Genomic DNA, 57,671 nt, shown 5'->3' with positions numbered 1-57,671 from the left:
CGTTCAGGATCACTAACCTGATAACTGAATATCGTTGCACCGGATTTTCGTTGAACCGCCTTTTGCAACAGCTGACTTAAATGTGAAGCAAAGATCAAGTTATCCCCGAGCACCAGGGCACAAGGGGAAGCATCCAACCACTCTTCAGCTAAAACAAAGGCTTGTGCAATACCTTCAGGTTTGGGTTGAACACAATAGTCAAATTTCATTCCAATATCAGAACCGTTTCCCAATAATCTTTTGATTTGTGGTATATCATGAGGGGTAGAAATAATCATGATTTCCCGAATACCCGCCAGCATTAATGTTGTCAGCGGATAATAAATCATGGGTTTGTCATATATAGGCAATAGTTGTTTACTGGAAACAGCTGTCAAAGGATATAACCGTGTACCTGATCCACCAGCCAGTAATATACCCTTTATCGATTTTTCATGCTGATTTGTCATTGTTTTATTCCCAACCGTTGTCCAGCATAATGTTTTTGACGAATATTCTTCCACCAATCCTCATGATTCAAATACCATTGAATCGTTTTACGAATTCCTTCTTCAAAATTGTGTTTTGCTTTCCATTTTAATTCGGTTTGGGCATGGACTGGATTTATTTCATATCTAAAATCATGGCCTGGACGATCCGTCACAAAATGAATCAACCGCTCGTATTTTCCCTGAGGATCAGGCTTCAGTTCATCAAGAATATGACAAATCGTTTGCACAACCTCCAGATTAGTTCTGGGTTGTTGGGCACCAATTGCATAAGTTTCTCCCGGAATTCCAAGCTCTATAGCTTTTACAAGCGCTTCAGCATGATCTTCAACATACAGCCAGTCTCTTATATTATCTCCCTTACCATAAACTGGTAGAGCCTTGCCTTCCAAGGCATTGATAATCATTAACGGGATTAACTTTTCTGGAAAATGCCAAATGCCATAATTATTTGTTGTGTTTGTCACAAAAGTTGGAAGCCCATATGTATGAAACCAAGCCCTAACCAGATGATCTGAAGCTGCTTTTGAAGCAGAATAAGGACTGCGCGGATCATAGGGAGTTTGTTCTGTAAATGGAAGATCTCCAGACTGTAAAGCGCCAAAAACTTCATCTGTTGAAATGTGATGGAAACGGAATTTTCTTTGTCTATCTACTGACATTGCTCTCCAATATTCATAAGCAGCCTGTAATAAACAATATGTTCCATGAATATTGGTCCGAATAAACACTTCTGGACCATCAATCGAACGATCTACATGAGATTCTGCAGCCAGGTGCATTACTGCATCAGGCTTGAATTGATTAAATATTTTGTTTAATGAAATAAAATCAGTAATATCAGTTTTGCAAAAAGAATACCGGCTATTTCCGGCTATTTCTGCCACATTATCAAGAGAAGCCGAATACGTTAGGATATCGATATTAACCACTTCATGCTGCGTATTTTTTATAAGATGTCGAATCACAGCTGAACCAATAAAACCACATCCTCCAGTGACTAAAATCAACATTATTAATGTACCTTAAATAATTTTTTTGTATTTTATATTATAAATTTATTGAATATCTTCAAAATATCTTAAAAATTTATAATAATTAAATCAAACCAATTTGCAATTTATGATATAAATACCCATATTTTTTGACTATATAAAGTATATCATTGCTTATGTCTAACAATAATTTTAGTTTCATAGACCATCCTGATGCTATTGGTGATACGACACGTTTCTGGTTTATTCGTCATGCAATTGTTAATGAAAAGGATCGTTCTTACCTTTATGGTACTAAAGATGTTCCAATCTGTCCTGCACATTTAAAAAAACAACAAACATACTATCAGTTTCTGGCCAATAAATTACCCAAGACACAACTTTGGTTCATTACCAGCCTGTCCCGTACAAGAGATACGGCCTTACAAATTCAAAAGGCGGGTTATGGATCTGAGAATTTACAAGTCGAAAATGCTTTTCTGGAACAGAATCTTGGAGCCTGGCAGGGTCTGTCACATGTTACAGTTGAAAAACACCGAAAATTTTCTGCGCATCCTTTTTGGCCCTTCTCAGCCGAAGAAACTCCACCCAAAGGTGAAAACATGAATGATGTCCATCAAAGAGTCAGTTGCAAAATGGAGGAATTTAGCAGAATATACACAAATAAAGATATTATTGTCATATCTCATGGCGGGGCTATTCGGGCTGCCCTTGCCTATGCTTCAAAAATCCCGGTTAATTCAGCATTATCCTTTGCCATTTATAACCTTTCCATTACTCTGATAGAAAAAACACGTGAACATTGGCATATTATTACGGTAAATGATATGATTTAGCCTTTTATTTTTCTAAAAAAAATTACTATATATTTTAACTTAAAAAAAATTGCTAAGGCATTATCTCTTTAATGCCCTGAAAAACTGAAAATAACAAAATCTGTTTACTTGAAACTATGGAATAAAGAGTGCCAAAGAATAAAATCCCTTCCTACAGAGGCAGTTTAAGGCGGTCAGGATATAACGTATTAAAATTATTAAGCGGAAAGATCATCAATGTTCCTCTTGGTTTAGCCCAAATTTATTTAACAACCCGACTCATTGGCGATAAAGGATACGGTTTTCTGGTTCTTATATACGCTTTTGGCCAGCTTGTGGGCGATGTGGCAGAATTTCAATCATGGCAGACTGTCTTGCATTACGGTCTTAAACCCTATCAAAATAAAGATCTTCCCCTTTTTCAACGAGTGTTGCGATTTTCTTTTTTACTTGATGCATGCAGTGCTACCTTTGCCTTGGTCGTCAGTGTTCTGATTGCCATAAATTTCAGCAATATTTTGGGATGGCCGCCTGAATGGCATTATCTGGGTATCATTTTCAGTTTTTCTGTTTTATTTACGACAAGTGCAACAGCCAATGGCGTTTTATTATTATTGAACCGTTATGATTTACTGGCCATTCAAGGGACAACAACAACAACAGTTCGGTTCTTGGGCATCGCTTTTCTTACCCTTATTCATGGTGGTATGTTGGGAGCAGTTATTGTCTGGACTTTTGCCACTTTCATGAATTTCATTACTATTTTGATCACCGCTTTGTACCAACTTTACAAGCAAGGTTTTTTAAAAGGATTTTTCAATCGTATTAATGATGGGCTTACCAAAGATTTACCCGGGATATGGAAATTTGCCTGGAATACCAATATAAACATGACTTTTTCCCTTGTTTCCGCCCATATAACCGCTCAAATTATTGGAAGTATGCTTGGTACTGTTCAAAATGCACGCTATTCGATTGCCAATAAAATTTCAGAAGCGATTGCAAAACCTGTCATTATGCTACAATCTACATTATATCCGGAAATGACCCGCTCATGGCAGGGCAGCAAACCATCGCACCTTTATAAAATGGCCTTGCAAATCACTCTTTTAACCGGCGGTATCATTTCCGTTATTTTTCTCATTCTACCTTATATTGCACCATATATCATTTCATTATTACTTCATAAATCCACCACACCTGAAACCCTTCATTTACTATATTGGTTGGCTGGTGCAAAAGCAGTTATCCTATGGGGGATTTCCTTGGAACCCATTTTAATCACAACAGGAAATACCAAAGGGGCATCCATTTCTCGTGGAATAAACAGTTTCATTTATATACCAATGTTGATTATTTTTATTCAAAAATGGGGGATACAGGGGATTGGACCAGCCACCCTAATTTCATCTGTATTACTGGTTATTTCCCAAATCCTTTTTGTTATAAAATATAAAAAGAAAACTATAACACAATAATAAATCCTGCATTATTATGAATAATATTCTTATTAAATATTATAATATTGTTTAATGCTCATTAATTTTTTTATTATTTAAATAACCAAAATTCTAAAACATGAATTTTAAGCTCATAATTTGGGGCTTTTAACTTAAAAATACATATTTCTCAAAATTATATTTGATAAATAAAAATTTCTGTATCAAGAAAATGGTGGGCGCACAAGGGTTCGAACCTTGGGCCCGCTGATTAAGAGTCAGCTGCTCTACCAACTGAGCTATGCGCCCCACACAGAACTTTTATCAAGAAGCGATCAAAAATACAAGATGAATTCAGTAATTAGACTGAACTTTCCTTATAAAATTTAAAAATTAAATTCTCCGCTTTTCCCACCCTTTTTAAAAACAAGATGAATGTTATGCATGACCATTCTTTTATCTACCGCTTTAAGCATATCATAAACGGTTAACAATCCTACAGAAACCCCTGTCAACGCTTCCATTTCAACTCCTGTTTTGCCCTCTGTATCAACAGTAACCCGCATATGCACAATATGTTTGCTTTCTTCCAATTCAAATTCCACTTTTAGATGATTTAGCGATAATGGATGACATAAAGGGATCAAATTTGAAGTCTGTTTGCTGCCCTGTATGGCGGCAATTCTTGCTATACCTAGTATGTCACCCTTATGACTGTTTCCTTTTTTCAAAAGTTCAAAAGCTTCCTGAGACATCTGGATTGACCCCCCAGCCATGGCAGTTCTTTTCGAGATTTTCTTATCTGCGACATCAACCATGTGAGCTTGCCCAGACTCATCAAAATGCGTCAATTTACTCATGATATTCTTCCTATATTAATCTTTAAACTCATTCTAGCAGATGCTATATATATAATATGATAAAAATCCGTTATTTTGGTTTTCTTAAAGATATTTTACAAATTGAAGAGGAAGAAATTACCTGGGACAACGGTAATTCACAAGATTTACTTAATTTTTTAAGAAGCCGCAATGCCTCTTGGTCGGACGCCTTGGCAGAAGAAAACATTTTCCGCCTGGCCATTAATCAACGCATTATCTATCAACCCACCCCCCTTCATCCTGATGATGAAGTTGCCATTCTACCTCCTGTTACAGGAGGTTGAATTGTTCTCTGTCAAAATACAAACCCAACCTTTTTCACAAGAGGAATTCCGAAAAAAGATTCACGCTTTCAATTGCGGCGCAATTGTCAGCTTTACCGGTATCGTCAGGGGGTTTGATGAAAAAGAACCGCTTGATTATCTTTATCTTGAACATTTTCCGTCTGTAACTGAACAAGAAATTGAACGAATAATTCATTTGGCAAAAAAACGATGGGATATACAGGGTTGTCAGGTTATACACCGCGTGGGAAATTTACGGGTAGGAGAAGAAATCGTTTTGGTTCTGACAGCGGCCAGTCATAGAAAGGCTGCATTTGAAGCCGCTGAATTCATAATGGATTATTTAAAATCAGAAGCTCCATTCTGGAAAAAAGAATTTTTTAGAAACGGACAGTCAAGATGGGTCAGGGCTAAATCATACGATTTAAAAGAAAAAGAACGATGGTCCAGTCATGAATGATAAAAATATTGCCGCCTTTATTCTGGCAGGTGGGGAAGGTCGACGTGTAGGACGTCAAAACAAAGGATTGCTTTCTCTTAATAGTCATTCCCTTGTCAATCATGTTATCCAACGTATTCAACCGCATGTTCAAAACATTTTGATAAGCGCAAACAATCATATTGAAACTTATCAATCTTTTGGTTTTCCAGTCTACCAGGATCTCCCCCAATGGAAAGGAAAAGGTCCCCTGGCTGGCATTGTCAGTCTTTATTCTTTTATTCCCGCTCATACAGATTACATATTGGTTGTTCCCTGCGACACTCCCTTTTTACCCGCGAATCTAGTTTCCTCACTTTATCACGCATTGATATCAAATCCAGACTTGCTAATTGCGTACGCAGCGACACCAAAACAGATTCATCCAAGTATCTTCTTATGCAAACCCTGTACGAATGACTATCTTGCCAATCATTTAAATCATCAGCATTATAGCCTTAAATCATGGATATCTGCACACCCAAATATAAAAGTGAATTTTCATGATGAACATGAATTTACCAATATTAACGACCTTGACACATTAACCCGTTATCAACAAGGCAGGCACCATGCTAAAAAACTATGATGAGGCCCTTGAAGAACTTCTGCAAAGAACCTCTATTAAACAACCCATAGAAGATTATCCTCTTTTAAAGGCAAATCATCTAGTTCTTGCTGAAAATATTTATGTTCAATATGACACACCTTTTTTCAGCAATAGTGCCATGGATGGCTATGCTCTGGGTGGTGATCCTTGTCAATGTTCTGAATGGCAAATTACAAACCGGATTGCAGCAGGAGATCCCCTGTCCAATGCCACCCTTCAAACTGGTGAAGCCGCCCGAATTTTTACCGGAGCTCCAATTCCCCCCGGAACCAGCGCTGTAATCCAGCAAGAAAATACAAAAATTGAAAACAACACCCTAACTCTTACCTTGCAGATCAAAAAAGGACAAAATATACGCTATCAAGGGGAAGAACTAAAAAAAGGTGATATACTGCTTACACAAGGCCATAGGCTTACGCCCGCAAGTGTTGCCTTACTGGCAAGTCAAGGCTATCAAAATGTCAAAATATATAAACCTTTAACCATTTGGGTTTATTCCACAGGAAATGAATTGATCAACCCAGGTCAGCCTCTATCTTCTGGCAAGATTTTTGATGCAAACCGTTATCTTTTGCTAACCTGGCTTCAAAAAACAGGACATCATGTCATTGATGCAGGCATTCTTCCCGATAATCGGGATAAAACTGAAATCGCATTAAAAAAAGCCGGTAAAGAAGCAGACATCATTATCTCATCTGGTGGAGTTTCGGTTGGTGAAGAGGATCACGTTCATGCCGCCTTACAACAGCTTGGCCAACTCATTTTCTGGAAACTTGCCATTAAACCCGGCAAACCTTTTGCCTGGGGACAAATCAATAGCAAAATATTCTTTATGTTACCCGGTAATCCTGTCAGCACCCTCGTCACCTTTCAACAACTTGTTATTCCCGCTTTACGACATCTTGCCGGCGAAACATTACAGAATTGCCTGCCAAAAACTATTCTTGCTCAAGCCCAATTTGAAAAAAGGAAAACCCAAGCAAGACGGGAGTTTTTACGGGTGCGGGTTGATTATTCTCAATCACCTGCTCATGTTAGTCTTTTAAATAATCAGGGTTCTGCCATGTTGGCAACATTTTCCCAGGCAAATGGATTGGCAGAAATTCCGGAAAATACCCCTGTTCATAAAGGAAACTTTATAAAAATTTATCCACTTGACTATTCTCTTTAGTCTTTATTGATAGGAAAATATAAAATGACAGCAATAAAAATTGGTTTGGTTTCTGTCAGTGATAGAGCCAGTCAGGGTATATATGAAGATAAAGGTTTACCTGCCTTGAAAAATTGGCTGGATAAAGCGGTTCTTAACGAAAAACAATATATTGAGCATTTAATTCCTGATGAACAGGATCTGATTGAAAAAACATTAATTGATCTAGTCGATCATCAAGATTGTCCCCTTGTTTTAACCACGGGCGGTACAGGCCCTTACATCCGAGATGTGACACCTGATGCAACTCTGGCCATCGCAGATAAGGTTATGCCCGGTTTTGGTGAGCAAATGCGTCAAGTCAGTTTATATTTCGTACCAACCGCCATTCTGTCACGACAAGTGGGCGTAATCCGTAAAAAAAGCCTGATACTAAACCTGCCCGGACGTCCGAATGCCATTCGTGAAACGTTGGAAGGGGTAAAAGATCAAGATGGCAAGGTTCTTATACATGGAGTATTTGCCGCGGTTCCAATGTGTATCGATGTAATTGGTGGACCCAGGATTGAAACAGATGAAAAAGTCGTAAAAGCTCTTTTACCTAAAAAATAGGACTGTCAACCTATCCCCCTGTCTTTGACATAATACGCATAATTTTATTGGGCTGTTTTAAAAAATCATGTTCTTTTGGCTTTAGTTCTATCGCTTCTTGAATGGCCTGATCCAGTTCTTTATCACTACAATGATTTCTTAATAACGGCCTTAACGCAAAGTTGTTATCCTGTCCCAAACACATATAAAGGGTTCCATCAACCGACAATCTAACCCGATTGCATGTCGCACAAAAATGCTGTGATAACGGTGTAATTAATCCTAGACATACATTACCTGTTGATGTTTCCCAGTAACGCGCCGGACCATTTCCTATTATCTTCATCGTTGAACGCAAATCGTAATGTTTCCTTAATTCTTGTATAATGGGTTGTAGCGAGACAGTTGTCATATTTTGCCCGGTTTTTCCCATTGGCATGACTTCAATCAAACACAGAATAAACCCGTGTTCAATACAAAATTCGAGCATTCGTTCAATTTCTGCCATATTCTTGTCTGGCAATACAACCATGTTAATCTTTATTTTATGAAAACCCAGTTGTTTTGCTGTTCGCAGACCCTCCATAACCTGCTCTAGACAATCCAGACCTGTAATATCCTCTATATTTTTACGATTCAAGGAGTCAAGACTTATGTTCAAACGATCTAAGCCAGCCTCAAACAATGATTTGGCATGGGATGTCAGCAAGGTTCCATTCGTTGTAATGGATAAATCCTCCACCTCATCAATTTTTTTAATTCGATGCACCAGATCTGTTAGGTTTTTGCGAACCAACGGTTCACCACCAGTCAAGCGAAAACGTTTTGTACCTAATCTTACAAACGCACGAACAACACGCATTAATTCATCAAAAGTGAGCCAATGGTCTGGAGTTTCAAAATCATTAAATCCTTTCGGAATACAATAAGAACATCTTAAATTACAGCGATCCGTAACAGAAATTCTTAAATAATCAATTGTTCTACCAAATTTATCAATCAGCATCAGAAGCTCAGCCACGTCATAATTGCAATAAAGACTTTGTAGTTATGAATTTTATATATGTGTTTAAAAATCAAAAAAAAGACTTAAATATTTCTAAAAAATCATTATAGATAAAATACAATCAAACTATTATTTATTAATTCATCTAATAATTACTATTTTTTCCCAAATGTAAGATATCCTCACCAAAACACTCTACATCCTCATCATCGTGCGATATAACCATCATCAAGCATTGTAACCGTTGTTGAATATCTCTTATTTCACACCGCAATTTGCGTCGCAAGCGACTATCAAGCATTGAAAACGGTTCATCTAGTAACAACAAATCGGGTTGCGCAACCAATGCTCTGGCCAATGCAACCCGCTGTTGTTGCCCCCCCGACAATTGATATGGATAATATTCAGCATAGTTCAGGATTTCCAAGCGATTCATCCAGTCCTTAACAATTGCAAAATCCTGACTGACACGGGGATTAAATATTCCCTTGACAAGTGAGAAGGAAATATTCTGTTTGACTGTTAAATGCGGAAAAAGACTATAACCTTGGAAAAGATAAGCAAGTTTTCTCTTCTGGGGGACCAGATTGATTTTACGTTTCTGATCAAAAAAGATTTTATTATTAATTTTTATCAACCCGCAATCTGGTGAATTTAATCCCGCTATTATTTTAAGCAATGTTGTTTTTCCAGATCCAGATGGGCCAAATATCACCACTGAACGATTTTGAGAATAAAAATCAACATTGAGCTGAAACATATGATGATGATTTTTCATTAATTTTTTGAGATTTATTTGAAATATCATGATCAATTAATTGAATTATGCGTAATATTCAGCCGTTTAGCCATAAATAAAACAAAAATGCAAACAGCGGATAAAATCAAGACGGATATATTTGCGACATGATCCTGTCCCGCCTCAACGGCTTCATAGATTGCTAAAGATAGGGTTTGCGTTTTTCCGGGAATATTTCCGGCAATCATCAGGGTTGCACCAAATTCTCCCAAAGCTCTGGCAAATGCCAGTAATAAACCTGCCATAATACCACGCCAAGCCAAAGGTAGGGTTATACGGAAAAAAATCGCCATATCAGAAATAGTCAATACCCGTGCAGCCTGTTCATAACAAGGATTAATTGATTCAAAGGCACTTCTGGCAGGTTTGAATATCAAGGGAAAAGTCACGACAATAGCGGCTAAAACAGCCCCCTGCCACGTAAATATAAGACTAAGATGAAAATATTTTCCCAATATTTGTCCTATCCAACCATGCTGTCCAAATAATACTAACAAATAGTATCCCAATACAGTCGGCGGCATAACCATTGGCAATGTAAAGACAATATCTAAAAATTCCTTACCATAAAAACGATATCGAGCAATAAAATATCCTGCAGGTATTGCCAGAAACATATTGATCGCGACTGCGAAAACGGCAATTTTCAAGGATAGAAAAAGAGCCGGCCAGGTAAAATTTATTCCCATGAACAATTACCGAACAGCAAAACCGTATTGTCTAAAAATTCTCTGACCTTTAACTGAAAATAACAGGTCCATGAATGCCTTAGCCTGATTTGGGTTTTGAGTATTTTTAACCAAGGCAACTGGGTACTGAACGGGTTTTGGCAAAGGAACCCGATAAAGTATTTTAACTTTATCTGAAAAAAGTTTTGCATCACTTTCATAAACAAAACCGACATCCACTTCATTACGGGCAACATAATCCAGAACCTGACGGACATTTTGCGCAGGAATGAATTTATCTTGTAATTTATGCCATAAACCTGCAGCCTGCAATGCATGTTTTGTATAACGACCCGCTGGAACAGTTACAACTTGTCCCAACGCGATCCACTTAATCAAGGGTTTATCTAAATCTGCCAGTTCACGTATCTGTAACTTGTTATGAATAAAAGTCACAAGAACCAAATGATTATTAATAAAATCCTGTCTTGATCCAGGAAGAATCAATCCTTTTTGCTCTGCCATATCCATTGTGCTTTCATCGGCACATGCAAAAAGATCAACCGGGGCACCCTGTGCTATTTGATTTAACAGACTGCCCGAAGAACCAAAATTAAATAAAATTTTATCCTGAGGGTGCGATGTTTCATAGATTTTAGCTATATCTTTAAAAGCATCGCTTAAACTAACCGCCGCAGAAACAACAATCTCTTTTGCCTGAACGGAATGAAAAAATCCAAAACAAGCCAGAACAACAGCCAATAGTTTAAGCAATCTTAATTCCAGTATTTTGGGATTTTTCATCAGTTCACATCTTCACGTTCATGAACGTGGTCTTACCAACTGCCAGCGTCGAGTTACATAACTGACCATGGCAAAGCCACTAAATACATGAACCAAACGGGTAAATGGGAAAATAGCAAATACCGTCATTCCCATAAAAAGATGGAATTTGAAGATTGGTGACGCATTCATGATATAAGCCACGGCATCACCTTGAAAGGTAATTGTATGCTGCACCCATGTCATAAGTTGAACCATTTCATGACCGTCCGTATGCTGAGCCGAAACAAAAATTGTTGATAAACCAAGTAACAAAGTCAATAATAACCAGACCAACAACAATTTATCACGCCAGGTACTATTTGCCAATATACGGGCTGAAGCAAATCTTCTGTGAATAAGGATCAAAATCCCAACCAAACAGATACTGCCCATGATGCCGCCAGCCATCATGGCGAAAATCTGTTTTGCTGAATGGGTAACTCCCAGTGTATCCCAAACCCAGATGGGTGTTAAAAGACCGAAAAGATGCCCAAAAAACAGACCTAAAATACCAATATGAAAACAGATATTTCCAAATCTTAATTGTCCACGATATAAAATCTGGCTGGAATCACTTTTCCATGAATATTGTTCACGTTCAAAACGTACCAAGCATCCAACAACAAAAATTGTTAATACGATATACGGATAAATTCCAAAAATAAATTTATCGAGATAATGCATGACTTGCCCCTTTATTTTTATTGTCTACAGAACAGAGATTACAGGCATTCGTTTGTAAAAGAGGTTCAACTCCCTCAATATTTGGGCCAAATTTCTCCATTGCCTCCTCCATATCTTTAACTGGGGGAACTTTTAAAGGTTGAGGTTGAACAGAAGAATAATTAACAAGTAAAGTGAAAATACCCGCATAGACAGACTGACTTTCCCGCAATTTTGATCCGATGTGATCAATCACGTCAATTGATGCCGCCAGTAAATCCTTTGCTTCACCTTCATTACAGACAGATAAAAACTCTAAAAATAAAGGCAAATAATCTGGTAATTCATCAATTACTGAAATATCATAACCGTTTGCCTTATATTCTGACATGAGATTGACTAGTGCTTGCCCCCTTAGACGGTCCTCACCGTGAATATGCTCAAATAAATGCAATGAACATGATGGATTACGATCGAAAAGTGAAACATACTCTTCTTGCAAATCAATCAAATCTTTTTCTTGCAAATGTTCCAATAAGGGAGAAAGCAAGCTCCATTCAATCTCAAGCGTTTTTAAACGTCCCAAAATTGAAGGGAGTGCATCAACCAATTCTTGCTCTGGATAACATAATAAAACTGAAAGTATCTTGAAAATTTCCATCAGCTATTGCTTTCTTTTGCCTTGTTCTGTTCACGATCCTCTACAGCGTCGTGAAAGATAATTGGAGAAACCTTTTTGCCAAAAAGACTTGCCTTATTCACCCCGTCAGAGCATCCATTCCCGAAAGTAAATCCACAGGAAGCCTTATCCTGGAATGCGTTTTCAACCATTTCCTTGTGGGATGATGGAATGACAAAACGATCTTCATAATTCGCAATCGCCATAATCTGATACATTTCTTCAATCTGGACTTCAGTCAAAGCCGTATCTTTCAAGACAGAACGATCAGGACATTGATCAACAGACTTGCTACGCATATAACGACGCATCGCGATCATGTTTTCCAAGGCATTAATAATGGGTTCTTCTTTCCCCGCCGTAAGCAAATTAGCCAAATAGCGAATTGGAATACGTAAATCCTTAATACCAGGAATAATTCCATTCTTGCCAATCATGCCATTCGCTACTGCAGACTGAATAGGCGATAAAGGTGGAATATACCAAACCATTGGTAAGGTGCGGTATTCTGGATGCAGGGGGAAAGCAACTTTCCATTCTACCGCCATTTTATAGACCGGTGAATTTCTTGCCGCATCCAGCCAGCTTTGGGGTATACCCTGTTTAAGAGCTTCCGCAATAATTGCCGGATCATTGGGATCTAAAAAAACATCAAGTTGGGATTCATACAAATTCTGGATATCTTCCGTAGATGCAGCCTCTTTAATTTTATCTGCATCATAAAGTAAAACACCCAGGTAACGAATACGCCCTACACATGTTTCGGAACAAACGGTTGGCTGTCCACCTTCAATACGTGGATAACAGAATATACATTTTTCTGCTTTACCAGAAACCCAGTTAAAATATATCTTTTTGTAGGGACAACCCGAGACACACATCCTCCAGCCGCGACATTTATCCTGATCTATCAGGACAATACCGTCATCCTCACGTTTATAAATTGAACCTGAAGGACAACTTGCAACACAGGCTGGATTTAAACAATGCTCGCACAATCTTGGTAAATACATAAGAAATGTATTTTCAAAAGTTGACAGCATATCCTTTTGAATACCATCAAAAAGCTTGTCTTTTGCACGCTTTGAAAACTCTCCACCAAGATCATCCTCCCAGTTTGGTCCCCAATGTATTTTTTCCATTTTTTGTCCGGTTAGGACCGAAACTGGTCGGGCAACAGGGGGGGTTTTTACATCCGGAGAATTTTGCAAACGTTCATAATCATATGTAAAGGGTTCATAATAATCATCAATTTGCGGAAGATTGGGATTGGCAAATATATTTGCCATAATGTGCAACTTGCCACCCTGACGGGGACGCAACTTGCCACCTTTTAAAACCCATCCACCATTATATTTATCCTGGTTTTCCCATTCCTTGGGATATCCAACCCCTGGTTTTGATTCAACGTTATTGAACCATGCATATTCAACACCATCTCGACTGGTCCATACATTTTTACATGTCACGGAACAAGTATGGCATCCTATGCATTTATCCAGATTCAACACCATGCCAATTTGAGCTCTAATTTTCATTGGTAATCTCTTATGCCTCAACTTTTGGGTAATTAACGCTAACAGTCTCTTCAAGCCAATCGACATGCTTCATTTTACGGACAACAACAAATTCATCACGATTTGAACCAACTGTTCCATAATAGTTAAAACCATAGGAATATTGCGCATAACCGCCAATCATATGTGTCGGTTTTAAGACTGTTCTTGTTACCGAATTATGAATGCCGCCGCGTTTTTTTGAAACTTCTGCACCGGGAACATTGATGATCTTTTCCTGAGCATGATACATCAAGGTCATTCCTTCTGGAACACGCTGACTTACAATTGCTCTGGCCGTTAAAGTTCCATTTAGATTGAAAACCTCAATCCAGTCATTATCAATGATACCAGCCTTTTGTGCATCAATTTCGGAAAGCCAGACATGTGGCCCGCCACGCGATAATGTCAACATCCGTAAATTATCGGAGTAAGTACTATGAATGCCCCATTTTTGATGTGGTGTGATAAAATTCAGGACTATTTCTGGATTTCCGTTACCATGCTGTCCCAAAACCTTTTGAGTTGTTTTCAAGTCAACCGCTGGACGATAGACACACAACATTTCACCAAATGCACGCATCCATTGATGATCCTGATAAAACTGCTGCCGACCGGTCAGGGTTCTCCAAGGAATCAATTCATGAACATTTGTATAACCAGCATTGTAACTTACCGTTTCACTTTCCAGGCCTGACCAGGTTGGGGAAGATATAATCTTACGTGGCTGAACCTGTATATCACGAAAACGAATGGAATCATGTTCACGAGGAGTGGCCAAATACGTATGGTCAATACCTGTTACTTTTGATAATGCTCCCCATGCCTTGACAGCGATATGCCCATTTGTTTCAGGAGCAAGATTCAGGATCATTTCAGCCGCATCAATAGCAGTATCAAGTCTCGGCTGTCCCTTTGCAATACCCTGACCAACAACCTTGTTTAAATTACGTAATTGATCAACCTCATGCTTGGTATCCCAACTTATACCTTTACCACCATTACCGAGTTTTTCAAGTAAAGGACCAATTGATGTAAACTGTTCATAAATCGCTCCATAATTTCGCTCGATAACTTTCATGGCTGGCATTGTCTTACCAGGAATAGGATCACATTCACCCTTTTTCCAGTCTTTAACGTCAAAAGGCTGTCCCAACTCTTGTGGAGTGTCATGCATTAAGGGTGTCAAGACAAGATCTTTTTGATTTCCAAGATATCCTGCGGCGAGTTCAGAAAATTTTCCAGCCAGTCCTTTGAAAATCTCCCAATCACTTTTACTTTGCCATAAAGGTTGTACAGCCTCGCTTAAAGGATGAATAAAGGGATGCATATCCGATGTATTCAAGTCATTTTTCTCGTACCAGGTGGCCGTCGGAAGAATTACATCTGCATATAAACAAGTCGTTGACATACGGAAATCCAAGACGACCAGAAGATCCAGTTTACCTTCTGCGGCTTCTCTTACCTTGATTTCCTTCGGTTTAATACAATTTTGCTCTTCACTTAAAACTGCATTCTGAGTACCCAAAAGATATTTAAGGAAATATTCATGTCCCTTACCTGAAGAACCAAGAATATTGGAACGCCATACAAACATGTTGCGTGGAAAGTTCGCTGGATTATCAGGGTCATTACAAGACATGTCAATTGCACCTGATTTCAATCCTTCAACCGCATAGTCAATGGGATCTTTATTTTGAGCAATTGCATTTTGTGTCAACGTCAACGGATTCATTGACAATTGCGGTGCAGAAGGTAACCATCCCATCCGTTCAGCCTTGGCATTACAATCAATCAGCGCCATACCTTCAAATTCACTCAGGCTATTTTGTGAGGCAACTTCATTGATAGCCAGCTTTTCATGACGCCATTGACTTGTATGATTGTAAAAGAAGGATGTTCCGTTCATCTGACGAGATGGACGATTCCAATCCAATCCAAATGCCAATGGAGCCCAACCGGTTTGTGGCCTCAGTTTTTCCTGACCAACATAATGGCACCAGCCACCTCCACTTTGACCTATACATCCACAAAGCATCAACATGTTGATAATGCCACGATAGGACATATCCATATGATACCAGTGATTTAATCCGGCACCCACAATGACCATGCTTTTACCATGAGTTTTATCGGCATTTTGGGCAAATTCACGAGCAACCTGAATAACCAATTCAGGTTTTACACCAGTATGTTTTTCCTGCCATTTAGGAGTATAGGGAACATCATCCATATAATCTCTAGCGCCATCACCTAGACCACGGTCAATACTGTAATTGGCAGCCATTAAATCAAAAACTGTAGTAACCTTTACCTGATTGCCATCAGCCAAGGTAATGGTTTTAACCGGAACCTTTCGGAGCATCTGTTCATTTTTGCTTTCTCCAGCAAAATAATTGAACACAACCTCCGCAACATTATCATGCTTACCCAGCAGACTAAGTTGGGCCTTAACGGTCTGTCCTTTGCTATCCTGTTCCTTAAGATTCCATTGACCTGTTTCACCCCAGCGAAAACCAATTGATCCTTTGGGGGTTACAATCTGTCCCGTCAATTCATCAATAACAAGCGTTTTCCATTCAGGATTGTTTTTTTCATCAAGCTGATCTGCCAAATGACTGGCACGTAAGAAATATCCGGGAAACAGTTGGCCATTCTTTTCATCAAGCATAACCAGCATTGGCATATCTGTATATTGACGGCAATATGACGTAAAATATTCAGAGGGACGATCTAGATGAAATTCTTTGAAGATTACGTGTCCCATCGCCATGGATAAGGCAGCATCCGTACCTTGTTTGGGAGAGAGCCATATATCACTGAATTTTACCATTTCACCATAATCTGATGAAACAGCGACCGTTTTTGTACCTTTATAACGAACTTCGGCATAAAAATGAGCGTCTGGCGTACGAGTCATGGGGATATTTGATCCCCACACTAGTAAATAGGTTGAATTATACCAATCTGCTGATTCCGGAACATCGGTTTGCTCGCCCCATATTTGTGGGCTTGCTGGTGGCAGATCGCAATACCAATCATAAAAAGATAGCGGAACACCCCCAATAAGAGAAAGATAACGGGATCCGGAAGCGTAGCTGACCATCGACATAGCCGGAATAGGAGAAAATCCAATAATACGGTCAGGACCATATTTTTTGATGGTAAAGTTATTTGCCGCGGCAACAAGCTCGTTGACTTCCCGCCAGGTTGATCGGACAAATCCGCCCAATCCACGTCTTTTCTTGTAAGAACTGGCCAATTCTGGTGTTTGACTGATATATTCCCAGGCGGATATCGGATCCATCTTCTGACGTGCATCACGCCATAATCTAGCCAGCTGTCCACGCAGCATTGGATATTTAACACGTTGGGCAGAATAAACATACCAGCTGTAAGATGCCCCGCGAGGACATCCCCTGGGTTCATGATTGGGTAGATCCGCACGAGTTCTCGGATAATTTGTCTGTTGGGTTTCCCAGGTAATCAATCCACTTTTAACATAGATTTTCCAACTGCAGGATCCGGTGCAATTCACACCGTGAGTTGATCTTACGATTTTATCCTGTTGCCAACGTTGTCTATACGCGTCTTCCCATTTTCTGTCCTCGTTAACAACAGCGCCATGCCCGTCAGCAAAACTGCTTTTCGTTTTTTTAAAAAAGTTTAAACGATCTAATATATGGCTCATAATCAATTTCCAAATTCTAAATCAAATTTGTCTTAACAACGTATTTCCGCATTTTTGCGAAGGTAGTACCAACGATTTATCAAAAGGCAAAATACGTAAAATCCAACAAAAATATAAAAAGCTAAATTATACGATCCGGTATAACTTAAAGAGGTTCCATACAGTTTTGGAATTATAAATCCACCATAGGCACCAATAGCCCCCATAAAACCAAGAACCGCACCGGTTTCCTTGGCAGCATCCTCATTCATCTGCTCTTCAGATTCAGCTTTTTGTTTTTTAAGGTATTTCTGGTAAAATATTGTGAATATTCCGGGAACCTGGGCAAATACAGATCCATTTCCCAATCCAACAAAAATGAACAGGATCATAAAACTTATCAGGAAGCCGACAAAACTTCTTGATTCTTCCGGGGCTGAGATGAAAAAAACGATACATAAGGAAAAAACAATCATACCCAGGAAACTGATTTGAGTTACCCGTGTCGCCTTGAATTTGTCAGAGGCAATTCCCCCAACAACTCTAAATATGGACCCCAGCAAAGGACCTAAAAAAGCGTATTTTATAGGATTAACATTAACGAATTCATGCTTTATCAACAGGGGCAATGCCGCTGAAAAACCGATAAAGGATCCAAATGTACCCAGATAAAGCAAACAGGCAACCCAGGTATGTTTACGCTTGAAAATTATTGATTGCTCTGAAAAAGATGCCTTGACCGTGGCAAGGTCATTCATCCCAAACCAGGCAGCGATAACGGTTACCGCAATAAAAGGTACCCAAATATAGGTGATATTCTGTAACCAGACAAGACTCTGCTGACCGTTATGAATACGTGTTTCTGGTCCACCCCCCAAAACACCAAAGATACTGATGCCAATGACCCACAAGGTAACAAATTGTACAAACGGTACACCAAGATTTCCCAGTCCAGCATTTACCCCCGTGGCAAATCCCTTTCTTGATTTAGGGAAAAAATATCCGATATTTGCCATAGAGGAGCTGAAATTTGCCCCACCAAATCCACATAACAGGGCCAAGATCACCATTGTTGCAAAACTGGTATTTGGATTTTGTATGCATATACCAAAACCAATGGTTGGAATCAAAAGGGTGGCTGTTGAAAAAACCGTCCATCTTCTTCCACCAAAAATGGGAACCATAAAGGCATAGATGATTCTCAGGGTTGCCCCTGACAATGCAGACAATGCCGTTAAAAGCATTAGTTGATTTTGAGTATATTTAAATCCAACTTCTGGTAGATAGACAACAACGACACTCCATAATTGCCATACAACGAAAGCAAGTAAAAGAGCAGGAACGGAAATCCATAAATTCCGTAAAGCAATAACACGTCCTTGCTTTTCCCAAAACTGTTGATTTTCCGGTTCCCATTTTGTTAGTAAATGAGACATTTTTTTTCCTTGGTTGATGAACCAATACGTTTATATCTGTATTGTTTTGATCTTTATTGTATAAGTTAAATAAAACGCATAATTGTTTTAATATTATTTACATCTTCCGCAAGATCGAACCAATTAGTCAAAAGCTTATAGAAATCTGGAATAATGACTAGGTTGTTTATAGCCATTTGGCTAAGTATAATTAGTCGTTTTCCTACTATTAATATATCATATTCATTTCCATTATTAGAATAATTTCTTGAATTATTAATCCATGAAGAATTTACATGAATAGAAAACAAAAATATATTCTACCTCTGCTTCTTCTTTTCCCTCTTCAAACAATGGCACAAAAGATTTCAACCTCGAACAATATGGAAAGAGATGATGAAAAATCCGAAAAAATTACTGTAAGGGGACAAAGAAGGGCTGACGGATCAGTTGCGGTAATGAGTACTCCAGACGTTACCTTGGGCCCCTTGGGTTCCTTGAAATCTGAAGACGCACCTTTTTCAATCATGTCAGTTCCTCATGACGTTATTGCCAATCAACAGGCAAGAAACGTTAATGATCTAATGAAATACCTTCCTTCCGTACAACTCGAGGCCCGTGGATCTGCAGGCATGGCCAGGCCGCAATCCAGGGGGTTTGAGGGGGACGTAACAGCAAACAGCCGTATTGACGGGCTCAATATGACAACCACCACCCCCTATCCAACGGAAATGTTTGAAAATTTGCAGGTTCTGAACGGGTTAGCCGGGGCTATGTATGGCCCACAAAATCCAGCCGGCATTTTCAGTTACCAGCTCAAACGTCCCACTGACCGTCGTACGGAACATCTTTCAATCAATTACGATTCAATTGGTGCCGTGACGGAATATGCGGATGTGTCTGGTCGAGTCGGTAAAAATGGGTGGTTTGGATATCGTTTAAACCTTCTGCATGATGAAGGCACCGCCTATGTGGAACACAGTCAGTTAAAACGTAATCTGGTCAGTGGTGATTTTGATATTCATCTTTCCTCCAAAACCGTTATTGAGATAGATGCCAGCCATTATACCTATAATGAAAGGGGAACAGCGACGAATTTTTCGTTTGATAATTCCATTCAACTGCCATCCGCACCCAATATGGCCAAGGCCTATCTTGGGCAAAAATATGCCGGCTTTAATACGGAAACAAATACCTTTCTCGGAAAAATCAAACACCAAATCAATAAAAAATGGAGATTTACTGCGGGAGGGCTCTATCAGGATGCCAAACGAGAGATGTTCAACAACAACAATCGACTCCTAAACAGCCAGGGTGATTATCAACAATCTATTTCGGTAGCCGGTCAGGCAAACGTTTTTCAGGTAGGGAGCAATTTTGCCTATGTGAATGGAGAAGTAAATACAGATTTTGTAAAACATGAACTTGTTTTGGGCACCAATGGATATATGAGGGGTAATTACAATCCCACTCATACTGAAACAATCAATCTTGGAACCAGCAACATACACAATCCTCGTCCATTACCGGGTCATAGACCAAAAGGATGGGGACGTTATCAATCGGCCTTAATCCAGCAACAAGCCCTGATTGCAGGCGATACAATCCATTTTAATCAACAATGGGCCATTATGGGTGTTTTCAGCTGGAGCTGGTTAAGCAATGACAGCTGGAACATGAAGGGAAAGAAAACCGCACACAATTCCCATGATGCGGCATTTAGTCCAACAACAAGCCTGATTTATCATCCTCTTGAAGGTCATACCGCCTATTTCACTTGGGCAAGAAGTCTGCAGGCGGGAGATATTGCCCCAGCGACGGGAGTAATTAATCCAAACCAGATCATGGCTCCCTATCGTAGTGAAGAATATGAAGTGGGCTATAAGGTCAAATTCAACCGCCTGTGGTTAAATGTTGCGGCATTCCGTATGACACGTCCATATGCATTTATCAATCCAACAACCCATATTTTTGCCGTCGCAGGACAACAGCGCAATTATGGGGTTGAATTTCAGGTCGCAGGACAGATATGGGATAGTCTATCTATTCTTGGAGGTGTTACATGGCTTGATGCACAATTGGGAAAAACAGGAAATATTGCCACCTCTCATAAACAAATTGTTGGTGTCCCACCTGTTCAGGCCAACCTGCTGATTGACTACCAATTACCTGTCGCAAAAGATCACATCCTGTATGGTATGGCATTCAACATCAATCTTCACTATACAGATCGTCGGGCTGCCAATAATTACAACACCACTTTTGCCAAGGGGTATTTTACGACAGATGTCGGGATGCGCTACGCCTTCAATGTCTTTAACACCCCACTTGCAGCACGATTTAATGTCAATAATGTAACCAATAAACATTATTGGATGTCTGTATATCCATCCTCAATTAACGGAGGCACCGCAAATAACAGTGCTTATGCTGGATTACCCAGAACATATCAATTTTCATTGGCAGTTGATTTCTAATATTTAATTCAAATATATGTTAAAATAATCTTATCATAATATTTACGAACAATTATCAAATAATGAAAATCACGCGGTATTTTAACAAGCTTTCAACCAAACTGCTTACCTGTACTATCGCATGGGTTGTATGTGCCATATTCTTTACGGGATATGCACTCTCCCTGCTTTGGCAGCTTGAAAATGCTGGAATTGCCATCAATTATACAGGCAGTTTGCGCATGCGTGTCTATTACATGATGTTACTTTCTAATCAAAATGATTATGTAAACCTGCAGCATGAACAAACGAAATTTATTACAATCCTTAATAAATTAAAAAAATACGATAATAATACCCTAATTTTTTCAAATAATAAAAAAATAAACCTGCAAATAAAATATATTGAAAAAACCTATAATAACCAGATATTGCCGCTTATAAACCAGTCCTCTGGATATCACAGATTAACTGACAAAAATTATTATCATCTCAACACATTCGTAGAAGACATTGATCTTTTAGTCAAACTGATCGAAAACCAAAATACGCAAGACATCATTTGGCTTCGATACATAATCACAACAATTATCCTGATGATACTGATAACTGCCTTTTCGAGCATATCCCTGTTATATAAATCAGTCATCAATCCATTGAAACATCTTGAATCAAGTATTAAAGCCCTAAGTCAGGGTAATCTATCCAAACGTATTCCTGTAAATGGCAGTAGTGAATTTGATATTGTCTCCTCCGGTTTTAACCAGATGGCACATAATTTGCAGGACTTATACAATAACCTTGAACATAAAGTTTCGGATAAAACACTTGCATTAAAGAAAAAGAATCATGAATTAACTATTCTTTATGACATGATCACCTTTTTACATACCTGCCTGACTCCCAATATGGCAACCGAGAGATTCCTTGAAAAAATTATTGATTTAAGTCAAGCGGATGCCGGATTTATCGGCTTTCTTAACGAAGAGAAAGACGCCATGAATTTTATTTGTAGCCAAGGTTTTCCAGCACAATTAAACACCATTGAACAATGTTATTTTTCTGCCAACTGTTTTTTTGATATTTCTTCCCTGCCCAAAAATTCCTATCCTATTTGCGTCAAAACTGATCAGCAGGAAAACTGTCTTATACCCTCGTGCGTTAAAAAATTATTTAGTCATTTTATCATTTTTCCTATTTGGCATAATAAAAATGAAATAGGGTTAATGGTTCTATATTTTAAAAAAAGGGAATCTACTTTTTCTCCAGAAACCTACCACTTGATTGAAACATTGACCTGTCAACTTGGTGTATCCATTGAAAATTACCAATTAACCGCCAAAGAAAAACAGCTTGCCATTATGGAGGAACGCAACTTAATTGCACAGGGATTGCATGATAGCATAGCACAAGCATTGTCCTTTCTTAACTTGCAAGCTCAAATGCTTGAAAAGGCAATCAATAAGAATGACCTTGACAAAGCCAAGCAAAATCTGGATTTTATTCAGCGTGGCGTGCAAGAATCCTATGACGATGTTCGTGAACTGTTAATGAATTTTCGAACCAAGATTGGCAAGGAAGATTTTGAGACTGTTGTTAAGAAAGTCGTGAACCGTTTCAAAGCCCAGACAAAAATACCTGTAAAATTAATTAATCTGCAAAAATTTTTATTTATTACAAAACAACAGCAATTACAGATCATTTTTATTCTTCAAGAAGCTTTATCCAATATTCGTAAACATTCAAAATGCAAGCTTGCAACAATTGAATTTAGTTATAATAATTTTTTCATGATGCGTATTCATGATGATGGTGTCGGATTTGACCTTAATACCTTGCAAAAAAAACAACAGAACCATATCGGTTTATCAATTATCCAAGAGAGGGCAGAAAATATTTCCGGAAAAATAAACATTACCTCAACACCTAATCATGGTACAACCTTGGAACTGACTATTCCGATAAACTTATAGAACGGTAGTATAAAGAAAATGCAAACAAAAATTAAAATTCTGCTTATTGACGATCATTCTTTATTTCGTTCAGGATTGAAATTTCTTCTTAACAATCAGGAAGATATAGAGGTTATTGGAGAGGCGCAAAATGGATCAGAAGGTATAAAACTGGCCCAGAAACTTAACCCTGATATCATCCTCCTTGATCTGGATATGCCAAGAATGGGTGGAAAAGAAACGCTCCAAAACCTTTTAAATATTAATCCAGACCTTAATGTCCTAATTTTAACTGTTTCTGAAGATAATGATGACCTTATTCAATGTATGACACTTGGAGCAAAAGGCTATCTTTTGAAAAATATCAATACCGATTTTCTATTGGACAGTATTCACAAAGTTTATGAAGGAAATAATATTCTCTCCCCAGCCATGATATCAACCCTTATCGATCAATTCCGACCCAATGAAAAGGAAAAGAACGAAGATCTCTATGATTCTTTAACACCAAGGGAAAAAGAAATATTGGCTTGGCTGACCAAGGGAATAAGTAATAAAGAAATTGCCCGTTTTTTGAGCGTGTCAGAAAGTACAATCAAATTACATGTTCAGAACATATTACGAAAACTTAATTTACACAGCAGGGTTCAGGCAGCAATTTATGCCCTAGAACATGGTTTTGACAAAACACCCTAGTTCCTCGAACAACCACACACGTTACAATGCGGATTGCGATCACATTCCAGCATATGAAAAGAAAAATTCAAAGCATTATAATGCAGTATCCTGCCTGTAAGAGCTTGACCCATCCTGGATATTACCTTCAAAGTCTCTGAAGCCTGCATAGCTCCCATTGTATTGACCAATGGGGCGTAAACACCGGTAAATGAACAACGGTCCTGTTCTGTTTCCGCTCCATCAAATAGACAGGCGTAACATGGTGATCGATCATTATTTGAGTCAAATACACTTAATTGCCCTTCAAACCGTATGGCCGAGGCATAAATTAAAGGTATTTTACTAGAATATGCAACCCGCCCGATCATTTGTCGGGTTTTTAAATTGTCACTACAATCCAAAATCACATCATAATCATGAATTAATGAAGATAATTCATCCTCGGATAAACGGTAAGGCACAGTATCAACAGTAATATCCGGATTTTGTCTATGAATGAAATCAGCCATTACATGATTTTTGAATTTACCAATATCATCAGGTGTATAGTATGTCTGTCGTTGTAAATTGGACAGTTCGATCCTGTCATTATCAACCAGCATTAAACTGCCAATACCCGCAGCAGCAAGAATAGGAATTGCTGCACAACCCAGTCCCCCACATCCTATAACCATAACACGGCTATCTAAAAACCGTTTTTGTCCATCCAAATCAATTTGCGGCAAAAGGATATGGCGACTGTATCTTACCAATTGATCTTCATGCATTATTTGAAATAACCCAAATAAATAACCATATAATGATAAGCGTCATAAAGAATACTAGCCATAAGACTAGCAACAAAATATTCACAAAGATTAATATAATCTTATTCTTAATATAAATAATACTATACATGTGGATAATATAAATTCTTTTCTTAAAAGAATAATATAATTAAATAAAACAATAATATTAGTATGAATGATAAACTATGAATAAATCAACTATTCTGGCTAGTTTAAAAGTAGTTAATCATATTTGTTTCTCATTACTACTTTTAACTTCAATACATACTTACGCTAAAGATCAAACAAAACAAACATTACTTCCAACAGATTCAAAAATTCAAAATAAAACCGATTCTACATTTACTGATTACTCAAATCTTAATAACCGTTGTGCAAAAGTTGTCACAGCGGCTGGTAAATATGGAAATACACGACATCCGGATTGGGGTGTCTTCAACAAACACAGCGGTTTTGGACCTGTTGGTAATTATTCTTGGTATGCTTTTGGACAATATGCCCCATACGCACAAGCAAGATGGGCAGAAGACTGGAGCGGATTATGCAATGATCCTCATAAAAATGATGACTGGTTTAACCGACTCAAGTATATTCCCCTGAATGATTCTGGGGATATCTGGCTGAGTTTAAACGGCAATGAGCGGTTTCGTCATGTTTTCGACAGCAAACCATATATGGGATTTGGAGCCAAAACAAATTCCAACCGTTTATTGATTCGTAGCGTTTATGGTGCTGATTTGCATATTGGTTCCCACGTAAGAGCTTATGCCGAGCTCATTAATGGTGTTGCTGGTGGCAGCAACACTTTTGGCTATCAAACAGGTTTTCAACGTAAACGACTTGATATGCAGCAAGGTTTTTTAGAAATAAAGGGGAACCTGCTTGGTGCAAAAATGGGGGCAATGGGAGGACGTCAATATTTTGTTGATGCACCACTCTCCATGACTTCCGCACGGGAACTGACTAATATTCGTTACAGTTGGGATGGATTCCGAGGCTATGCTTTCTGGAAAAATTTCAGAGTCGACATTTTTGACTTCTGGCAAACTGACTTTTCCAAAGATCATGTTTTTGGTGCAGGGCCAAGTTATAATGCTCGCATGTTTGGTGGTTTGGCCAGTTATGCTCTTCCCAGCTTTAAAGTGCAGAATGTGAATAGCCAATTATTTCTTGATGCCTTTTATATTGGTTACCTTTATAACGGTAATGCTGCAGGTCTTCCCACACCAACACCCGGGAAAAACCGTCAAGGCTCTACAAGACGTGATAATATCGGCGGAAGGTTGAACGGAAATATTGGCAATTTCACCATTGATGTTACAGGTATATATCAGGGTGGTGAATTCCGTCCCGCAAATTCTGGTAGTAAAACACGTCCAGTCAGAGCCTATGCATTTAATGCGATTTTTGCTTATAACTTTAAAAACGTGCCGGGAAATTTGTCATTGGGCTTGCAAAGCGACTATTTTTCTGGTGGTAACTATCACAAAGATCACGGCGCGGTCAGAAATTTTGCTGTTCCCTATTTTACAACAGCAAATTATCAGGATATGACGCTATATCTGGCAACTTCCAATACAGTCAGTACAGGTCCTTTAATTACTTACAATCCAACAAAAAAAGCACTTGTCAAATTGCACGCACCTGTAATTTGGAGAGCCAATACCAATGATACGATCTACGGTGTCGGATTCAACTATCCTTTGCGTGACAATTATTCTGGTGGATTTGTTGGTGCAATTCCCCAGTTTACTCTCGCTTATGCAATTGCTCCCCATCTTGTTTTAACTGGAGACTTTGGCGGTGTTCTAGCCTCACAATCCATAAAAAAAGCTGGTGGCAATGACAGTGCTTTCCTTATGGAAACACTCGACTTCAGGTTTTAACCTTTTTCATTCTATACTTTACTTATTATTTTGTCGCTTATTTTTAATAATAAGCGACTTTTTTTATTATGAGTCTATGAAGTATCAATATTTCATTTAATTTTTTAACAACGTTAAAATCTCATCAAACTGTTCAAGGGATTTATAAAATATTTTTAAGGACCCACCTTTACCATCAAATTGAATTTTGACATTAAACCCTAATCTGCCACGCAAATCTTTTTCAAGTGACTCTATCTCAGGATCGATTGGCTTTTTTTTCAAGTGTAAATTTTTATTAACCGCTTTGGCATTTTTAACTAGGGCTTCTGTTTGTCTTACCGTTAAATCATCTTGAATAATTTCCTTTGCCGTTGATACAGGATCGGGATGCATAAGCAAGGCTCTTGCATGTCCTGGAGTTAATATCCCGTTTTTCAAATAATTTATAATCTCATCCGGCAATTGCAATAGGCGGATTATATTAGCAATATGTGAACGTGATTTACCCAATGCAGAAGATAACTCATCCTGAGTAAGATTGAACTCATTTAATAATCTTGAAAAACCTTCAGCCTCTTCGATAATATTTAAATCCGTACGCTGTAAATTTTCCACTAATGCGACAGCCATTGCATCTTTGTCAGTAAAAGAGCAGATCCTAACCGGCACCTCATCAATCATGGCCAGTTGGGCAGCACGCCAGCGACGTTCCCCAGCAACAATTTGGTATTGACCCTTTTGGGTATCTTTTTCCTTAACCAGCAGAGGTTGTAAAATACCATGTTGTCTGATTGAGTCCGCCAACTCTTGTAAAGCTTCAGGCTGCATAATTTGTCGAGGTTGAAAAGGACCAGGCTCAATTATGTCAATAGGTAAAATCTGCATTTTCAAATCTGAAATCCCAAGATCGGATCCGATATCTTTCTGATTATCCTCATTTTTAACCGACTCCCCTAATAAAGCGGCAAGTCCTCTTCCCAAACGAATTTTACCCTGATCCCTTTTCTTACCCTTCATATTTCCTACCCTCAAATTAAGCAAATCGACGATTCAATTCCTTAGCCAAGTTTATATAGGCTTGCGCTCCAGTTGATTTAGGATCATACACCATTATTGGCTTTCCATAACTTTGTGCCTCTGAAATACGGATATTGCGTGGAATAACTGTTTTACAGACCTTATCCCCAAAAAAATTCCTGGTATCTTCAGCAACAAGCTCTGAAAGTCTGTTACGTTTGTCATACATCGTTAAAACAATTGCCTTTATATCCAGATCAGGATTTACCTTTTTCTGCAAATGTGTAACCGTTTTAACCAGATGACTTATTCCTTCAAGTGCCAGAAATTCACATTGCAACGGAACAATAACACCAGTAGCAGCCGCCAAGGCATTTACCGTTAACAGTCCAAGGCTTGGAGGACAGTCAATCAAAATATAATCATATATACCTATAAATTGCTTAATTGCCTCCTTGAGCCGAAATTCACGTTTTTCAATATCAATCAACTCAAGCTCTGCAGCCGCAAGGTTACCATCAGCTGTAATTAACGATAATCCTGGAATCATGGACTCCTTGATCATTCCATCAACCACTTTGCCATTAATTAATAAATGATAGGTTCCTTTATCACGATCGTCATATTCAATTCCCAATGCAGTTGAACTATTTCCTTGAGAATCAAGATCAATTAATAGAACCTTCTTTTTTCCAGCGAATGCGGTGGCAAGATTAATTGCTGTCGTTGTTTTACCCACCCCACCTTTTTGGTTTGCAATTGCCAAAATATAAGTATTTTTTGATTTTGTTTTTTTAAGCGCCATTTTATTCAACACGTTCAAATTGATTAATCTTAACTATTACCCCATCGGCATTCGTTTGACTGGAAAAGGTTTTATAATTTATTTTCCAATTTTTTTGTGCCTCTTCAATTTCCAGATTAACAGACCGGCCTTTCAAAAATAAACAATAACCATTTTTATTTAAAATATTTTTTGAAAATTCCAAAAGCTGAGTCAATGAAGTCAATGCCCTTGCCGTCACAACATCTGCACTGATAGCATTCACATTTTCAATCCTTTGGCAAAGCACAGTTGCTTGTGTTTTGGTCTGTCGCAGAACTTCCCTTAAAAAAATTGTCTTTCTCTTATCGGATTCAATCAATATTACAGGAATATCTGTTGACAATGCCAGGATCAGACCGGGAAATCCTCCACCTGATCCAAGATCAGCAATAGATTTTACAGATGAATCAAGATACCGAATCAATTGAAAGCTGTCATATACATGACGTTTCCAGACCTGATCCATACCCTGTTGCGATACCAAATTTATTTTTTTGTTCCATTGCTGAAGCAAAGAGATATAAATTTCCAGTTTCTCTATTGTTTCACGTGAAACACTTTTTAAAAACGGATAATTTTTTATATAACCGTCAAGATTCACAACAATTATCCTTTTCCCCTTTTTGCGGGGTTCGAATATATGCCAATATGGCCATCAATGCAGAGGGTGTTACCCCCGGTATCCTTTGGGCAGCACCAAAAGAAACAGGGCGAACCGCTTCTAGACGTTCCTGCATTTCACGACTTAATCCGCCAACTTTCCTATAATCAAGATCCAATGGCAAATTGATTCTGGACTCCTGGTCAAGCTGCCTGATTTCCCTGGCCTGTCTAACAAGGTAACCTTCATAACGGGCCTCGGTACGAATATATTGTTGAACTCTTGATGTTAATTGATGAAACCAAGGAGCGACTTTCTCAATTACCTCCTCAGAAGGGCATAATGATAAAATTTCAAATAATGACCGCCAGCGTCCATCGGACGAAATCTGCATTCCATAACCATTCAGGGTTTTAGGCAGGTATTTCTCTCCCTTCGCTCTCTGAACAGAATTTTTGATATGATCTATATCCTGAAGATATAAAGCCAATCGTTCAGCCCCCAAACACCCCAACTGTTCAGCCAAAGGGGTTAACCGTATATCTGCATTATCTGCCCGTAAAGTCAAGCGATATTCTGCCCGTGAGGTAAACATACGATAAGGTTCAGTCACCCCTTGCGTTGTCAGGTCATCTATCATGACACCAATATAACCCTGGCTACGATCAATTGTAATTTTTTCTGATCCAGAAGCATGATTTGCGGCATTAATTCCAGCCAACAAACCCTGAGCTGCGGCTTCCTCATACCCTGTTGTACCATTGATTTGTCCGGCAAGAAACAATCCGGAAAAATTTGGCAATTCCAGGGTCGGATTCAAGGATCTCGGATCAATATAATCATATTCCACGGCATAACCTGGCCTGACAATCACGGCATTTTCCAGACCTGGAATTGAATGAACCATTCGTTCCTGAACATCTTCTGCAAGACTGGTTGATATTCCATTCGGATAAACCAAATCCCCACCTTCATGTCCAGGCAATGCTTCAGGCTCAATAAAAATCTGATGACGCTCCCGATCAGCAAAACGGACAATTTTATCCTCGATTGACGGACAGTAACGAGGTCCTTTTCCAGTAATTGCACCCCCATAGACTGCAGAAGTATGAATATTATCCCTTATTATCCGATGCGTTTCAGGAGTGGTCGCAGTTATCCGGCAGGAAACAAATTCATTAAAAGCGTTATCAGTCAATCGGCTAAAAAACTCGGGAGATTCATCCCCCTTATCTTCTATCAACCGCTCCATATCGATACTTGATCGCAACAGCCTTGGAGGGGTTCCTGTTTTTAAGCGACCCATACGCAGTCCCATCACCTCCAATCGGTTTCCCAATATTGTGGCAGGTTTATCTCCAACTCTTCCGGCTGGCTGACTTTTATTGCCAACATGGATAACACCACGCAAAAAAGTTCCCGTCGTTAAGACAACCGCTCCTGACAGAAATTCACGACCATCCTCACAAATAACACCACATATTTTATTGCCAATATCGACATTGAGATCAGCAACCGCACCCTCCACAATAGTCAGATTGCTTAATTCTTTTAAAAATTGTTGAACCGCATTACGATATAACATCCGATCCGCCTGAGCCCTAGGTCCATGTACTGCTGGACCTTTGGAACGATTAAGCAGCTTGAAATGAATACCCGCCCGATCCGCTGCTTTTGACATGATACCGTCAAAAGCATCAATCTCCCGAACAAGATGCCCTTTGCCTATTCCACCAATTGCCGGATTACATGACATGATCCCAATCGTGTTAAGAGAATGGGTCAGCAATAAAGTTCTTGCCCCCATCCGGGCAGAAACTGCAGCCGCTTCACTTCCAGCATGTCCTCCACCAACGACAATTACATCGTATTTTACATTTATCATTAATCTTTTCTCAACTCGACCTTACTTACCGATACAAAATTGACCAAATATGGTATCCAACAGATCCTCCACACCTACAGCACCAGTTAGTCTACCCAAACTCTGCATAGCTAACCGCAATTCTTCACCACGCAATTCAGCCCATTCCATTTCTTGGGCTTTTTGCAAATGTTGAACACATTCTGTTATACCTAATCGATGTCTTACCCGTGTTAAAGGGGGTGGCCCCTGACGGGATATTAACTCTTTGGTTTTCTGAACCAATAAACTTTTGAATTTATCCATCCCCTCACCCGATTTGACGCTGATTAACACGGTTTTATCTGACTGACTTAATAATGTTTCACGTGAAACATTTAAATCAATTTTTGTTCGAACCAACAGATCACAAGATAATTCAGGGCAATCATTTTTATCCACAGCATCCATCAAACACATTACATAATCTGCATTTTGAGCGATCTTGTAGGCTCGCTTTATCCCCTCTTTTTCAATTTCATCTTCTGTTTCACGTAACCCTGCGGTATCCACCAAGGTTACAGGAACATCACCCAATACTACCCTGACCTCAATAACATCTCGTGTTGTTCCAGCCTGTTCGGTCACAATCGCCGCATCACGGTCAGCCAAATAATTCAATAAACTAGATTTTCCAGCATTTGGTGGCCCCACAATTGCAAAGGTCAGTCCTTTTCTCAAACGTTCCCCTCGTCCTTGATCATTCAGATGGTCAATCATTTCAGAATGCAAATCAACGATTGTCCTCTTCACATTCTCCTCAATCTCTTGCGGCAAATCCTCATCCGGGAAATCAATTAATGCCTCTTGAAATGCCAACACTTCGCGCAATTGTTTTGCCCAGCCATAATAAAGGTCACTTAATCCACCTTCCGTTTGTTCCAAAGCCTGTTTTCTTTGCGCCTGCGTTTCCGCCTCAACAAGATCGGCAATACCTTCCGCCTGTAATAAATCAATTCGGCCATTCAAAAACGCTCGCTTGGTGAATTCACCTGCCTGGGCAGGAATGGCACCATAAGAAACCAATACCTCCGCAACAGCATCAACCACAGCAGGACCTGCATGCAAGTGCAGTTCTGCACTATCTTCACCCGTATAACTATTAGGGCCTGGGAACCACAGCAGCAAAGCCTCGTCCAGTAATTCTTTCTGACCCTCCTGAATTTTCCATAATTTACGAACCGACGCCAAACGTGGTTGCGGCACTTGATGACACATTCTGTGTAAAATAGAATAAGTTAAAGGCCCACTCAAACGCATGATCGCAACAGCACCCCTGCCCATTGCAGTTGCCAAGGCAAAAATTGTCGTATTTGAATTTAATGAAATATTTTCCATACAATATTAACTTATCTACTTAAGATATATATTTTTTATATGGTCGTAACATAAAAAAATCTTTTAATACATACGAAAAGATAAATTCATTCATATAAAATCAATTTTCTTCAAATCAATAAACTAAATATTACTACACATATCATTGTACGCTACCTATAATAATTGTAATTATGCAACTAAATTGAAGGGATATAATATGCGTGACCTAACAGATAATGAAATTAACAATGTATCAGGTGCCGCTTCATTTACCGCAATTGGTTCGTTAATTGGTTCTCGAATTGGTAATGGACTAAATCAGCTGAGTAAAAATTTCTCTGGAAAAGAGCCAGAGAAATCATATATAACAGGTGCAATAAATATAGGTTATGGAATCGGTGAATTTCTGGATAATCTTAATAATCGATCTGTTTGGGGGGATGCATGGAATAACACTCAAACAGGTATCACTCAACTTATTAATGCAGCCGTGACGAATAGTCTTAATGATCTGAAGATTTTACTTCCCGCTTAAATTTTAGAGACAATCCCCAATAGAATAAATTGATAAATAAAATAAAATAAAATAAAATAAATTATCTTAATTTTGTAAATTGCTACATTTACAGAAATAAATTTCAGATTTTTATAACACCATGGGTTTTATATCTTTTCATTCTCCAGTCGGTGATCTTAGTATCGCTGAAAATGATAATCTTATCGTCTCAATTGATTGGGGCTGGGGTAGCCTTGAAGAAAAAACACCCTTATTGGAGGAGGCAAAAAACCAGATTGCCGCGTATTTCAATGGTAAACTAAAAAAATTTGATTTACCCATTCTATCGCCTGGAACAGCCTATCAACAACAAGTCTGGGAATTTTTGCAAACTATTCCCTTTGGTACGACAAAATCCTATTCCGAACTCGCCAAAATAATAGGAGGAAGTGCCCGTTCCATTGGAAATGCAAACGCCGCAAATCCAATTCCCATTATCATTCCATGTCATCGTGTCATTGGTAAACGAACTTTAGGTGGATATTCTGGAGGGGAAGGGATTAAAACCAAAGAATATTTATTGAATATTGAAAAATTATTTAGCACACCTTAATCAATATCTCTATAATTCAGGAAATAGAATAAATACATAGGATTTATTCTATTTCCTAATGTTCAATACTTTTTACGATCAAGTATTCATAGCATCAAAAAAATCTTGATTGTTTTTGCTATATTTCAACTTATCAAGCAAAAAATCCATTGCATCCATCGTTCCCATTGGCGCCAAGATACGACGAAGCACCCAAATTTTTGACAAGCTCGAACGATCCACCAATAGCTCCTCCTTACGGGTACCGCTTTTAGTAATATCAATTGCAGGAAAGGTTCGTTTATCAGCAAGCTTACGATCAAGAACAAGTTCAGCGTTACCGGTTCCCTTAAATTCCTCAAAAATAACCTCATCCATACGACTACCCGTATCGATCAGTGCCGTTGCGATAATGGTTAAGGAACCACCCTCTTCAACATTACGCGCTGCACCAAAGAAACGTTTTGGACGTTGCAACGCATTGGCATCCACACCGCCAGTCAGAACTTTACCTGATGAAGGAACAACAGTATTGTAAGCCCGAGCCAATCGCGTAATGGAATCAAGCAAAATCACAACATCGCGTTTATGTTCAACCAGTCTTTTTGCTTTCTCCAAAACCATTTCCGTAACCTGAACATGACGATGCGCAGGTTCGTCAAAGGTTGAGGAAACAACCTCACCTTTGACTGAACGAATCATATCCGTAACCTCTTCCGGACGTTCATCAATCAGAAGAACAATTAAGACAACCTCGGGATGATTGGTTGAAATTGCTGTTGCTATATTCTGCAACATCACGGTTTTACCCGTTCTCGGCGGGGCAACGATAAGCGCACGCTGCCCCTTACCAATGGGTGTTACCAAATCAATAACTCTGGGTGTAAAATCCTTATTTGGATTTTTGCTTTCCATTAATGATGGAATTTCCATCTGTAACCGTTCATTTGGAAATAGGGGGGTCAAATCATCAAAATTGATACGATGACGAACCACTTCCGGATCCTGATAATTGATTGTATCAACTTTCAGCAAGGAAAAATAACGCTCCCCATCTTTTGGAGCGCGTATTTCACCAGAAACAGTATCCCCTGTCCGCAAACTAAAACGGCGTAACTGTGCGGGAGAAACATAAATATCATCCGGTCCTGGCAGATAATTGGATTCAGAGGAACGTAAATATCCAAAACCATCTGGTAGAATTTCCAGAGTTCCCTCTCCATAAATAGCTTGATTGTTCTCAGCAAGCTTTTTAAGGATGGCAAACATCATATCTTGTTTACGGAGTGAGGACGCGTTTTCAATCTGCAAACTTTCTGCATAATTGAGCAGTTCTGCTGGAGATTGCGCCTTAAGTTCGGCAAGTTGCATAGATGGAGGCTCTATATAATAGAAAATTAAATCATATAAATAAGGAAAGGAAATATGGCGATCAAATACTTAAACATTTACCAAATTGTATATTGATCCTTTATTCATACATTTCAAAACAAAAACGTAAAAATAAAATACACATTTCATACGAAGGAAATTTTGATATATATATATCAAATATAAGATTGGATTTATAGATAAAAAGATCAAAAACGTCAAGAACTTTAATTTTTAAATAAAATTGAAAAATAACTGTTTTTTTTTCAAAAAGCCATTTAAGTTACAATTCCATTTATTTGCTGTAAAATCCAGAATCATTTAAACTCAACCAAACGATAATTTTGTTGATTTTTTATTTCAATCAAGTTTTTAGGAGAGAAACGTGGGGTCCCAAACTGGTTCATCCTTTAATAGTTTAAGACAGGGTCCTGATGAACATGGACATTTTGGAAAATATGGGGGAATGTTTATTGCCGAAACACTTGTCCCTTTAATCCTTGATTTGCAAAAAGCTTATCAATCCATTCAGAAAGATCCTGGATTCCAAAATGAATTGACTTACTATTTAAAAAACTATGTTGGAAGACCCAGCCCATTATGGTTTGCAAAACAATTAACAAATCTTGCCAATGGTGCAAAAATCTACCTGAAACGTGAGGATCTCAACCATACGGGGGCCCATAAAATTAATAATGTCATGGGTCAAATCTTGCTGGCCAGACGCATGGGAAAAACACGCATAATCGCTGAAACCGGAGCTGGCCAACATGGTGTTGCAACAGCCACAGTCTGTGCACTATTTAATATGGAATGTGTAATCTATATGGGCAAGCTTGACATTGAACGTCAGAAACCAAATGTTTTCCGCATGGAACTGTTGGGCGCAAAAATCATTCCTGTCACCGCTGGCAATGCCACATTAAAAGACGCCATCAATGAGGGGTTAAGAGACTGGGTAACAAATGTTCATAACAGCTATTATCTTATGGGTACAGCTGCCGGACCTCATCCTTATCCCATGATGGTCAGAGATTTTCAATGCATTATTGGCAATGAAGCCAAAAAACAGATTTTGGAAGCGGAAGGAAAGTTACCCAATAAAATTATTGCTGCAATAGGCGGCGGATCAAATGCAATTGGTATTTTTCACCCTTTTCTGGATGATCCTACCGTATCCCTAATTGGTGTTGAAGCGGGGGGAAAGGGGCTGGATAGTGGAAAAACCGCAGCCTCTATTGAACGGGGATCATCAGGGGTATTGCATGGTAACCGTACGTATCTATTACAAGATGATGATGGTCAAATTACTGAACCTTACAGTATCAGTGCCGGACTGGATTATCCTGGAGTGGGTCCTGAACATTCCTGGTTACATGATCTGAAACGAGTGGAATATGTTGCCATCAATGATGATGAAGCAGTTGACGCATTTCAGAAATGCACAACCAAAGAGGGAATCATCCCGGCCCTAGAAAGCTCTCACGCTCTTGCTCATGCATTGAAAATTGCTCCTGCCATGAAGTCAGAAGATATCATCATTGTCAATCTATCGGGTCGAGGCGATAAGGATATTGATAATATCGCAAATTATTTAGGAGTAAAATTATGAGCCGTATTGCCACCTGTTTCAAAACTGTTAGACAAAAAAAACGTGGAGCTTTTATTCCTTATATAGAATCTGGTGACCCTGATTACCAAACCGCCTTAAATATTTTAAAGGCCATGCCACATGCAGGCGCGGATCTGATTGAAATTGGCATCCCCTTTAGTGATCCCATGGCAGATGGTCCAACAGTTCAGGCAGCTGCCAACCGTTCGTTAAAAGCTGGAACCAATATGCATAAAACATTGCAGATGGTTCGGGATTTTCGTCAGGACAACCAAACAACCCCTATCATTTTAATGGGATATGTTAATCCAATCGAACATTATGGATACGAACGTTTTTGTCAGGATGCCGAACAGGCTGGTGTTGACGGTCTAATCATTGTTGATATGCCTCATGAGGAATTAGGCTGTATTCTACCATATGCGGGAAAACATCATCTTGATGTTATTCGACTGGTAACCCCGGTCACTCCCAAAAACCGTTTGAAAAAAATTCTTAAAGATGCCAGTGGTTTTATCTATTATGTCAGTATTACGGGAGTGACAGGCACCAAAACCGCGTCCCAGAAAGATCTGGAAAAAACCATTCCCATCATTCGTTCCGTTTCCGACCTCCCTATCGCAATCGGGTTTGGAATTTCAACAGCTGAACATGTTCAAAACGCTATAAAACATGCAGATGCTGCCGTTGTTGCCTCAGCTTTATTAAAAACACTGGAATCAACCTTAAATCAGGACTATCATTCTACTGATACAACCATTGAAAAAGTTATCCAGCATGTTGCGCTCCTGTCAGCGAATACCCTGTAAAACAGGTTTATAAATTAATCATCATCAATGAAAGATCAGTTATGAGTTGGCTTACGGAATATGTACGTCCCAGAATTCAAGGATTTTTAAAAAAAGATATACCTGATAATCTGTGGACCAATTGCGATGCCTGTGACCAAATGCTGTTAATCAAGGATTTACAAAAAAACATGAATATCTGTCCACATTGTGGACATCATATGCGTGCATCTGTGAAACAGCGTTTGGAATGGACTTTTGACCAGGATTCCTATACTTGCATAGAGCTCCCCAAAATGCCTGTAGACCCCTTAAATTTCAGGGATAAAAAACGTTATACCGATCGACTAAAGGAAAACCGTGCAAAATCACAACTTGAAGAATCAATTGCCGTCGCACATGGTACCATTCTGGAACAAAAAGCAGTGGTGGCCGTTATGGCCTTTGAATTTATGGCTGGCACAATGGGGGCCGCCTTTGGTGAGGGTTTCCTTGCGGCAACCCGTCTTGCCCTTTTACAACAATCTCCTTTAATCATATTTACCGCATCAGGGGGGGCCAGAATGCAAGAGGGAATGATTAGCCTTATGCAGATGCCCCGTACCGTCATCGCTGTAGAAATGCTGAAAGAGGCCAAAATTCCCTATATTGTCGTCTTTACCAATCCAACAACAGGCGGAGTGACTGCTTCCTTTGCAATGTTGGGGGATATCCACATCGCAGAACCCAATGCATTAATCGGATTTGCAGGTCCACGTGTTATTGAAAATACTGTTCATGAAAAATTGCCAGAAGGATTTCAACGCTCAGAATATCTTCTTGATCACGGCATGATTGACATGGTTGTTAAAAGAACAGATATGCGAGAAACGCTTGCCAATCTCATCAGCCTGTTATGTAACACAAATACACAAACATCCTAGCTTTTATGAATTCTCCTGTTTTAACCGAATTTACTGGACGCTCAGGTCAAATACTCGAGCGACTTAACAAACTATATCCCTCTTTGATTGATCTATCCCTCAGTCGATTGAAACGGTTGCTAAACGATCTGGAAAATCCAGAGCGGCATCTTCCCCCAACAATTCATGTGGCCGGTACGAATGGAAAAGGCAGCACCTGTTCCTTTTTGCGTGCCATAGGCGAAAAAGCGGGATGGAATGTTCATGTTTCAACTTCACCCCATCTGATCAATGTCACAGAACGTTTTCGAATTTCAGGCCATCTGGTTGATGAAGCAGAATTATCAGATACCTTGTCCTACATTGAAAAAGTTAATAATCAACAACCCATCACGGTTTTTGAAGTTCTAACAGCCGCCACTTTTTGTCTATTCGCGAAATATCCAGCTGATCTGGCAATTATTGAAGTAGGATTGGGTGGGCGCTTTGATGCAACAAATGTCATATATCCCATTGCCAGCACCATCACCTCCATCTCAATGGATCATGAAGCTTTTCTTGGCAATAGTCTTGTAAAAATTGCTAGGGAAAAGTCTGGAATCATCAAAAAATCCATACCTGTTATAACTTATAATCAATCCCCAGAAGTATTGAACATTTTACAGGAAGAAGCTCAAGCCAAGAATGCTCCACTATTTATCCAGGGGAAAAACTGGACTATTGAAAAACAAAGGGATTATCTAGTTTATAATGATTCCAAGGGAACGCTTCAATTACCTCTACCCAGTCTAATGGGATTTCATCAGGTTAATAATGCAGGTTTGGCGATTGCCACTTTACGTGCAACCCAACTTGCCGTGCCAGAATATGCATGGCAAGGTATTGCAGAGGCACAATGGCCGGCACGTTTGCAACGCTTACAAGGAACATTGACCAAGTATATCACTCCAGAAACAGAGTTGTGGCTGGATGGAGGACATAATGCCGATGCCGGGCAAATCCTTGCCCGATTTATAAAGTCTAAATGGCAGGACAGGCCCCTTCATCTCATTGTTGGCATGAAAAACAATAAAGATTCCAGTGCATTTCTTGCCCCTCTTATCCCGTTATGCACCTCTATACAGGCTGTAATTGAACCTGATCAACATATGGCCATGTCCATTGATAATATTATCCAGGCTTCTAAAAATCATGCCATTAGCGGTGGAACGATTAAAAATGCTTTAATTCATCTTCAACAAACAGAAAAAAAACCTTACAGAGTCCTTATTTGTGGAAGTCTTTATTTAGCAGGAAGTGTTTTACGTCAAGATGGATGGAAACCTGTTTAAGGTTTATTTATATAACTATTTATAATTAAACTTTTATTTTCTTTTAAATATATGATTTTTACTTTTAGTACAACTATACTTTACCAGAAATAGCCCAAATAGGGCCATTTCTTGCTTGATATTTCATATCTCCTGAAACCATATTAAAAAAATAAAATTAAATAAATAAAATATTCTTTCAGGAGATTACTAATGAACACCCAGCCTACAACCTATGATCTTTTAATTGTTGGTGGTGGCGTCAATGGAACAGGTATTGCTCGCGATGCAGCAGGACGAGGATTAAAAGTTTTACTCGTTGAGAAAGATGATCTGGCAAGCCATACTTCTTCTGCAAGCACAAAACTAATTCATGGCGGATTGCGTTATCTTGAATATTATGAATTTCGCCTGGTTCGGGAGGCCTTACAGGAACGTGAACGTCTTCTTAACCTAGCCTCTCATATTATACGTCCTCTTGAATTTGTTCTTCCTCATCGAAATTCCATTCGACCAGCCTGGATGATTCGAATCGGATTATTTTTATATGATCATTTGGCAAGCCACCCAAAATTGCCTAACTCCAAATTAATCTCATTACAAACCTCTCCATATGGACAACCTTTACGAAATGACATCAAAAAGGGCTTTACCTATGCAGATTGCGCCGTTGATGATAGCCGCCTTGTTGTATTAAATGCAAAAGGGGCCTCTATGCTGGGTGCCGACATTCGTACTCAAACAAAATTTGTGGATGCCAAACGCTCAACAAATGAATGGAGTGCAACAATCCAAGATAATAAAACCCAGAAAAAAACAACCATAACAGCAAAAGTAATTGTGAACGCAGCCGGACCATGGGTTGCAGAACTTTTACAAGACAAACTGCATGTTCAAAGTAAAATGAATGTTCGGCTTGTCAAGGGCAGTCATATTGTTGTCAAAAAACTTTATGAAGGTCCTCAAGCCTATATTCTACAAAATGATGACAAACGGATTGTATTTGCCATTCCCTACCACGAAGAATTCACATTGATTGGCACAACAGATATTTCCTGGGATCAATCTCCAGATATTTTACCTGGGATTGATGAAAATGAAACCGAATATCTATGTAAATCGATGAACGATTATTTCAATAAGAACATTGCTCCAAAAGATGTAATCTGGAATTATTCTGGCGTTCGTCCATTATATGACGATGCTTCCAGCAATGCTTCAGCAGTAACCAGAGATTATCACCTCGATTTGAATGAGGAAAACAGTCAGGCACCTTTACTCTCAATCTTTGGCGGGAAAATTACAACCTATCGCCGTCTTGCAGAACATAGCATGGAAAAACTAGCCAAGTTTTTCAAATATACCCGCCAAAATTGGACGGACAAAGAACCTTTGCCAGGTGGAAATATTACCGATGGCAATTTTGATTTATTTTATAAAGATTTTCGCAATACTGTTTCCTTCCTTGATGAAATCACTGCCAAACGCATTGCACACAGTTATGGAACAGATGCCATAAACATTATTCACAATGCCAAAAGCAAGACGGATATGGGTATTGATTTTGGCCATGGTTTGACACAACATGAAGTTGATTACCTTGTCGAAAAGGAATGGGCCATGACTGTAGAAGACATTTTATGGAGAAGAACAAAACTGGGATTATATTTCACCCAAGAAGAGCAAGGAAAACTGGCTCAATATTTACAAAAGTCTCAATAACCTCCCCCCAGAAAGTCAATAACATATGCAAAATACAAAAAATCTTATAGGAGAGCTCATTTCTGAAGCGATTGCAGTTACAATTATCATATTTATTGGTTGTTCAGCAGCAGCAATGCTTCTTATGTATGATCCAAGTCCTTATCAAAATGCCTATTGGGGTGTTGCGATCTCCTGGGGATTAAGTGTAACTTTCGCGATCTATGTTACTGGCAGCATAAGTGGCACCCATGCCAATCCTGCTGTAACACTAGCCCTTGCCTTATTCCGGAATTTTTCCTGGAAAAAAGTCCCCGCCTATATAATCGCCCAGGTTTTTGGCGGGATTTGCGGTGCAGTTCTTGTTTATTGCATGTATTATTCAGTTATTGACCATTATAATGTTGTCCATCACCTGACCCGCCCATTGGGCGGTGGGGCTGGTGTTTTTATCACATCACCCGGATTAACAGTCACACCTATCCATGCTTTTTTTAACGAAATCCTTTTAACTGCATTTTTGGTTTTCAGTATTTTTGCCATTACTGATGAATACAATACCATTGCCCCACAAGCAAACAGTGGTGCACTGATTATCGGTTTTGTAGTTGCTGCTATTGGTGCATCGGCAGGATATCTTGAAGGATGGGCGATCAATCCCGCACGTGATCTTGGTCCTAGAATATTCATCTATTTGGCTGGCTGGGGACCTTCTGCCTTTCCTGGTTTACCTTCTTATTGGTGGGGTCCTATTTTCGGCCCACTCCTAGGCGGTGTCATGGGTGGAGGTGCCTATCAATTATTCATTAAACCCTTTTTATCTCGTACATCATAACCTAATTACAAAGCGGATATAATTTCCATGAATAAAGCTCATTATATTATTGCCCTTGACCAGGGCACAACATCTACACGTTCAATTATCTTCAACACACGGGGCCAAGAAATATCGCTCAGCCGACATGAATTTACCCAGCATTATCCTCAACTTGGATGGGTTGAACATAATCCGGAGGACATCTGGAGTGATACTGTATATACAATTAAAAACGCCATTGCCAAAGCTTCCCTTGAAGGTAAAACCAGTGAAATTGCCGCCATAGGCATTACCAACCAACGTGAAACAGTTGTTATCTGGAACCGTAAGACGGGCAAACCTGTTTACAATGCCATCGTATGGCAGGATCGACGGACAGCAAATTCATGCAGAGCTTTAAAGGAAGAAGGGCTGGAAAAAACAATCTATGAAAAAACAGGGTTACTTCTTGACCCCTACTTCTCCGCGACAAAAATTGCCTGGATATTGGATAACATCCCAAATGTAAGATCTGAAGCAGAACGCGGTGAACTGGCTTTTGGTACAATTGACAGTTTCCTTTTATGGCGTCTAACTGGAGGCAAGGTTCACGCAACAGATGCAACCAATGCCAGTCGAACCCTGCTGTTTAATATACAGACACAATCATGGGATCCGGAACTACTCAAAATCTTTAATATTCCCGCCTCTATTTTACCTGAGGTAAAAGATAACAGTACTTTGTTCGGCACAACAGACCCTGCCTTGTTTGGTAATTCAATTCCCATTATGGGAATGGCGGGGGATCAGCAAGCCGCATTAATCGGTCAAGCCTGTTTTGAACCCGGCATGGTTAAGGCAACCTATGGCACGGGATGCTTTATGCTGTTAAACACAGGGGACAAAATCGTAACCTCCCAAAACCGCATGCTCACAACAACGGCCTATCGCCTAAATGGTAAACCAACCTATGCACTTGAAGGATCCATCTTTGTTGCTGGTGCTGCAATCAAATGGTTAAGGGATGGTATCGGAATCATCACCCATGCCTCACAAACCAATGATATGGCAACCAAGGTTAACGACAACCATGAAGTATATATGGTTCCAGCCTTTGTCGGATTGGGTGCCCCCCATTGGGAACCTGATGTCAAGGCAATCATTACTGGATTAACCTTCAATGCGACAGCTGCCCATATAGCCCGTGCCGCACTAGAATCCATTGCCTATCAGACCTATGATCTTGCCGAGGCAATGAAAAAGGACAGTCTTGAAGAAATTTCATCCATCCGTGTTGATGGCGGAATGTCAGCGAATGACTGGTATTGTCAATTCCTGGCCAGTATTATGAATACAACCGTCGAACGACCCGCTTATATTGAAACAACCGCAATGGGAGCTGCCTATCTTGCTGGTCTTGGGTGCGGTATATGGAACAATATCGAAGATATTACGACCAACTGGTCTGAAGGTACCACTTTCAAACCGGCAATGGAACAAGCAGAACGGGAAAGAAAACTCAAAGGTTGGCGACTAGCCTTTAAAAAAGCTTTACTGAAAGAATAATTTTTTCTCATGCCTTTATCCTTATAAAGGCATTTTTCATTTTTTATTATTGGGAATTGAGATACAAACCAGACATAAAAAAATCAAACCAATTCCTAACCAGCCAAAACCTGAAAATTTTTCCCCTACAATTATTACGGCAAGAAATGTTGCAATAACAGGTTCCAACAAGGTTATCAAAGTTGCCATGCTTGTTGGAACAAAGGACAAGCCGTAACCAAAACAAAGATAACCAATAAACATGGGAATAGTCGCCATATAAATTCCAACAGATAAATTGCTCCATGAATTCAAATATGTTCCGCCCGTTATCAATAAAACTGGTAACAGCAAAAGACCACCAACCCCGAAAATACTTCCCATCGCTGCCTTTGATGGAATTTCATGATGTATCAAATGTCTTGCAACCCATGTATAGAATGCATAGGTAAACCCTGCCAACAATCCCAATAAAATACCCAGACTGATTCTTGCAAAGGATATTGGGCTATATAGGGTATGTTGGGCAGAAAAACAGAGCAAGATGATACCTGATACTCCCATAAAGGCACCAATGACCCATTGTAGCGTGACTTTGAAATGATCCATTATGTTTTCAAGTGCAGCGGAAAAAAATGGTGCTGAACCAATTGAAACAACTGTTCCAACCGTAATACTGGCAACCCGCATCGAACCATAAAAAGCCAAAGGGTAAAACATAACGGCAAGGGCACCCAATATAATCCAACCTTTTTGACTATATAATTTCCCCTGATAATTTTTTAGACATGGCAAGGCAATCACTGATTGCAACAACCCACCGATACCCATAGCACCTGACCCAATCGCAAGCGCACTCACTTCAGGTGCAAATTGAGCGGCAACCCCTGTTGTCCCCCATAAAACAGAAGCCATTAAAATAGAGATTATCCCTATATATTTTTTTCCAATATTCATATCCGTTTCTTTACCGATAACTGATTGATTTTACTATCCATTGCAATTCGGCACCTGTTCAATACAATTTTTCAAAATAAAAATAAAATTCATATGGATAAAAAAAGAGATTATCCTCTTCAGATAATCTCTAATCGCAAACCGATTTAATTCATAATAAATTTATTGTTTGCTCTTATCTACCTGAGTGTTCAATTTCTTTCCATTGGATTGATAGGTCTGAAAAGCATTTTCTGCACTCCATCCTCCTCCCAACGTTCTGTACAAAGTTGAAAGACTCTGCATATATTGAAGACGTGCCTGAATAGATGAAACTTGGGCGGTCAATAATGTTCTTTGCGCTGTTAATGTGCTGATATAACTATCAATTCCATTTCTGAACCGGGCATAGGACAAACGGTAATCTGTCTGGCTTGCCTTGACATTGTCAGATTCAGCTTTCCACTTTTCTTTTAATGTTGTTCTGGCTGCCAAAGCATCAGCAACTTCCTTAAAAGAAGATTGTATCACTTTCTGATAATGAGCGGCGGCGGCACGTACTTTAGCTTTTGCTGTTCTCAATTGTGCCAGATTTTGCCCCTCATCAATTACAGGTACGGTAATTTTCGGCATAAATGTATAAGCCGCAGAATAAGGCCCAAACATTTGTGCAAAAGTTGCTCCTGCCGTACTGCCTGATGTTGTTAGCTGAATGGATGGAAAAAAAGCGGCTCTGGCATATCCAACATTCGCATTGGCTTCTTTAAGCTGATGTTCTGCCAATAAAATATCCGGACGACGTTCGAGAAGATCCGATGGCATACCCGACGCCACCTCTGGCATTGAAACAAAATTATCCAGAGAGGGATTAGGACCGGCCTTTTGCAAGACAGATTGTGGAATAGGCTGACCAATCAACAAAGTAAGGCTGTTCAGATCATTGGCAACCGTTTTTTGATAAACCTGCTCCTGACTTCGGGCTTCTTGCAACAATTCTGTTGCTTGTGCCACAGCCTGGGCATTTTGTTGACCATAGGTATGCATTCCTTGAATTAATTGTAAATTCCTTTCACGATTATGCAAGCTTTCCTGAACAGTACGAAGACTGTCACAATCCGCAAGCCAGGCCATATATGTATTAGCAACCTCGCTAATCAACGAAATTTGCACAGATAAAGTACTCTCTACCTGCTGCAAGTAACTTTCCCTGGCCGCTTTGGTCAAACTCCGAACATGATCGAATATATCAATTTCATAATTTGATACACCAAATCCCGTTGATAATTGGTTCCAATGCGTATAGCCCCGCATACCGCCCAAGGTTTTTCCCGGACTCGTTTGATAGGAAGCCCCCGCAGAATAATTTACCGTTGGAAATAAATCACCTCTTTGACGCATGTAACTGGCATGGGAAGCCGTAATATTCTCGATTGCCTCACGTAAATCACGATTATTAGCCAAAGCCATGGAAATCAATTCACTCAAGACTGGATCCCGAAAGAAAACCTTCCAACCGACATTATAGGCTTGTGGCAAATTTGAATCCTTGGGCAAGGGGGGCCCATAAGCGGGGCCCATCGGCCATTGCTGGGAAATTGATGCATCTGGGCGTTTATAATCTGGAACAAGATTACAGGAGGTCGTTGAAAATATCATTAAAGCTAAAGTCATGGATATAAGCGGTGACCGAAATGACTTTCTTATTTTCATCATTATTTTACTCTCCTGTCTGTCCAGCGGTTGCATCAACATTCTTATTATTTAATGGATGAGGACGCACCTTGAATAATCCCAGAACGACAATAAAAAATACAGGGACAAAATAGAGGGCCAACAAAGTGGCTGTAATAACACCACCCACCACGCTTGTACCAATGGCCACGTGACTTGCAGCACCCGCCCCTTTTGCAATTGCCAGAGGAACAGTTCCGATCACAAATGCCAGCGAGGTCATCAGAATAGGCCGAATACGTTCACGTGCAGCCATTATCGCTGATTCCTCCAATGTTTTTGTACCAGTATCATAATGTTCCTTAGCAAATTCAACAATCAGGATGGCATTCTTGGCCGCAAGCCCCACGGTTGTTAACAACCCAACCTGGAAATAAATATCATTATCTATTCCACGCAGATAAACCGCTGCCGCCGCTCCAATAATTCCCAAGGGAACCACCAGGATAACGGAAAAAGGTATAGCCCAACTTTCATACAAAGCCGCCAATGATAAAAAGACTGCTAAAATAGAAACAGCATATAGTTTTCCGGCTTGTCCAGAGGACTTTTCCTGTTCATATGACATGCCCGTCCATTCATAGCCTATTCCCTTGCCAAGCTCATTTGCATAACCCTCAATGATTTTCATCGCTGTACCATTACTGATACCAGGAGCTCCCTGCCCCATGATTTCAAAAGATGGATAACCGTTATAGGTCTCCACTTTCTGAGGAGCCATTTTCCATTCACCATCAACAAACGAGGTTAAGGGAACCATCTTGCCATTGCTATTCCGGACAAACCAACGCCTTAGATCATCAGGCTTCATTCGCGACTTGACATCTCCTTGTACAAACACGTGTTTTACACGGTCACGCAAGTTAAATAATCCCGCATCAGAAGATCCCAGAGCAATGGATAACGTTTGATTGATACTGTCAATACTAACCCCTTGGGCATGTGCTTTATCACGATCAATATTGAAATAATATTGCGGGGCAATAGGCAACCCATTCGGGCGAACGGCAACGAGACGATGATCCGCACTGGCCTTTTTTAACAAAGCGTCCCTTGCCTTCATAAAGGTAATGGTATCCAGATGTCCACGATTTTGCAATTCAAAGTCAAACCCGGTTGACGATCCTAAATCCATAACGGGAGGCGGAAGAAATGCCAACACATTGGCGCCAGGGATAGAAGACAATGCATGCATCGCCCTTGTTGCGATAGCTTGAGCGGTTGCCCTGGAATCGCTGCCCCTTTCATCAAATTCTTTCAAACGGGCAACACCAAAAGCTGCACTCTGGGCCTGACCACCAAAATTGAACCCAATCGCCGTAAAAACAAACTTGATATATTTATTCTCATGCTTAACAAAATAATCTGTCATTTTCCGGGTGACATTCGATGTCATTGCGGCTGAAGATCCAGGACTCAATGTTGCCTGCATGTAAACAACCCCTTGATCTTCATCAGGTAAAAACCCTTCGGGTAAAATATAAAAAACACATAATCCGGCAACCGTAATGAATACATAAATAATCATGGTTATACGTGAATGGTGAATCATATGCTTCACCCCTCGAATATACCCATCGACCATTTTATCAAACCCGTTATTAAATTTCGTAAAGAACCAACCGTGCTGTTCCTTTTTTTCCTTAGGTTTTAAAACCGTTGCACACAAAGCGGGGGTAAAAATCAATGCAATGACAACAGAAAGAGCCATCGCTGCAACAATGCTAATTGAGAATTGCCGATAAACCACCCCGGCAGAACCGCTGAAAAAAGCCATGGGAATAAAAACAATAGATAGAACAAGCGCAATACCAACCAGGGCCCCACTAATCTGATCCATGGAAATTTGAGTGGCCTTTTTAGGAGAACAATGTTCCTCCTCCATAACACGCTCAACATTTTCCACGACCACAATCGCATCATCCACAAGCAATCCGATGGCAAGCACCATAGCCAACATTGTCAAGGTATTGATCGAAAATCCAGCAAAAAACAGGATTGCGAATGTCCCCAACAAAACTACGGGAACGGCAATTGCAGGTACAAACGTCGCCCTAAAATTTTGCAAGAAAACATACATCACAACAATAACCAGCAAAATCGCAATAACAAGAGTTTCAACGACCTCTTCCATTGATTCAATAATATATGTCGAGGTATCTTGTGGATATAAATAGGTTGTATTTGCTGGAAAATACTTGGATAATTCTGCAATCTTATTATGAATATCTTTTGACAGCGCCAACTGGTTGGCCCCAGAAGCAAGCTTGACACCAAAAGCAGCAACAGGCTGATTGTTAATCATACCAATTGGCTGATAAGTCATTGGTCCCAATTCAACCCTGGCAACATCTTTCAATCGGATACGTGCACCGTTTACCTGTGTTTTAACAACTATATTCTGAAATTCCTCTGGTGTGACCAAACGTCTTACACCACCTGTATAAATATCAGAACGCTGGTTAGGCAAAGCTGGCAATTTTCCAAATTCACCCAAAGGCTGTTCCGAGTTCTGGGAACCAATTTCATTCATCACATCCGTTGCATTAAGCTGATAATCATGCAGCTTATCTGGATCCAACCAGACACGCATCGCATATTCTGATGAAAAGGCTGTATAATCTCCCAACCCGTTCAATCGGGTAACGGGATTCTGTATATCACTTGCCAACAAATCTCCCAGAGCTCCCTCATCCATGGATTGATCAGAAGATTGAACGGCAAAAAACATCATGTAACTTTTATTGGATTTCGAAATACGAATTCCTTGCAACGCAACCGTTGATGGTAACAATGAACGGGCAACATCAATACGGTTCAGTACTTGAACCTGTGCAATATCCGGACTGGTACCCTGTGCAAAGGTGAGGGTAACCAATGCGGTTCCATCAGCATTAGCGGAAGTGGAAATATATTCTAGGTTATCCAAACCGTATAGATTTTGACTGATTGGATCAACAACCGTTCTTTGAACCGTATCTGCGGTAGCACCTGGATAGGTAAAACTTAATGTAATTGGTGGAGGGGCGATTGAAGGCCATTGTGCAATAGGCAGGCTTATAATAGAAATTGTTCCAATCAGTGAAACAAGAATAGCAATAACCCAAGCAAAAATCGGCCTGTCAATAAAAAAACGCGACAATGACATGTAAAAATTCCAATTATAACACTTTAATTAGGGACCTCTGCCGTAATCGTCCGTCCTTCTTTAGGAACGACTTTTTGACCTGGCCTGTATGAAGTTGGATTACTAACAAGAAGATGATCACCATCTACTGGACCTTTTGTAACAACCCAGTATGTATCCTGAATACGTTGTAATTCTACATTACGTCTTTCAATAACATTGTCCTTGTTAATAATATAAATATAGGGAGCATTATCCAAACCACGCATAATAGCTTCCTGAGGGATTAAAAAGGCCCCTTTCTCATATCCTTCATGCATAACAGCACGAACATACATGCCTGATAACAATAATTTATCAGGATTACGTATGATTGCCCGCTGAATAACAGATCCTGTTTCCTGATCCGTCACAACTTCGGTAAATAATAAATTCGCCTGTAAGGGATAACGAGAACCATCTTCTAAAATCAAATCAATAGGAACATGGGCTGCCCCACGTAAGGTCTGTAATTTTCCATTTTCCTGTCTTGAACGTAAACGCAACTGTTCTGCGGTAGGTTCAATAATATCAACAAAAATTGGATCAAGTTGCGTAATGACAGCGACTGGATCGGCCTGATTAACAGACATTAATGCGCCCTGCGTTTGGATAGAACGACTTATCCTTCCAGAAATGGTGGCATTAATTCCCGTATATTCAAGATTCAGTTCAGCCTGTCTTACTGTTGCTTTATCACTTTCAATATCAGCCTTAGTTGCCTCTTGTGCAGCAAGTGTATCATCATAATCCTGACGACTGACAGCATCCATATTTTTCAATGGGCCATATCTTTTTAACTTCAAAGTCTGGGTGCGTAATGTCGCCAAATCACGGTTAAGCTTACCCCGCGCCTCATTTAAAGCGGCTTGATAGGGTCGAGGATCAACTTCATAAAGCTGTTGTCCCTTAATAACATCCGTACCTTCTTCAAATAACCTTTTATAAAGATATCCATTTACCTGAGGACGAACCTGTGAAACGCGCATCGGAGAAACACGTCCAGTCAGCTCAACTAAATTCTCAACTTCTTGAGTATGAACCGTTACAAAATTCGCACTAGGTATGGGTCGAGCAGGTTGCTGTTTTTTACATGCATTAAGTGGCAATAATAAAGCAAATAATAAAGCATATTCTTTATGCCATTTTGTAAAGAAAGAATCTGTTATTGTCACTTCTCTTCCCTATTTCCTTAAAAATCAAGATAAATTTACTGTTGATTATCTATAAATAAAGTAAATTTTAAATTATAATATGAACAATTTAAGCTTATTCACTTAATAATATACATAATATTGTATATTCTTATTAAAAGCCTTCCCATAATATCGGTATGCTTCGAATAAACAACAGTTATTTTTCAACAAACAAAAAAATTGAATCCAAATTTTTCATTTTCAGCAAATTATTGGAAAACTTAACCAATAAATTTAACTATTAAAAATAATCTTATTTACCGTATATTTTTATAAGCTATATAGCCAGTTTTGATTTTAATATTAAAACTTATAAAGTAAAAATATACAACTCCAACATTTTATTTTAAAAAAAAGAATGACCACCATTGGTAACAACGTCAAAAAAATTAGAAAATATTTAAAACTTTCTCAGTCCCAATTAGCAGAAAGAGTCAGAAAGCTAACGGGTCGATGCTCCCAACAAACCATAGCGAATATTGAAAATGGCAATATTCGTGAAAGCTCTCTTTTACCTTATGTTGCACTTGCTCTGAATGTTAAACTCGACCATCTAAACCCAAATATCGGCAAGGGGAAATTAAAAAGTCAGATTAAACTTACCCCAAAAATAACTCAATTTTTCAATTCAAATTTTAAAGTTAACTCAAAAAAAGATAACTCTGATTTTAGTGATCATTCTTTTGATAACTTTAAACTGGATGAAGAAATACCTGTTTTCGGTACAATGAACTTGATCCATGATGATTTTATTCTGACGGATACGCCCATTGAATATGTTAAACGTCCCCATGTTGTAACATTTGAAAAAGATGCTTTCGGTATTTCAATCGCAAACCGTAATATTGAACCTATTTTTAAAATTGGCGACATTATAATTTTACATCCCCGTAAAATTGCCAAGAAAGGAAATATCTGTCTTTTTTTAAAGGTGGATAATAATCTCCACATCTATACAATGGGAGAACTAATAGAGGATCACCAGAATTTCTGGTTAATAAAATATTACAACCCTGAAAAGGAAAGAAAAATCTGTAAAAAAACGTGGCAGAATTATTTTACCGTCGTTGCAAGATTTCTTTGATTCATTGAAACCAGAGAATCAATTCAGGTCTTAACATCTATGGTGGAGTTAAGGGGAATCGAACCCCTGACCTTCTCATTGCGAACGAGACGCTCTCCCAACTGAGCTATAACCCCCTAAAGTAAAATCTAATTCATTGATACTATTCCTAGAAAAACTGTCAAGAAAGAATTATATAATTCATACCATAATTTACCATCAGAATCCGTTATCGAGGAATTAGATATGTTTGAACTATATCAATTACTTCAAACCTTATTAAGCCTTTATTCTTTCATCCTGCTTGCTTATTGTATTTTCAGTTTTTTATTTGCACTTAACATCATTAATCCTAACGCACGGGCCGTTTATGTAATCGGCACTTTCCTGAGCAGGCTTTGCGAGCCGATTTTACGACCCATTCAAAGAATTTTACCGGATCTTGGTGGTATAGATATCAGTCCTATCATTGTGTTTTTAATCATTGATTATCTTATTCGTCCATTATTGTTTCGTATTTTTTTTAACTTATCAATTTTCACCCATTAAATTAAAAAATGCCGTTATTCAAAATTAAACAATACCCAATAATGAATCATTATCTTTGCTTTTCAAAAACAGCATTTCGTATCAATTTCTTTTAATTACCATGAATGAACTTTATACAGACCCAAATTCAATTTTTTTCCAGTCGAATAATTTAATCCTTTGATTTCTCCCAATAAATCGACGGAAATATTATCTTTATCCAAATACTCTTTAAACACTTTCTGATCTTTCCGATCAACCAAAGCCATTCCACACACCTTATTCTTTTCAAGAAATGCTGCTGTTTTCATCACATTGATCAGCTGTGTCTCTTTCCCAACTAAAAAAACCAGGCTTGGTTCTGAATAAGAGGCCGAGGCCAAAACCGTTTCCTGACAGGGTTTAAGAAAATGAACAGTACGTGCGATTTTATAACTCAACCATTCTGGTTGTAAAGAAGGAATCAAGATTACGAATAGTTGAATATAAACAATTAGAGCGGCCAATATGGAAAAAAGAGAAGCCCTTTGAACATTTCGTTTGTAGAAACAGTAAATAACATACCCAATCAGACATAATACAGTGACTGCCCCGATCATCGCGGCATAATACCATTCTCCCGTCATGAAATGTGCCCAGATAACACTTCCAACAGCCAGAATGACTCCAACCAAACACCATAAAATCATATAAAAATAAAACAGCCCCTTTCCCAAGAAAGAAATTGGACCATGCCACCTTTCAGAAATTTTCCATAATGCAGCAGATGTAAGAATTGCAATCGCAGGATATGTAGGCAATACATAATGGGGAAGTTTGGTTGCAATAACCTCAAAGACCATCCAATGGGGAATAATCCAACATAACAAAAATTTTACTGATTCAGTTTTTCTTTCCATCCATATAAAAGGTAACGACCATGCCGTAAACAGGGAACCTGGCCAAAATGCAATTAGAAAAACCAGAAGATAATACCCTGGTGGTAATCCGTGCGCCTGTTGTCCTGACGCAACCTTCCCTAAAAAATTCGTACCAACTGCATTTGTGAAAAACTGTCCATGACTTACCAAGGCAATGGCAATACACCAGGGTAGGGCAATCATTACAGAAATTAACCAGCCATAGCCGGGCCTTAATTGTTTCCACCATGATTTATCCTTTTGAACCCAGGCTAGAGTCAAGGGAGTCAATAAGGTTGGGATGAGAATAACTGGCCCCTTCAACATCAATCCACACCCAATTGCGCCCCAATAGATTGCGGCAATGTGAAAAGGTGATTTTTCCACAGATGAACGGGATAACCACGCTTTTGCAACACTCGTTTGGGCAAGCAAAATGAAAAACAGTAAAGTCGTATCTATTGTGGCCATACGACCTTCCGCAGTAAGTATTACCGAAACTGCCAGAAAAATACCCGCCAATAAACCAACACATGAATCAAATAATAGATTGCCTATCCATACAGTCAGTAAAACAGATCCAACCGCAGCAAAGAGGGAAGGAATGCGATATGGCCAAACCTCTTTATGACTGATGGAATATGCCGCCTTAACAGAAAACGCTTCCAACCAGTAAATTCCGGCAGGTTGCAGATAACGAGGCTTGTCCTGAAACCGAACATCAATATAATTACCGCTCTCCAGCATTTGAGATGTTGCCTGCATATACCGGGCCTCATCCCTATCCAGTGGTGGAAGGCTTGCTCTACCAGGTAAAAACAACACAAAAACAAACAAGGCAAGCCACAAATAATGACTTGCCTTCAAACGAAAAGACGGTTCCGAGAGATGAGAAATACTCATGCTTATCCCTTTTTATCTTGATCTGTTTCGGTCTTAAGACTTTCTAATATTACCAGGCAAATGAATACGATTTAACAACCACATTACCCCCAGTAAATCCCTTATTCCCACAAGGGCACGATTTAAATTGGTATATTTAGAAAATCCATTCAGTCTTTGCCTGTGATGGACAGGATAACATAATAGAGGAACACCATAATGGGCAAATAAAGCCGGTAAAAAACGATGTAACCCTTCAAACTGCGGTAAGGAAAGAAAATCGTTTTTCATAAACAATTTCATTGGCGCACCCGTATCTGGACAGCCATCATTCAACAAACGGCGTCTTAACCCATTTGCAAACCGCGTTGCAAACCGACGGGAAAAATTATCATGTCTCTTTAATCTTACCCCTACAACTAACGGGGGTTTTCCTTGATGTCGCTGCATTACATCCCACATTGCAACAATATCAATGGGATCATCCTGACCATCCCCATCCAGAGTTGCAATCCATTCCCCCTTTGCAACTTTGATTGCAGTCAATAATGCAGCTGATTTACCGCAACATTTGGGATGAGATAAAATAACAAGCCCGGGAAGAATCGTTTTTTTTATTTCGATTAACTGATCCAGCGTATGATCAGTACTTCCATCATTAACAAAAATAACTTCACTATCAGGCAACTTTGGCAAAACAGAAGCAATTTCCTGACAGACAGGTAAAATATTATCCGCCTCGTTTAAAACAGCAACTACAATTGAAAGTTTATAATTCATGTGCATGAACGAGACGAATAAAATTAGGCATTATATTGGTCTTTGGCCAACATCTTGGGAACTTCAGCAATTGCATGATCAATTAAGGACTTATCTTTTTCCTCAGTCATAACAGATGCAATTACTTCTCTTGCAGCTTTTACAGCAATTTCAGCAGCCTCTTTACGAACAACTGAAATGGCTTCTTGTTCAGAAGCAGCCATTCTTTGACGAATAAGCTGTTCATGACGTTCAGCCGCAAATTCTGCATCCTTTTTTGCTTTGGCAGCAATACGGGCTGCAATTTCCTTGGAATTTTGCAGCATTCTCTCTGCCTCTTCTTTGGCAGCCTCATGCTCTTTTCTGGCATTCGTATATATTTCTTCAGCTTCCCGACGCAAACGGCTGGCCTCTTCCAGTGCCGCCTGTATCTGTGCAGACCGTTTATCCATCATTGCAGCCAAGGGACGCCAAATCTTTTTACCAAACAGGACAAAGAATAAAATAAATGCAATAGCAGCCCAAAAACGTGGTTCTTGTAAAAAAAGCATCATACTCTCTCTGCTTGTTTAATGTGAAGACGAAGGGACAAATTGTCTGATCTTTTGATCAATAACGCCGCTATCTATCTCTTCATTCAGCATTTTCTTCACCAAAAGATACGCAACCTCTTTTGACATTTGATCAACCTGGGTCAGGGCTTTATTTCGAGCTTCAATGATGCGTTTTTCAGTATTCTTCATTTCCTGATCAAGCTTACCTTGCAATTCCTGCATTTTTTTTGCAGAATCTGCTTTGGTTTCCTGTAAAATAGCATCAACATGTCTTTGCGCTTCCAGGGCAGCATCATGACGTGTTTTATTTAATGCAGCGACAGCTTTATCAGCCTGTGCCTTAGCCTGACGTGCGGAATTCAAGTCTTGATCAATTTTTGAACGACGATGGGAAATGACATTTTCAACCTGAGGAATTGAAAAATATTTCACCACCAGAAATAAACAAAAGAAAATAATCAATACCCAAAAAAATTGACCCATTACCAATGGGTTTTTAAAGTCCATCTGGGGCATGCCAGCAGCTCTGGCATTCGTAGCAAAAACAGGTGCCAGCAACAGGCTTGCACATCCACCCGCCACGAGAGACGCCGCCAGACGGGTAAAAAAGACTGAAAAGCGTCTCATATAAAAGAACCCTTTACATGAACAGAATAAGAAAGGCGATCAGGAGTGCGTAAAGGGCAACAGCTTCTGTGAGAGCAAAACCCAACATTCCCAAACCAAATACATGGGAACGGGAAGCTGGATTGCGAGCAATACTGCTTACCAAAGTTGCAAAAATATTACCAATACCAATACCAACACCGGAAAGAGCGATAACAGCGAGGCCGGCACCAATCTGTTTTGCAGCTAAAAGAAGCGAATGATCCATTTGTTTTTTCCTTGTTATTAAAAATAAAGTAAACGAAACCCAAAGTTAATGATGAACGGCTTCTTGTAAATACATACAGGTAAGGATTGTAAATACATAAGCTTGCAATGCACCAACCAATAGTTCAAGGGCAAATAAGGCTATATTGAGCAAAATAGGAAATATACCTAAAAAACCGCCAACAGCCAATCCCAATCCAGCAGCCAACATAATCGTGAAAGCAGCAAACATTTCCAACATGACGTGACCAGCAACCATATTCGCAAACAAACGAATAGATAAGCTGACAGGTCTCGACAAATAGGACAGGATTTCAATGGGCACCAATAACGGGGCCATTAAAATTGGCGCTCCAGCAGGCATGAAATGGGCAAAAAATTTCAGTCCCTGATTTTTGAGGGAAACAATGATTGCCAAGACAAACACCATCAAGGCCAAGCTGACCGTTACAACGATATGACTGGTAAAAGCGAAAGAAAAAGGCAAAAGCCCAAGATAGTTCCCCGTCAGGATGAAGAAAAACAATGCGAATATAAATGGGAAAAATCCTTTGCCCTTTTCACCCATGGTTCCCACAGCCATACTATATACAAATTCATATAGTATCTCTGTTGCCGCCTGATAACGACCGGGAACCACTGCCTTACGACGCATGCCAAAATAAATAGCGACCGGGACAATTACTGCTGCAATCACCATCATTAATTCTGACTGGCTGAAACGAATTGTTTCACCCAAGGTTCCAAAAACTGGATGCAACTCAAATTGACCGAGCGCGTCTATATTATGACCGGCCACTAATTTTCTCCCAATATAAACCGAATCTTACCAAAAATAGCATTTATTTTAACCTTATATCATTAGGTTTAACAAGATGCCAGATATTAAAAATGCCCGCAATCATTCCTAAAACTGAAAATATAAGAATAAAAACTGGTTTTGTTGATAACCAATAATCCAATCCATATCCTATTACAAGACCGACAATAAAGGCAGATACTACTTCTACACCAGCACGACAGGCAAAAAACCAAGGATTATTGCCATATTCTGTTTTTTTTTCTCGTTTTTTTGAAGAGCGTGGATTTAATCGATCTTCAAAACCATTCAATTTCTGATCAAAGGCATCAAACTGATTCTTTTCCTGATTCATTGTTATAGCTTCAAACCTCCAAACCGAAATCAATAACTGATACAAACACTTCTTCAAAAACCAGTTTCAAAGAAAATTACTGCGGAATATAATCATACGATGGACTTCCTGCAGGGGCACCAGCTGGTGGAACATTAAATTGCGACAATTCTACCATGGTATTTCCCGTCTTACCGATTATCCTTGCCTGTAACGCTTTACCCAGAGAATTGACATTTCCCATCCCGCTAACATAAATTTTCTGACCTACACTCAAAATAAAATCAAGTTTTTTAACATCGGAAGAGCGAATATAAATAACTGTTCCATCCTTTAAAACAACACCCATTTTTTCACCTTGCAAATTATATAAAACTTGCTTGACTGTACCATTTACAGACAAATCTGGTCCAGTAA

Annotated in this window: 53 protein-coding genes and 2 tRNA genes (2 of these 55 running past the window's edge); 22 read left to right on the top strand and 33 right to left on the bottom strand. The window is 39.3% G+C overall.

Going from position 1 to position 57,671, the window contains the following annotated elements; translation table 11 throughout:
* Together rfbA and rfbB are read right to left on the bottom strand one after the other, a co-directional pair.
* Window positions 1–449 carry the beginning of a glucose-1-phosphate thymidylyltransferase RfbA gene (gene rfbA / locus H3T44_RS06920; RefSeq protein WP_110439131.1) on the bottom strand. 457 nt of this gene lie to the left of the window's left edge, so the window shows 449 of its 906 coding nt (coding positions 1–449); its start codon is at window positions 447–449; the stop codon falls past the left edge of the window.
* Window positions 446–1,501, bottom strand: coding sequence for a dTDP-glucose 4,6-dehydratase (gene rfbB, locus H3T44_RS06915; protein WP_198185052.1), 1,056 nt, complete (start codon window positions 1,499–1,501; stop codon window positions 446–448). The genes rfbA and rfbB overlap by 4 nt, the downstream gene beginning before the upstream one ends.
* Window positions 1,502–1,659: 158 nt before the next feature.
* Here rfbB and H3T44_RS06910 point away from each other — a divergent pair, with 158 nt between their 5' ends.
* Together H3T44_RS06910 and H3T44_RS06905 are read left to right on the top strand one after the other, a co-directional pair.
* Window positions 1,660–2,319 carry a histidine phosphatase family protein gene (locus H3T44_RS06910; RefSeq protein ID WP_198196708.1) on the top strand — a complete coding sequence of 220 codons (660 nt, stop codon included), beginning with the start codon at window positions 1,660–1,662 and terminating at the stop codon, window positions 2,317–2,319.
* A gap of 128 nt (window positions 2,320–2,447) precedes the next feature.
* Complete coding sequence (locus H3T44_RS06905) at window positions 2,448–3,776, top strand: oligosaccharide flippase family protein (RefSeq protein WP_198185054.1); 1,329 nt, start codon at window positions 2,448–2,450, stop codon at window positions 3,774–3,776.
* Between the two features lie 194 nt (window positions 3,777–3,970).
* Here the strand turns inward: H3T44_RS06905 and H3T44_RS06900 are convergent.
* Window positions 3,971–4,046 (bottom strand) — tRNA-Lys (locus H3T44_RS06900).
* A gap of 77 nt (window positions 4,047–4,123) precedes the next feature.
* On the bottom strand, window positions 4,124–4,597 hold the full coding sequence (moaC, locus tag H3T44_RS06895; RefSeq protein ID WP_122124141.1) for a cyclic pyranopterin monophosphate synthase MoaC: 474 nt from the start codon (window positions 4,595–4,597) through the stop codon (window positions 4,124–4,126).
* Window positions 4,598–4,653: 56 nt separating this feature from the next.
* Here moaC and H3T44_RS06890 point away from each other — a divergent pair, with 56 nt between their 5' ends.
* Genes H3T44_RS06890 through mog form a run of 5 tightly spaced genes read left to right on the top strand, consistent with a single transcriptional unit; the run spans window position 4,654 to window position 7,752 of the window.
* Window positions 4,654–4,902 (top strand): MoaD/ThiS family protein, encoded by a 249-nt coding sequence (locus tag H3T44_RS06890; protein ID WP_110439136.1) that lies wholly within the window; start codon window positions 4,654–4,656, stop codon window positions 4,900–4,902.
* Between the two features lies 1 nt (window position 4,903).
* Window positions 4,904–5,362 carry a molybdenum cofactor biosynthesis protein MoaE gene (locus tag H3T44_RS06885; RefSeq protein WP_155567408.1) on the top strand — a complete coding sequence of 153 codons (459 nt, stop codon included), beginning with the start codon at window positions 4,904–4,906 and terminating at the stop codon, window positions 5,360–5,362.
* Window positions 5,355–5,969, top strand: coding sequence for a molybdenum cofactor guanylyltransferase MobA (gene mobA, locus H3T44_RS06880; RefSeq protein ID WP_198196706.1), 615 nt, complete (start codon window positions 5,355–5,357; stop codon window positions 5,967–5,969). Before H3T44_RS06885 ends, mobA begins: the two co-directional genes overlap by 8 nt.
* Window positions 5,953–7,161, top strand: coding sequence for a gephyrin-like molybdotransferase Glp (gene glp, locus H3T44_RS06875; protein WP_198196704.1), 1,209 nt, complete (start codon window positions 5,953–5,955; stop codon window positions 7,159–7,161). Before mobA ends, glp begins: the two co-directional genes overlap by 17 nt.
* A gap of 24 nt (window positions 7,162–7,185) precedes the next feature.
* Entirely contained in the window at window positions 7,186–7,752 is a 567-nt protein-coding gene (gene mog, locus H3T44_RS06870) for a molybdopterin adenylyltransferase (RefSeq protein ID WP_155569698.1), read from the top strand.
* Window positions 7,753–7,762: 10 nt separating this feature from the next.
* Here the strand turns inward: mog and moaA are convergent, their stop codons facing one another.
* From moaA to H3T44_RS06825, 9 genes are all read right to left on the bottom strand, one after another.
* Window positions 7,763–8,752: a GTP 3',8-cyclase MoaA gene (moaA, locus tag H3T44_RS06865; protein ID WP_347400807.1), complete on the bottom strand. Its 990-nt coding sequence runs from the start codon at window positions 8,750–8,752 to the stop codon at window positions 7,763–7,765.
* 130 nt (window positions 8,753–8,882) lie between these two features.
* A complete protein-coding gene (locus H3T44_RS06860; RefSeq protein WP_232347557.1) occupies window positions 8,883–9,497 on the bottom strand; it encodes an ABC transporter ATP-binding protein in 615 nt (204 codons plus the stop codon).
* Window positions 9,498–9,547: 50 nt separating this feature from the next.
* Window positions 9,548–10,225, bottom strand: coding sequence for a molybdate ABC transporter permease subunit (gene modB, locus H3T44_RS06855; RefSeq protein WP_198185058.1), 678 nt, complete (start codon window positions 10,223–10,225; stop codon window positions 9,548–9,550).
* 6 nt (window positions 10,226–10,231) lie between these two features.
* The gene (modA, locus tag H3T44_RS06850; protein WP_198196700.1) at window positions 10,232–11,008 is read right to left on the bottom strand and encodes a molybdate ABC transporter substrate-binding protein; all 777 of its coding nucleotides are present in this window, start codon (window positions 11,006–11,008) and stop codon (window positions 10,232–10,234) included.
* A gap of 18 nt (window positions 11,009–11,026) precedes the next feature.
* Window positions 11,027–11,713 (bottom strand): respiratory nitrate reductase subunit gamma, encoded by a 687-nt coding sequence (narI, locus tag H3T44_RS06845; RefSeq protein ID WP_155569702.1) that lies wholly within the window; start codon window positions 11,711–11,713, stop codon window positions 11,027–11,029.
* Window positions 11,697–12,353, bottom strand: a complete 657-nt coding sequence (gene narJ, locus H3T44_RS06840) for a nitrate reductase molybdenum cofactor assembly chaperone (RefSeq protein WP_155567413.1) — start codon at window positions 12,351–12,353, stop codon at window positions 11,697–11,699. The genes narI and narJ overlap by 17 nt, the downstream gene beginning before the upstream one ends.
* A complete protein-coding gene (narH, locus tag H3T44_RS06835; RefSeq protein WP_198196698.1) occupies window positions 12,353–13,909 on the bottom strand; it encodes a nitrate reductase subunit beta in 1,557 nt (518 codons plus the stop codon). The genes narJ and narH overlap by 1 nt, the downstream gene beginning before the upstream one ends.
* 10 nt (window positions 13,910–13,919) lie before the next feature.
* A complete protein-coding gene (locus H3T44_RS06830; RefSeq protein ID WP_198196696.1) occupies window positions 13,920–17,618 on the bottom strand; it encodes a nitrate reductase subunit alpha in 3,699 nt (1,232 codons plus the stop codon).
* A 32-nt stretch (window positions 17,619–17,650) separates the two neighbouring features.
* Complete coding sequence (locus H3T44_RS06825; protein ID WP_122124151.1) at window positions 17,651–19,033, bottom strand: NarK family nitrate/nitrite MFS transporter; 1,383 nt, start codon at window positions 19,031–19,033, stop codon at window positions 17,651–17,653.
* A 275-nt stretch (window positions 19,034–19,308) separates the two neighbouring features.
* On the opposite strand from H3T44_RS06825, the gene H3T44_RS06820 reads away from it, so the two are divergent.
* From H3T44_RS06820 to H3T44_RS06810, 3 genes are all read left to right on the top strand, one after another.
* Window positions 19,309–21,489: a TonB-dependent siderophore receptor gene (locus H3T44_RS06820; protein ID WP_198196694.1), complete on the top strand. Its 2,181-nt coding sequence runs from the start codon at window positions 19,309–19,311 to the stop codon at window positions 21,487–21,489.
* A gap of 62 nt (window positions 21,490–21,551) precedes the next feature.
* Entirely contained in the window at window positions 21,552–23,441 is a 1,890-nt protein-coding gene (locus H3T44_RS06815; protein WP_198196692.1) for a histidine kinase, read from the top strand.
* An 18-nt stretch (window positions 23,442–23,459) separates the two neighbouring features.
* On the top strand, window positions 23,460–24,116 hold the full coding sequence (locus H3T44_RS06810; protein ID WP_155566077.1) for a response regulator transcription factor: 657 nt from the start codon (window positions 23,460–23,462) through the stop codon (window positions 24,114–24,116).
* On the opposite strand, the gene H3T44_RS06805 is transcribed toward H3T44_RS06810, so the two are convergent.
* Entirely contained in the window at window positions 24,113–24,865 is a 753-nt protein-coding gene (locus H3T44_RS06805) for a HesA/MoeB/ThiF family protein (RefSeq protein ID WP_198196690.1), read from the bottom strand. The two genes, H3T44_RS06810 and H3T44_RS06805, sit on opposite strands and share 4 nt — an antisense overlap.
* A gap of 206 nt (window positions 24,866–25,071) precedes the next feature.
* On the opposite strand from H3T44_RS06805, the gene H3T44_RS06800 reads away from it, so the two are divergent.
* On the top strand, window positions 25,072–26,772 hold the full coding sequence (locus H3T44_RS06800; protein WP_198196688.1) for an alginate export family protein: 1,701 nt from the start codon (window positions 25,072–25,074) through the stop codon (window positions 26,770–26,772).
* 96 nt (window positions 26,773–26,868) lie between these two features.
* Here H3T44_RS06800 and H3T44_RS06795 read toward each other — a convergent pair whose 3' ends face one another.
* Genes H3T44_RS06795 through mnmE form a run of 5 tightly spaced genes read right to left on the bottom strand, consistent with a single transcriptional unit; the run spans window position 26,869 to window position 32,439 of the window.
* Window positions 26,869–27,771 carry a ParB/RepB/Spo0J family partition protein gene (locus tag H3T44_RS06795; protein WP_198196686.1) on the bottom strand — a complete coding sequence of 301 codons (903 nt, stop codon included), beginning with the start codon at window positions 27,769–27,771 and terminating at the stop codon, window positions 26,869–26,871.
* 16 nt (window positions 27,772–27,787) lie between these two features.
* Entirely contained in the window at window positions 27,788–28,576 is a 789-nt protein-coding gene (locus H3T44_RS06790; protein WP_198185068.1) for a ParA family protein, read from the bottom strand.
* A 1-nt stretch (window position 28,577) separates the two neighbouring features.
* The gene (rsmG, locus tag H3T44_RS06785; protein ID WP_370552736.1) at window positions 28,578–29,198 is read right to left on the bottom strand and encodes a 16S rRNA (guanine(527)-N(7))-methyltransferase RsmG; all 621 of its coding nucleotides are present in this window, start codon (window positions 29,196–29,198) and stop codon (window positions 28,578–28,580) included.
* Window positions 29,188–31,083 carry a tRNA uridine-5-carboxymethylaminomethyl(34) synthesis enzyme MnmG gene (gene mnmG / locus H3T44_RS06780; protein WP_232347556.1) on the bottom strand — a complete coding sequence of 632 codons (1,896 nt, stop codon included), beginning with the start codon at window positions 31,081–31,083 and terminating at the stop codon, window positions 29,188–29,190. Before mnmG ends, rsmG begins: the two co-directional genes overlap by 11 nt.
* A 21-nt stretch (window positions 31,084–31,104) precedes the next feature.
* Entirely contained in the window at window positions 31,105–32,439 is a 1,335-nt protein-coding gene (gene mnmE / locus H3T44_RS06775; RefSeq protein WP_198196684.1) for a tRNA uridine-5-carboxymethylaminomethyl(34) synthesis GTPase MnmE, read from the bottom strand.
* 199 nt (window positions 32,440–32,638) lie between these two features.
* On the opposite strand from mnmE, the gene H3T44_RS06770 reads away from it, so the two are divergent.
* Complete coding sequence (locus tag H3T44_RS06770; RefSeq protein ID WP_198196682.1) at window positions 32,639–32,956, top strand: hypothetical protein; 318 nt, start codon at window positions 32,639–32,641, stop codon at window positions 32,954–32,956.
* A gap of 121 nt (window positions 32,957–33,077) precedes the next feature.
* The gene (locus H3T44_RS06765) at window positions 33,078–33,530 is read left to right on the top strand and encodes a methylated-DNA--[protein]-cysteine S-methyltransferase (protein WP_155566082.1); all 453 of its coding nucleotides are present in this window, start codon (window positions 33,078–33,080) and stop codon (window positions 33,528–33,530) included.
* A 78-nt stretch (window positions 33,531–33,608) separates the two neighbouring features.
* Here H3T44_RS06765 and rho read toward each other — a convergent pair whose 3' ends face one another.
* A complete protein-coding gene (gene rho, locus H3T44_RS06760) occupies window positions 33,609–34,880 on the bottom strand; it encodes a transcription termination factor Rho (protein WP_110439160.1) in 1,272 nt (423 codons plus the stop codon).
* A gap of 385 nt (window positions 34,881–35,265) precedes the next feature.
* On the opposite strand from rho, the gene trpB reads away from it, so the two are divergent.
* The 7 genes from trpB (at window position 35,266) to glpK (ending at window position 43,555) form a co-directional block, all read left to right on the top strand.
* Window positions 35,266–36,492, top strand: coding sequence for a tryptophan synthase subunit beta (gene trpB / locus H3T44_RS06755; RefSeq protein WP_122124162.1), 1,227 nt, complete (start codon window positions 35,266–35,268; stop codon window positions 36,490–36,492).
* Complete coding sequence (gene trpA / locus H3T44_RS06750; RefSeq protein ID WP_198196681.1) at window positions 36,489–37,301, top strand: tryptophan synthase subunit alpha; 813 nt, start codon at window positions 36,489–36,491, stop codon at window positions 37,299–37,301. The genes trpB and trpA overlap by 4 nt, the downstream gene beginning before the upstream one ends.
* 41 nt (window positions 37,302–37,342) lie before the next feature.
* Window positions 37,343–38,203, top strand: coding sequence for an acetyl-CoA carboxylase, carboxyltransferase subunit beta (gene accD, locus H3T44_RS06745; RefSeq protein ID WP_198185071.1), 861 nt, complete (start codon window positions 37,343–37,345; stop codon window positions 38,201–38,203).
* A 5-nt stretch (window positions 38,204–38,208) separates the two neighbouring features.
* On the top strand, window positions 38,209–39,513 hold the full coding sequence (locus H3T44_RS06740) for a folylpolyglutamate synthase/dihydrofolate synthase family protein (protein ID WP_198196680.1): 1,305 nt from the start codon (window positions 38,209–38,211) through the stop codon (window positions 39,511–39,513).
* 192 nt (window positions 39,514–39,705) lie between these two features.
* Window positions 39,706–41,214, top strand: coding sequence for a glycerol-3-phosphate dehydrogenase (gene glpD / locus H3T44_RS06735; RefSeq protein ID WP_198196679.1), 1,509 nt, complete (start codon window positions 39,706–39,708; stop codon window positions 41,212–41,214).
* Between the two features lie 25 nt (window positions 41,215–41,239).
* The gene (locus H3T44_RS06730) at window positions 41,240–42,028 is read left to right on the top strand and encodes an MIP/aquaporin family protein (protein ID WP_198196678.1); all 789 of its coding nucleotides are present in this window, start codon (window positions 41,240–41,242) and stop codon (window positions 42,026–42,028) included.
* 27 nt (window positions 42,029–42,055) lie between these two features.
* Window positions 42,056–43,555, top strand: a complete 1,500-nt coding sequence (gene glpK / locus H3T44_RS06725) for a glycerol kinase GlpK (RefSeq protein ID WP_198196677.1) — start codon at window positions 42,056–42,058, stop codon at window positions 43,553–43,555.
* A gap of 36 nt (window positions 43,556–43,591) precedes the next feature.
* Here the strand turns inward: glpK and H3T44_RS06720 are convergent, their stop codons facing one another.
* From H3T44_RS06720 to H3T44_RS06705, 4 genes are all read right to left on the bottom strand, one after another.
* Entirely contained in the window at window positions 43,592–44,491 is a 900-nt protein-coding gene (locus H3T44_RS06720; protein ID WP_155566089.1) for a DMT family transporter, read from the bottom strand.
* Window positions 44,492–44,653: 162 nt separating this feature from the next.
* Window positions 44,654–46,183: an efflux transporter outer membrane subunit gene (locus H3T44_RS06715; protein WP_196424175.1), complete on the bottom strand. Its 1,530-nt coding sequence runs from the start codon at window positions 46,181–46,183 to the stop codon at window positions 44,654–44,656.
* Between the two features lie 4 nt (window positions 46,184–46,187).
* The gene (locus tag H3T44_RS06710) at window positions 46,188–49,349 is read right to left on the bottom strand and encodes an efflux RND transporter permease subunit (RefSeq protein WP_122124169.1); all 3,162 of its coding nucleotides are present in this window, start codon (window positions 49,347–49,349) and stop codon (window positions 46,188–46,190) included.
* Between the two features lie 23 nt (window positions 49,350–49,372).
* Window positions 49,373–50,542, bottom strand: a complete 1,170-nt coding sequence (locus H3T44_RS06705; protein WP_110439171.1) for an efflux RND transporter periplasmic adaptor subunit — start codon at window positions 50,540–50,542, stop codon at window positions 49,373–49,375.
* 379 nt (window positions 50,543–50,921) lie between these two features.
* On the opposite strand from H3T44_RS06705, the gene H3T44_RS06700 reads away from it, so the two are divergent.
* The gene (locus tag H3T44_RS06700; protein ID WP_122124171.1) at window positions 50,922–51,647 is read left to right on the top strand and encodes a helix-turn-helix transcriptional regulator; all 726 of its coding nucleotides are present in this window, start codon (window positions 50,922–50,924) and stop codon (window positions 51,645–51,647) included.
* Window positions 51,648–51,687: 40 nt separating this feature from the next.
* Here the strand turns inward: H3T44_RS06700 and H3T44_RS06695 are convergent.
* A tRNA-Ala gene (locus H3T44_RS06695) sits at window positions 51,688–51,763 on the bottom strand.
* Between the two features lie 109 nt (window positions 51,764–51,872).
* On the opposite strand from H3T44_RS06695, the gene H3T44_RS06690 reads away from it, so the two are divergent.
* Window positions 51,873–52,175, top strand: a complete 303-nt coding sequence (locus tag H3T44_RS06690; RefSeq protein ID WP_110439173.1) for a YggT family protein — start codon at window positions 51,873–51,875, stop codon at window positions 52,173–52,175.
* A 95-nt stretch (window positions 52,176–52,270) separates the two neighbouring features.
* Here the strand turns inward: H3T44_RS06690 and H3T44_RS06685 are convergent, their stop codons facing one another.
* From H3T44_RS06685 to H3T44_RS06650, 8 genes are all read right to left on the bottom strand, one after another.
* Entirely contained in the window at window positions 52,271–53,956 is a 1,686-nt protein-coding gene (locus H3T44_RS06685) for a glycosyltransferase family 39 protein (protein WP_198196675.1), read from the bottom strand.
* 33 nt (window positions 53,957–53,989) lie between these two features.
* Entirely contained in the window at window positions 53,990–54,715 is a 726-nt protein-coding gene (locus tag H3T44_RS06680; RefSeq protein ID WP_122124173.1) for a glycosyltransferase family 2 protein, read from the bottom strand.
* 23 nt (window positions 54,716–54,738) lie between these two features.
* Entirely contained in the window at window positions 54,739–55,248 is a 510-nt protein-coding gene (gene atpF / locus H3T44_RS06675; protein WP_230873476.1) for a F0F1 ATP synthase subunit B, read from the bottom strand.
* A gap of 15 nt (window positions 55,249–55,263) precedes the next feature.
* Complete coding sequence (locus tag H3T44_RS06670; RefSeq protein WP_110439175.1) at window positions 55,264–55,875, bottom strand: hypothetical protein; 612 nt, start codon at window positions 55,873–55,875, stop codon at window positions 55,264–55,266.
* Window positions 55,876–55,888: 13 nt separating this feature from the next.
* Window positions 55,889–56,122: an ATP synthase subunit C family protein gene (locus tag H3T44_RS06665; protein ID WP_110439176.1), complete on the bottom strand. Its 234-nt coding sequence runs from the start codon at window positions 56,120–56,122 to the stop codon at window positions 55,889–55,891.
* Window positions 56,123–56,167: 45 nt separating this feature from the next.
* Entirely contained in the window at window positions 56,168–56,935 is a 768-nt protein-coding gene (locus H3T44_RS06660) for a F0F1 ATP synthase subunit A (protein WP_110439177.1), read from the bottom strand.
* Between the two features lie 28 nt (window positions 56,936–56,963).
* A complete protein-coding gene (locus tag H3T44_RS06655) occupies window positions 56,964–57,275 on the bottom strand; it encodes an AtpZ/AtpI family protein (protein ID WP_198196673.1) in 312 nt (103 codons plus the stop codon).
* Between the two features lie 76 nt (window positions 57,276–57,351).
* Window positions 57,352–57,671, bottom strand: the 3' end of a protein-coding gene (locus H3T44_RS06650) for a hypothetical protein (RefSeq protein WP_198196671.1). Its footprint extends 445 nt past the window's final position; only the last 320 of its 765 coding nucleotides appear in the window; the start codon falls outside the window, past its right edge; it ends in the stop codon at window positions 57,352–57,354.

Source organism: Commensalibacter sp. M0355, from assembly GCF_016101365.1.
GTDB classification, from domain to species: domain Bacteria; phylum Pseudomonadota; class Alphaproteobacteria; order Acetobacterales; family Acetobacteraceae; genus Commensalibacter; species Commensalibacter melissae.
The sequence above is the reverse complement of the archived record's forward strand: the minus strand, read 5'-3'. Positions and strand labels throughout refer to the sequence as shown.

Coding starts and splice junctions, on each gene's coding strand:
- rfbB (WP_198185052.1), bottom strand. CDS start 1,501: ATGTTGATTTTAGTCACTGGAGGATGTGGTTTTATTGGTTCAGCTGTG.
- H3T44_RS06910 (WP_198196708.1), top strand. CDS start 1,660: ATGTCTAACAATAATTTTAGTTTCATAGACCATCCTGATGCTATTGGT.
- moaC (WP_122124141.1), bottom strand. CDS start 4,597: ATGAGTAAATTGACGCATTTTGATGAGTCTGGGCAAGCTCACATGGTT.
- H3T44_RS06890 (WP_110439136.1), top strand. CDS start 4,654: ATGATAAAAATCCGTTATTTTGGTTTTCTTAAAGATATTTTACAAATT.
- mobA (WP_198196706.1), top strand. CDS start 5,355: ATGAATGATAAAAATATTGCCGCCTTTATTCTGGCAGGTGGGGAAGGT.
- glp (WP_198196704.1), top strand. CDS start 5,953: ATGCTAAAAAACTATGATGAGGCCCTTGAAGAACTTCTGCAAAGAACC.
- mog (WP_155569698.1), top strand. CDS start 7,186: ATGACAGCAATAAAAATTGGTTTGGTTTCTGTCAGTGATAGAGCCAGT.
- H3T44_RS06860 (WP_232347557.1), bottom strand. CDS start 9,497: ATGTTTCAGCTCAATGTTGATTTTTATTCTCAAAATCGTTCAGTGGTG.
- modB (WP_198185058.1), bottom strand. CDS start 10,225: ATGGGAATAAATTTTACCTGGCCGGCTCTTTTTCTATCCTTGAAAATT.
- modA (WP_198196700.1), bottom strand. CDS start 11,008: ATGAAAAATCCCAAAATACTGGAATTAAGATTGCTTAAACTATTGGCT.
- narI (WP_155569702.1), bottom strand. CDS start 11,713: ATGCATTATCTCGATAAATTTATTTTTGGAATTTATCCGTATATCGTA.
- narJ (WP_155567413.1), bottom strand. CDS start 12,353: ATGGAAATTTTCAAGATACTTTCAGTTTTATTATGTTATCCAGAGCAA.
- narH (WP_198196698.1), bottom strand. CDS start 13,909: ATGAAAATTAGAGCTCAAATTGGCATGGTGTTGAATCTGGATAAATGC.
- H3T44_RS06830 (WP_198196696.1), bottom strand. CDS start 17,618: ATGAGCCATATATTAGATCGTTTAAACTTTTTTAAAAAAACGAAAAGC.
- H3T44_RS06825 (WP_122124151.1), bottom strand. CDS start 19,033: ATGTCTCATTTACTAACAAAATGGGAACCGGAAAATCAACAGTTTTGG.
- H3T44_RS06820 (WP_198196694.1), top strand. CDS start 19,309: ATGAATAGAAAACAAAAATATATTCTACCTCTGCTTCTTCTTTTCCCT.
- H3T44_RS06815 (WP_198196692.1), top strand. CDS start 21,552: ATGAAAATCACGCGGTATTTTAACAAGCTTTCAACCAAACTGCTTACC.
- H3T44_RS06810 (WP_155566077.1), top strand. CDS start 23,460: ATGCAAACAAAAATTAAAATTCTGCTTATTGACGATCATTCTTTATTT.
- H3T44_RS06805 (WP_198196690.1), bottom strand. CDS start 24,865: ATGCATGAAGATCAATTGGTAAGATACAGTCGCCATATCCTTTTGCCG.
- H3T44_RS06800 (WP_198196688.1), top strand. CDS start 25,072: ATGAATAAATCAACTATTCTGGCTAGTTTAAAAGTAGTTAATCATATT.
- H3T44_RS06795 (WP_198196686.1), bottom strand. CDS start 27,771: ATGAAGGGTAAGAAAAGGGATCAGGGTAAAATTCGTTTGGGAAGAGGA.
- H3T44_RS06790 (WP_198185068.1), bottom strand. CDS start 28,576: ATGGCGCTTAAAAAAACAAAATCAAAAAATACTTATATTTTGGCAATT.
- mnmG (WP_232347556.1), bottom strand. CDS start 31,083: ATGATAAATGTAAAATACGATGTAATTGTCGTTGGTGGAGGACATGCT.
- mnmE (WP_198196684.1), bottom strand. CDS start 32,439: ATGGAAAATATTTCATTAAATTCAAATACGACAATTTTTGCCTTGGCA.
- H3T44_RS06770 (WP_198196682.1), top strand. CDS start 32,639: ATGCGTGACCTAACAGATAATGAAATTAACAATGTATCAGGTGCCGCT.
- H3T44_RS06765 (WP_155566082.1), top strand. CDS start 33,078: ATGGGTTTTATATCTTTTCATTCTCCAGTCGGTGATCTTAGTATCGCT.
- rho (WP_110439160.1), bottom strand. CDS start 34,880: ATGCAACTTGCCGAACTTAAGGCGCAATCTCCAGCAGAACTGCTCAAT.
- trpA (WP_198196681.1), top strand. CDS start 36,489: ATGAGCCGTATTGCCACCTGTTTCAAAACTGTTAGACAAAAAAAACGT.
- accD (WP_198185071.1), top strand. CDS start 37,343: ATGAGTTGGCTTACGGAATATGTACGTCCCAGAATTCAAGGATTTTTA.
- H3T44_RS06740 (WP_198196680.1), top strand. CDS start 38,209: ATGAATTCTCCTGTTTTAACCGAATTTACTGGACGCTCAGGTCAAATA.
- glpD (WP_198196679.1), top strand. CDS start 39,706: ATGAACACCCAGCCTACAACCTATGATCTTTTAATTGTTGGTGGTGGC.
- H3T44_RS06730 (WP_198196678.1), top strand. CDS start 41,240: ATGCAAAATACAAAAAATCTTATAGGAGAGCTCATTTCTGAAGCGATT.
- glpK (WP_198196677.1), top strand. CDS start 42,056: ATGAATAAAGCTCATTATATTATTGCCCTTGACCAGGGCACAACATCT.
- H3T44_RS06720 (WP_155566089.1), bottom strand. CDS start 44,491: ATGAATATTGGAAAAAAATATATAGGGATAATCTCTATTTTAATGGCT.
- H3T44_RS06715 (WP_196424175.1), bottom strand. CDS start 46,183: ATGATGAAAATAAGAAAGTCATTTCGGTCACCGCTTATATCCATGACT.
- H3T44_RS06710 (WP_122124169.1), bottom strand. CDS start 49,349: ATGTCATTGTCGCGTTTTTTTATTGACAGGCCGATTTTTGCTTGGGTT.
- H3T44_RS06700 (WP_122124171.1), top strand. CDS start 50,922: ATGACCACCATTGGTAACAACGTCAAAAAAATTAGAAAATATTTAAAA.
- H3T44_RS06690 (WP_110439173.1), top strand. CDS start 51,873: ATGTTTGAACTATATCAATTACTTCAAACCTTATTAAGCCTTTATTCT.
- H3T44_RS06685 (WP_198196675.1), bottom strand. CDS start 53,956: ATGAGTATTTCTCATCTCTCGGAACCGTCTTTTCGTTTGAAGGCAAGT.
- H3T44_RS06680 (WP_122124173.1), bottom strand. CDS start 54,715: ATGAATTATAAACTTTCAATTGTAGTTGCTGTTTTAAACGAGGCGGAT.
- atpF (WP_230873476.1), bottom strand. CDS start 55,248: ATGATGCTTTTTTTACAAGAACCACGTTTTTGGGCTGCTATTGCATTT.
- H3T44_RS06670 (WP_110439175.1), bottom strand. CDS start 55,875: ATGAGACGCTTTTCAGTCTTTTTTACCCGTCTGGCGGCGTCTCTCGTG.
- H3T44_RS06665 (WP_110439176.1), bottom strand. CDS start 56,122: ATGGATCATTCGCTTCTTTTAGCTGCAAAACAGATTGGTGCCGGCCTC.
- H3T44_RS06655 (WP_198196673.1), bottom strand. CDS start 57,275: ATGAATCAGGAAAAGAATCAGTTTGATGCCTTTGATCAGAAATTGAAT.